The sequence below is a fragment of the Pseudarthrobacter sp. genome (assembly GCF_036675385.1).
In the GTDB taxonomy this organism is placed as follows: Bacteria; Actinomycetota; Actinomycetes; order Actinomycetales; family Micrococcaceae; genus Arthrobacter.
In genome coordinates, this window is record NZ_JAKFFD010000159.1 from 1 (window position 1) to 57,671 (window position 57,671).

Sequence of the window (57,671 nt, forward strand, 5' to 3'; positions counted from 1 at the left end):
CGTCCGCATCCTCAGAGGCGGCAGGCTTCCCGCCGCCGCGCTTCCGCTCCAGGCTGCGCTTGAGCGCCTCCATCAGGTCGATGACCTCGCCGTTGCCGCCCCCACCCGCCTCCGCGCCGAACGTTTCGTCGGTATCGAGCGAATCGCCCTTCTCCAGCTTGGCCTCGATGAGCTTCCGGAGCTGCACCTGGTAGTCATCGGTGAAGTGCTCGGGTTCGAAATCCGCGGCCATGGACTCCACGAGGGCGGCGGACATTTCGCGTTCCTGGGCGGAAATCCGGATGGACGTGTCCAGCGCAGGGAAGCTGGCGTCCCGGACCTCGTCGGGCCACAGCAGGGACTGCAGCACCAGCACCTCGTCCTTGATGCGCAGCGCCCCCAGCCGTGTCTTCTCGCGCAGGGCGAACTGGACGATGGCCACACGGTCCGTATCCTCGAGCGCCCGGCGCAGCAGGACATAGGCCTTGGGCGACTTGGAATCCGGCTCCAGGTAATAGCTCTTCTCGAACATCATCGGTTCCAGCTGCTCCGACGGAACAAACTGGACCACCTCGATCTCGTGGCTGTTCTCCGCCGGGATGGATTTGAGCTCATCCTTGGACAGGACCACCGTCCGGCCCTCGTCCTCAAACGCCTTGTCGATGTCCGAATAGTCGATGATTTTGCTGCACACCTCGCAGCGGCGCTGGTACCGGATCCGGCCGCCGTCGGCATTGTGGACCTGGTGGAGGCTGATGTCGTGGTCCTCGGTGGCGCTGTAGACCTTCACGGGCACGTTGACGAGGCCAAACGCGATGGCACCTTTCCAGATGGCTCTCATCCCTCAAGTGAACATCACGCGGGGCCGGAGGTGAAGACCCATGGCCGGCCCTAAGGAGCGCGTCAGGGTCGCCGGGCGGGAACTCACCCTCACCAACCTGGACAAAATCATCTACCCGGAGACCGGCACCACCAAGGCCGATGTCCTGGCCTATTACGCGGCCGTGGCCCATGTGCTGATTCCCGCCGCGGCCAACCGGCCCGCCACCCGCAAGCGGTGGGTCAACGGGGTGGGCACCGCCGGGCATCCCGGCGAGGTGTTTTTCCAGAAGAACCTGGAGGATTCAGCGCCGGGCTGGCTCCCCCGCGCCGCCATCACGCACAAGGACCGGACCATCTACTACCCGATGGTGAACGATCCCGCCACGCTCACCTGGTTCGGCCAGATCAATTCGCTGGAAATCCATGTCCCCCAATGGCAGGTGGACTCCCACGGCAGGCAGCTGAACCCGGACCGCCTGGTCCTGGACCTCGATCCTGGCGACGGTGCCGGACTTGAGGAATGCGCCGAGGTTGCCAGGCTGGCACGCGCCATCCTGCAGGACGTGGGCCTGGAGCCGGTGCCGGTGACCAGCGGCAGCAAGGGCATCCACCTCTACGCGGGCCTGGACGGAACGCAGACCTCCGACCAGATCTCGGACTTTGCGCACGAACTGGCCCGCGCCCTGGAAGCGGACCACCCGGATCTCGCCGTGAGCGACATGAAAAAGAAGCTGCGCACAGGCAAGGTGCTGGTGGACTGGAGCCAGAACAGCGCCGCCAAAACCACCATCGTGCCGTACTCCCTGCGCGGCCGCCTCACGCCCACGGTGGCCGCCCCGCGGACCTGGCAGGAGATCGGGTCCCCCAAGCTCCAGCACCTCGACTACAACGCCGTGCTGCGCCGGGTGAACGCGGGCAAGGACCCGTTCGCCGCCGTCGGACACGGTGCCGGGCACCCGCGGGACGGCGGGATCCCTCCGGAAGGGAGAACGGACGACGGCGGCACGCACGCCCGACTGGAGCGGTACCGGTCGATGCGGGACCCTGACGCGACGCCCGAGCCGTTCTCCGGCGCCTCCGGAAACGGGGATACCTTCGTGATCCAGGAGCACCACGCCAGCAGGCTGCACTTCGATTTCCGGCTGGAGCACGAGGGCGTGCTGGTGTCGTGGGCCCTGCCGAAGGGCGTCCCTGAATCCGGCGGGAAGAACCACCTGGCCGTCCAGACCGAGGACCACCCCTTGGACTACGCCACGTTTGAGGGCATCATTCCCAAGGGCCAGTACGGCGCCGGCGAAGTGACCATCTGGGACCACGGCACGTATGAACTGGAGAAGTGGATCAACGGCCGGGAGGTCATCGCCACGCTGACCGGCGCGGACGGCGGCGGCCTGGGCGGCACCAAAAAGTTCGCCCTGATCCACACCGGCCGCGGGCAGGGCAGGGACTCCGAAGGACAATGGCTCATCCACCTGATGGACAAGGACCACCACACTTTTCATCCGCGGCGGGCTCCGGTGGAGGATGCGCCGGAGAATTCGGCGGCGGACGCTTCCGGGGCTGAGCCTGCCGCGGCCGCGCCTTCCCCACTGCGTGCCGAGGATTTCGGTCCCATGATGGCAACGTCCGGGACCGCCGCCGACCTTCACGGCAGCGACTGGCAGTTCGAACTGAAGTGGGACGGCGTGCGTGGGCTGCTGGTCGCGGACGAAGAGAAGGTCCGTGTCTTCAGCCGCAACGGAATCGACGTCAGCGCAACCTACCCCGAGCTGACGGACCGGGCCTGCTGGCCGGCAGGCCCGTTCGTCGCCGACGGTGAGATTATCGCCGTCGGGCCTTCCGGCAGACCCGATTTCGGACTGCTCCAGGGACGCATGAAACTGACCCGGCCGGCCGACGTCGCCAAGGCCCGCGCAGCAATCCCTGTCCGGCTGATGCTTTTTGACCTGCTGTCCGACGGCGGCGGGGACCTTCGCCGGCTGCCTTTCGCTAAGCGGCGGGAGCGGCTGGAGGAGTTCCACCACCCGTCGGAGTGTCCCGTGGAGCTGTCCCCCGTCCTGGACGACAAGATCGAGCACATCCTGGACAGCGCGCGGGAACTGGGCCTTGAGGGCGTAATGGCCAAGCGGACCGACAGCCGCTACGTCAGCGGGCAACGGACCCGGACGTGGATCAAGATCAAGCTGGAGCAGACCCAGGAAGTGGTGGTGGGCGGCTGGCGGCCGGGCAAGGGCGGGCGGCAGGGTTCGGTGGGTTCGCTGCTGGTGGGCATCCCCGACGGCAGCAAGCTGCGGTATGTGGGCCGGGTGGGCAGCGGGTTCAGCATGCGCGAACTGGAAGAGCTCCGGCAGAAGGTGGACGGTCTGGCGCGCAAGACGTCACCGTTCGACGACGTTCCCCGCGAGGATGCCTCGGACGCCCACTGGGTGACGCCAAGGCTGGTCGGAGAGGTGACCTTCGGCCAGTGGACCGGGAGCGGCAAGCTCAGGCATCCGGTGTGGCGGGGCTGGCGGCTGGACAAGAACGCCGACGAAGTGGTGCCGGAGGGTTAGCGACGCTGTGTTGGCGACGCGCAAATTCTCCCCGGACACGCAAACGGCCTGGCGACACCCGAATTCGGGTGTCGCCAGGCCTTTTGTGTGTCGTCAGATCAGATGCGCGTCGTCAGCCAAGGTGTTTCTAGGACGAGTGCGGCATCTGCGGGCGTCCGGTACGGTGCACGGCCGTCACTGCAGCTTCCTGGCCCACGCGACCGTGGCCTGTGCCCCGCTCTTTGGGGTGCCGGCGCTTGCCGTTTCCGTCCGGCCAGTGGCGTTCGCCGGCCATCGCCGTAGTCACCGCAATGGTGGCCGGGCCCGGCATGGACGAGGTGTCCATGGCTGCCGCGAGATGGTCCGCGACCTCCGGTTCGATCTTTGTTCCAGCATTTTTTTCAGCCATTTTTTCTTCCTTCCGCAATGAAATGAAGTGGTTACCAATAGTAGGTCTGGCGTGCTGTCCTGGCGCTGGATTTACCAGCGGACCTTCTTCTCTGCCGGGCCCTGCTTGCCGCTGACATGGGTGGGCTTGTGGTTCTTGCCGACGCTCTGCAGCCCGGAGTCGCCGCCCCTGGATTTGCTGGCCAGCATGGCCCGCTGCGCTTCGGTCAGCCCCGCCCGGATGCCCTTGGCTTCGGCATCGTCCTGCGCGGATTCGGGCTGGCTGGGAGTGTTGTTTTCAGTCATTTGGTGGAACCTTTCTGAGGAGAATCAGTGTGTCTGACGAGATCAGCATGGACGGGGCCCGTGGTACCAGGCCGCAGGCGTCCGCCTACTCAAAAATCAGTGTTCCCATGAATCAACAATAGGCAGTTTCAGGCTCGGTTGTGAACCCCCGGTTTCCGGCCTGTACATGGGGCACGGTGGCGGCCGGAACTGGTGCCCGAACGGCCGTGGCGGCCGTCACTTTTCCGCGCGAATCAGGGGAAAAATGGCACAAAAAATGGGTCGTGAACAAAAAGATTCGGTAACGATGGCGGCGAACCGTCCGAATCCCAATGATGACGGGGCGAGAGCAGCCAAAAGAAATACCTGAAGACCGCTGGAAACCCTCTCTAAGGAAGGCACTTTACGGTATAAAACTCTCATTTGCCATGGAATCCGCGTAAAATTGAAAGCCTGCCCAGAGCGGGGCAGCTACAAGTCGCAAGCAAATGACCTCCATAGGAGTCGCCCAAATGCCCACAGACCGAAGCACGACCGACTCTTCAGCAGGCGTGAACAACGCCAGCCGACCCAACGAAGCAGCACCAAATAACGTACTCCCAAGTGCGCGTAAGCCGAAGATCCTTGCTCGCCGCAGGCTCAAAGAGTCCGACGTGAACGTTGTAAACCAGCCCATGCTGAAAAAAGCGCTCGGCGGAACCATCGTGGGTAACACCATGGAGTGGTTCGACGTCGGCGTATTCGGCTACCTGATCACCACTATGGGACCTGTTTTCCTTCCCGAGGCCGACAAGTCCGTCCAGACGCTGTTCCTGCTTGGAACGTTCGCTGCCACCTTCATTGCCCGTCCACTCGGCGGTGTTGTGTTCGGCTGGCTCGGCGACAAGATCGGGCGGCAGAAAGTACTCGCCGCAACACTGATGATTATGGCTGCCAGTACGTTCGCCGTCGGGCTGTTGCCCGGATACGCCCAGATCGGCATCTGGGCCGCTGCGCTGCTGGTAATCCTGAAGCTTGTACAGGGCTTCTCCACCGGCGGTGAATACGCAGGCGCCACCACGTTCGTGAGCGAATACGCCCCGGATAAGCGCCGTGGATTCTTTGCAAGCTTCCTGGACATGGGCAGCTACCTCGGCTTTGCCCTGGGCGCGGCGTTGGTTTCTGTCCTGCAGCTGACCCTTGGCCAGACAGCCATGGAGGAATGGGGCTGGCGCATACCCTTCCTCATTGCCGGCCCGCTGGGCCTCATCGCCATCTACTTCCGGAACAAGATCGAGGAATCCCCTCAGTTCCAGGCCACCCTGGATGCCCAGGAATCCATCGGGCAGGCCGCCGCAGCAGCTGACGTGGACGCCGCCAAGAGTCCGGTCGGAATCGTCAAGGCCTATTGGCGCTCGCTCATCGTGGCCATGATCCTTGTGGCCGCTGCCAACACCGCCGGGTACGCCTTGACGTCCTACATGCCGACGTACCTCACGGAGTCCAAGGGCTACGATCCCGTCCACGGCACACTGCTGACCATCCCCGTGCTGGTCATCATGGCCTTGTGCATCCCGCTGACGGGCAAGCTGTCCGACCGCATCGGCCGCCGGCCGGTCCTCTGGATCGGCGCCATCAGCACCGTAGTGCTGGCTACGCCGGCGTTCCTGCTGATCGGCGTCGGTGACGTCTGGTCCACGCTGGCAGGCCTCTCGCTGATCGCCTTCCCAGTGACGTTCTATGTTGCGAACCTCGCCTCGGCATTGCCCGCACAGTTCCCGACAGCCAACAGGTACAGCGCCATGGGTATCGCCTACAACTTCGCAGTTGCCATCTTCGGCGGCACTACGCCGTTCATCGTGGCAGCGCTGATCACGGCGACCGGCGATGACATGATGCCGGCCTACTACCTCATGGCCACCTCAGCCATCGGGGTTGTGGCCATCTACTTCCTGAAGGAATCAGCCAAGCGTCCGCTGCCCGGCTCCATGCCCAGCGTGGACACCCAGGCAGAGGCCAAGGAACTGGTTGCCACGCAGGATGAGAACCCGCTGCTGGACATGGCCGACATGCCGTTCGAATCCCAGGACGTGACCGATGCCGCGGCCGCCAAGGTTCCGGCCGGAGTCTAGGCACCACAGCCTAAGCACCGCAACAACAAACCGGCCTGACCGGGCCGTCTTGTAGCCCGCGCTCAAAGGCCCGTCCCGCGCGCTTTCCTTGGGGGAAGCACGCAGGGCGGGCCTTAGCCGTGCCCGGCGCCGCCCTTCCGGCCATGCCCAGCCCGGCCCGGCCGTGCCCACGCGACGCCCTGTGACCCAGCTAATGGTCAGCATTCCGGGCTTCTGCTAATTTTCGAACAAGGGCTTGAGGAATAGGTGGTGTTGGCTGTGTCCAGAGTCATGGCCCATGCCCGCACGCTGCACGCCCTGGGCCCGGCGAACAACGACAGGCTCTCGGCCGTTCGGGTTGCCCTCAGCGTGGCAGTGCCCTCCTTAGTACTCCTGGCCATCGGCCGTCCCGAACTCACCATGTACGCGGTATTCGGCGCCCTGACCGGTATGTACGGGCGCTCGGAATCCCATCAGCTGCGCCTCAAGCACCAGGCCCAGGCGGCTCTGGTCCTGGTCAGCGGCATCGCGGTGGGCGTGTTCCTGTCCGTCAACCACATCCACTCCTGGTGGCTGGTGCTCGTGGAGGCCTTGCTGGCCGGCCTCGGATCCCTGTTCTCCGACAAGGTGCGGCTCAAGCCCAACGGACCGTTCTTCGGCATCCTCGCATTAGGCGCCTGCGCCTCGGTCCCGACGAGCGTGCCGTTCCTGACGGCCGTGTTGATCGGCGCGGCCTCGGCCGCATTCTCGATCCTGGTGGGCTTCGCAGGCTGGCTGCGGGTCCGGGCCTGGCAGGCGGGCGCCGTGCGTGATGTCCCGCGTCCCAGCAGCGAACTCCGGCAGGCCGCGCTGGTCCACGCCGCCCGCTATGTCCTGGCCGTCGGTGCCGCCGGAACCTGCGGCGTCCTGAGCGGCAGCGGCCACCCGCACTGGGCCATGGCCGCGGCCGCCGTCCCGCTCGCGGGGGCCGACCTGCCCAGCCGCGTCCACCGCGGGATCCACCGCATCGTGGGGACGTTCGTCGGTTTGGCGTTGGTCGCCGTCGTACTCTTTCCTGGGCCGTTGTCCCCGCTGCAGTATTTCCCCGGCCACACGGCCGCGGTGCTGGCGCTGCTGGTGATCGCGTTCCAGTTCCCCACCGAGCTGTTCATGGCGCGGCACTACGGCTGGGCCATGGTCTTTTTCACCCCGGTGATCCTGCTTATGACGCAGCTTGCCGCCCCCGCGGATCCGGGCTTCCTGGTCACCGAACGCGCGGTGGAGACCTTTGTGGGCGCCGTGATCGGTATCGCCGTGGTGGTGGCCGTCCGTGCGCCGCGGAGGGCTACTGCTTCGGACGCCGCGGCGGCCCGGACGTAAACCGCGCCGGCAGCACACGCGAGATGGCGGCCACCAGTTTGTAGCGTTTGGTGGGGATCGAAACGCCCTTGCCGCGGGCGTTGTCAGCCAGGCCGTCCCGGACCACCCAGTCCGCCCGCAGCCACATCCAGCGCGGGGCGACCGATTTGTCCATGCCCATGCGGTCATGGAATTCGGTGTGCGTGAATCCGGGGCACAGCGCGGTGACGTGCACGCCTCTCGGTCCGTAGGCAAGGTTGGCCCAGCGGCTGAAGATGACCTGCCAGGCTTTCGCAGCCGAGTAGCTGCCGCGGTTGGCGAAAGCCGACACGCTGGCCACGTTGATGATCCTGCCGGAGCGCCGCTCCAGCATCCCCTGCAGCGCAGCATGGCAGAGCTCCATGGGGGTCTGCACGTGCAGGCGAAGGTGTCTTTTCTCGTCCTCCAGGGAATTTTTTTCGAACGAGTGCAGCAGCCCGATCCCCGCATTGTTCACCAGGACCTCAACCGGCCGCGCAGCGTCCGTGAGGCGCCCGACGACGGCGGCCACACCGGCGTCGTCCGTCAGGTCGGCGGGCAGCACCTCGGTGGAAACGCTGTAATCACGCTCGAGTTCGTCAGCGATCTGCTGGAGCCGGGCGGCGTCGCGGGCCACGAGCACCATGTGGTGGCCTTCCTGCGCGAGCTGGCGGGCGAACTCCGCTCCCAGCCCTGCGGTTGCCCCTGTTACGAGCGCGGTGGTGGGTGTCTCCATGCGCCCAGACTAGCCGTGTTACGGCGCCGGCGGCTGGTGCAGGCCGAAGGTTGAGCCCTGATCGTCCTTGCAGAGCTTGAATCTTCCGTACTCCGCCGGGGATGCCTGGGGTGCCGATGATGGACCCGCCCTCGTCGGACGGTCCGGGGCTGAAGTCCCAGCCGAAGAGCGCGCCGTAGAACGCCCTGCCCCGTTCGGGATCTTCGACGCCGATTTCAAAGAACGCTGGTTCGCCGGCCATGGCTTCTCCTTTTCAGGTGGAGTCAGATGGGTCGAGTGGGGTCCGTCTGAGCCCACCGTTAACCCCCACCGCACCCCGGTCCAGAGTCAGCGGGCCCGCTCAACGGTTGGAAAAAATCCTGGGTTTGTGTCGATCCGGCCTCGCGCCATTCGACCTATGGATGAGAAGGTCGAAGGGCGACCTTCCATAACCAAGGAGAAGATTGAGATGGCCAAGTACATGCTGATCATGCGGGAAACCGACGAGTCCCTCGCGAAGTTCACGGACGTCGACTTCGACGAGGCGATGAACGCCATGGGCAAGTTCAATGACGAACTGATCCGCGCCGGCGTCCTGCTGGCGGCCGAGGGCCTGGAGGATCCGAAGGAGGGAGTTGTGGTCGACTTCACCGGCGAAACACCGGTGGTCACCGACGGCCCCTACGGAGAAACCAAGGAACTGTTCGGCGGCTTCTACATCCTCGATGTGGCCTCGAAGCAGGAAGCCATCGAGTGGGCGAAGCGGGCGCCGCTCACGGCCGGCCGCAAGACCGAAATCCGCCGCGTACCCACCATCGACGAGTTCCCGCAGGACAACGAATGGATCCAGAAGGAACGCGCCTGGCGCGAGCAGACCGGGCAGCTGTGACCAGGCAGCTCTGACCGACAGATCTGACCGTTAATGAGCGGTGCTGAGGCGCGGGGCGCCGTCGAGGCGGTGTGGCGGATGGAGTCTGCCCGCATCGTCGGCGCCCTGGCCCGCTATACAGGCGACTTCCCGCTGGCCGAGGATCTCGCCCAGGAGGCACTCGCCGAAGCACTCGTCTCCTGGTCCGTCAACGGGATACCCGCCGAACCCGCCGGCTGGCTCCTCACCACAGGCCGCCGTCGTGCGATTGATACGTTCCGCCGGCGGGCGGCACGGGACGAAAAGTACGCCCTGCTGGCCAGCGACCTCGCGGCGGAGGAGCCAGGAGCGGACACCTTGTTCGACCCCGATGCGATCGACGACGACGTGCTCGCCCTGATGTTCATCTCCTGCCATCCGGTGCTGGCCAAGGAAGCCCGGATCGCGTTGACGCTACGCGTAGTGGGCGGCCTGGGCAGCGACGAGATTGCCAAGGCTTTCCTGGTCCCGGTGGCGACGATCCAGGCACGCATCACCCGTGCCAAGAAGACGCTGGCCGCCGCCCAGGTGCCTTTCGCGGTGCCTGAGCCGCACGAGCGGGCTGAACGTCTTAGCTCGGTGCTCAACGTCATCTACCTGATCTTCACGGAGGGCTCGTTTGCCTCGGGCGGCGCGGAATGGATCCGCACGGACCTGGCCGGCGAAGCCCGCCGCCTGGCCCGTGTACTGGTGCGCATCTCGCCGGAGCCCGAGGTGTTCGGGCTGATTGCGCTGATGGAACTCACCGCCGCGCGCTTCCCGGCCCGGCTCGATGCGTCGGGCCGCCCGGTGCTTCTGGAAGACCAGGACCGACGGCGGTGGGACCAGGCCGCGATCCGCCGCGGACGTGCGGCGCTTGCCCGGGCCGCGGGATCCGGACGCGGGTTGGGTGCGTACGGTCTCCAGGCTTCCATCGCTGAGTGCCACGCCGTGGCTCATTCGGTTGCCGAGACGGACTGGCAGCGGATCGTCATCCTCTACGAAGCCCTCGGCCGGCTGGCCCCGTCCCCCGTCGTCGAACTCAACCGTGCGGTCGCCGTCGCGATGGCCTCCGGCCCGGCGGACGGATTGAAGCTGGTGGAGGCGATCGCCGCACGGGGAGAACTGGCGGGCTCACACCTGCTTCCCGCGGTCCGTGGCGAGATGCTCACCCGGCTCGGCAGGCGTGGCGACGCACGGTCCGCACTCCTGCAAGCCGTGGCGCTGTGCGGAAACGCCGCCGAGCGCGCGGTGCTGCAGCGCAAGGTGGACGAGCTCAGCTGACTCCCCGACTGAGCTCACCCCACAGCGAACCTGGCGAGCGGGTTGGCGAGCCTGCCGGCCATCTGCAACCCGCCGGACGGGTCCGTGAGGTCAAGCATCTGCTGGTTGTTCCGCAGCTGCAGCCGGTTAAGGCACGACAGTTCAAAGTCAGGGGCGAACAGGTCGTGGCGGGCGAACTGGTCCGCCAGCTCCGGGTGTTCAGCCTGGTACTCCTGGATAACGCGGGCGGCCGTGCCCCAGAACTCCTCCTCGCTGAGTTTCCCGTCCTCCACCAGCAGGGCACCGAGGAAGCGGAAGATGCAGTCGAACACATCCGTAAAGATGGCCAGCACCTTTTCGCCGTCGGGAATGTCCACCTGGATCCGTGATACGTCCGCGGGCAGGTCCAACCGGCGCCCCATCACCACGATTTCCTCGGCGATGTCCTTCATCACCGCACGGACGGGCACACCGTTATCCAGCACCAGGATCACGTTCTCGCCATGCGGCATAAAGGCGAGTTCGTACCGGTAGAGGCAGTGGACCAACGGGACGAGGTAGGCCTCGAAGTAACGGCGCAGCCATTCGGCAGGCTCCAGTCCGGAGCGCTCAATCAGGGCAGACACCATCGGTTTGCCGGTCGAATCGACGTGCAGCAGGGACGCCATGGTGGCAAGCTGCTGGCCGTCCTCCAGCAGCGGGAGCGGACTTTCCCTCCACAGCGCGGACAACATCTTCTGGTACGGCGAGCCCTTGGCGGACGCGGCCTCGTAGTAGCCGTTGTGGTAGCCGATGGCCGCGATCTCGCTGATCATGGCCAGGCCGCGTTTCTGCAGGGCTTCGTCTGACCGGATCAGGTCCCGCAGCCAGTCGTTGATGGCGGGGGTTGCCTTCATGTACTGCGGCGAGAGTCCCCGCATAAAGCCCATGTTCAGGACGGACATCGCCGTCTTGACGTAGCTCTTGGCGGGCGCGGCCGTGTTGAAGAACGTGCGGATGGACTGCTGGGCCTGGTAACTGTCGGCACCGGTCCCCAGATGGATGATGTGCTGCTGGGCGATTTCGGCAGCGAACGTGACGGTGAGCTTGTTCTCCCACTGCCACGGATGCACCGGCATCAGGAAGTACTGGGCGGGGTCCACACCCTGCGCCGCGAATTCGCTCTCAAAGGACTGCAGCGCGGCGGCGCCGAGCTCGGCCTCCAGGTGGGCGCGGTAGTCCAGCCCCGCGCTGGCGGTGAAGACAGCCTTGCTGCGGTGCACCCCGATCCACTCCAGGCGGACGGGGGCTCCGGTCTCCGGCGCGAACGCCCGGTAGTCACTGATGCCGAACCCCAGCCTGCCGTTGTTGGCCACGAAACACGGGTGGCCCTCCGTCATGCTGCGTTCGATGGCCTGGAAGTCGGCGGCGGGGTCCGTGCCGCCGGTGACTCCCGCCGCGAGTTCCTCGGCGGACGGCTGTCCCAGCCACTGCTTGTAGGAGTGGCCGGCCAGGGTGCTGCTGATCTCTTCAAGGTAGACCGGGAGCATCTCCTCGCGGATGCCCAGGGTGTCCCTGAACTCGGTGATGAAACGCAGGGCGTCCGGGGCGGCATCCTCGCCTTTGCGTGTGCAGTGGATCGAAGCGGCGTCCACCGACCAGTGCTCCAGCTCAAGCACGCGGGCCGTGAACGAGTACGCCGTGAGGCCGTCGTCGCTGCGGACCACGTACACCGCGGGCTCCTCCGGACCCGTGGCACCCCTGCCGGAGCCCAGGCGCTGCGGCTCCAGGATGCGTTCGTGCAGGAATTCGGCGAGCGCCTTGCGGACCAGGTGGCGGTTGGCTATGGCCCAGCGTTCGGGTGCGAGGTGGGGAACGGTGTTGGCGGTGCTGTCCGGTATTTCGACGACGGTGGGGTCCAGCTCGATGATGGTCACAGTGATGCTCCCTGGTGGATCGGGGCGGAAAGGTCATGGGAAGGGACTCGGGGGTGGCCCAGCGCTGTGCGGGCGGCGAGGTAGTCCTGGCGTGTGCAGAAGCTGAGCAGCGCTTCCTTGTCCGGCAGGGTGACAACCCCCGCCGGCTGGAAGCCCAGCCGCTCGTTGAGCACATGGATCTTGGAGTTCCTGGCGTCTGGTTCAACCACCACGCGTTCCACGCCCGGTTTTTCGAACAACCGCTCCAGCACGGCGTCCATCACCGCGGCCGTGTACCCCGGTTGGGGATCTCCCGACGGCGGCGCCACCAGCAGGTGCATGCCGATGTCGCCCTCCTGCACGGCATAGACCGCGGCCAGTGGCGAGGCGGCCGGCAGGTATTCCTCCATCAGGAAGGCGGGGACGCCGTCGTCGTTTATCCCCAACAAGGCGTGGTGATGCCCCGTTGCCTGGATTTTCGAGTATTCCTCCACAACCCCGTCAACTGTGGAGGACAGCATCCCCCAGAACGACGCGTAAGGCTGTGTGACCCAGCTGTGGAGGAGTGGTGCATCGGCAACGGCGTCAACACAGCGGAACGAGAAGCTCATACGGACACCTCCACCGTCTGGGCGGGAACAGGCTCGGCGCTGCGTCCGGCCGGACCGGAGACTGAACCGGGGACTGAAGCGGAGACCGGGCCGGGCTGGGGCGCGTCAGGCTGGGGCGCGCCGAACTGCTGGAACGCGATGCTGCGCTCCACGGGATAGACCTCGCGGCCGGCGATCTCGCGCAGGATGCACGAGTTGCGGTAGGCGGCCATGCCGAGGTCCGGGGTGACAAAACCGTGCGTGTGCAGCTCGGCATTCTGGACGAAAAGTTCGCCGGGTTCGACGCCGGTGCTGTAGTTGCGTGCCACGGCGAACCGGCCGGCGGAGTCCCTGGCAATCCTGTCCTGGATGCCGGCCAGGAAGTCCGGCTCCCGGTAGGTGTAGCCGGTGGCCAGGACCACGGCTTCGCTGTCCAGCACATAATCCGAGCCCTGTTCCCCGTGCCGGAGCCGCAGGGTGTGGGAACCGGCGGCCTGATCCCACGCGGCGCCCGTGAGCGACGAATGGGTCAGGAGCTGGGTGTCCACCATGCCGGCGAGGCTCTTCGTGTACAGGAGGTCGTAGATGGCGTCGATCAGCTCGGAGTTGATGCCTTTGTACAGGTTTTTCTGGCTCTTGATGAGTCCGTCGCGCCGGTCCTGCGGCAGCCCGTGGAAGTAGTCCACGTACTCCGGCGAGGTCATCTCCAGGGTGAGCTTGGTGTACTCCAGCGGGAAGAACCGCCCGGACCGCGTGACCCAGTTCAGCTGGTAGCCGTAGGTGTCGATGTCCTGCAGCAGCTCGTAGTAGATTTCCGCGGCGCTCTGGCCGCTGCCCACGATGGTGATGCTCCGCTTGGCCTGCAGCTCACTCTTCCTCGACAGGTAATCGGCGTTGTGGAGGACAAGTCCCCCGCCGCCATCAGCGGCCGCGTCGACTATTCCGTCACAGGACGCCGGCACGTACGGCGAGGTGCCTGTGCCCAGCACCAGCCGCCGCGCCAGCAGCACCTCGGGCCCGTCCGGACCTTCCACCGAAAGGCGGTAAACGCCGGCGTCGTACGTTACATCCAGCACAGCCGTGCTAAAACGAACGGACCGCAGCTGGCCGGCCACCCACTGGCAGTACTGGTTGTACTCGGCGCGCAGCGGATAGAAGTTTTCCCGGATATAGAAGCGGTAGAGGCGCCCGGTCTGCTTGAGGAAATTCAGGAACGAATAGGGCGACGTGGGGTCGGCCAGTGTCACCAGGTCCGCCATGAACGGCACCTGGAGGTGGGCCGGCTCCAGCATCATGCCGGGGTGCCAGTCGAAGGATTCCCGTTGCTCCAGGAAGACGCCATCCAGCCCGTCCACCGGCTCGCTGAGGGCGGCGAGGCCAAGATTGAAGGGCCCGACGCCGATGCCGGCGAAGTCGAAAATGCGCGGTTCGGTGGAGGTGCTCATGCGGACACCTCGCTGGTGCTGTTGTTGGTGTTGGCGCCGGCCAGCAGCTGCACGCCGGTGCTGCGCAGCAGCTCGATGATCTCGCTGATGTCCTCCAGGGTTGCTTCCGCGTTGAGGAGCGTGAACTTCAGGTAGTGCCGGCCGGCCACCTTGGTGCCGGCTACGACGGCCTGCCCGGACGCGAAAACCGCCGCGCGGATAGCCGGATTGAGGGTGTCGGCCGCATCCTCGGAAAGCCGGCCGTGAGCGCCGGTGATGCCGACATCGGCTAAACCGGCGCCGGCAAGGGCAGCAGCAGTTCCGGACACACGCGGCCGGTACCGGAAGACCAGCGTGCTGAGCTGCGGAGCGGCGGCGAGCTCAAAGTCGTCGTCGGCCGCCAGCACTGATCCCACCCGGGCGGCGAGATCGATCGCTTCATCAAACAGGGCGCCGATCGCATCCGCGCCCATGATGCGCAGGGTCAGCCACAGCTTGAGTGCGTCAAAGCGCCGGGTGGTCTGGATGCTCTTGTCCACCTGGTTGGGGATCTCGGCCAGGGCGGCGCTTTCCGGGTTCAGGTAGTCCGCGTAGTACGTGACGTGCTGGAGCATGGCGCGGTCGCGGACCAGCAGGGCGCTGGAGCTGACGGGCTGGAAGAACGTTTTGTGGAAGTCCACGGTGACGGAGTCGGCCAGGCGGGTCCCGTCCAGCAGGTGGCGGTAGCGGCCGGAAACCATCAGCCCGCCGCCGTAAGCCGCGTCAATGTGGAACCAGGCACCGTAGGCGCGGGCCAGGGCGGCGAGGTCTGCGAGCGGGTCCACCGCACCGAAATCGGTGGTCCCTGCGGTGGCCACAACCGCCATCGGCACCAGCCCGGCGTCGTGGGTTTCCGCCATGGCCTCGGCGAGCGCGGCCGGGTCCATCTTGTGGTCCGCGGCGCAGGGAACGGAGATGACGGCGTCGAAGCCCATGCCCAGCATGGACGCGGACTTCTGGATGCTGAAGTGGCTGTCTGCTGATGTGAAGATCCGCAGCTTTTCCAGCAGGGCGGGCAGCCGGCGTCCAGCGTTGGCCGGCTCCTGCCGCAGCCCGGCAACGGCGTGGTTGCGCGCGATCAGCAGCGCCTGCAGGTTGGACTGGCTGCCGCCGGAGGTGAACACGCCGTCGGCTGCCGCCCCCAGCTGCAGCCGTTCGGCGGTCCAGTCGATGAGCCGGCGCTCGATCATGGTGGCCCCGGCGCTCTGGTCCCAGGTGTCCATTGAGGAGTTCACCGCGGACAGGATGGCCTCCCCCACCAGCGCCGGGATCACCACCGGGCAGTTCAGGTGCGCCGCGTACTTCGCATCGTGGAAGTAGATGGCGTCCCGGAGGTAGACGGTCTCAAGCTCCTCCAGGGCCGCGGCGGTGTCCGGGAGCGGCTGGTCCAGGTCGACGGCGCCGATGCGCGCCTTCATTTCGGCGGGCCCGACGCCGGTAAAGGGCCGGGTGGTGCGGTCGATTTTGGTGGCCACGGCGTTGACGCCCTGCAGCACCTGCGCCACGTACCGGGTGGAGTTCCTGGTGTTGAACAGATGGTTGGTGGCAGCGAGGGCCAGCTCCACGCGGGAGCCGAAATCCTGCCCGGGCAGGGTTTCGCCCACCCGATTTTCATCCACGTACATCTCATCAACACGGGGCAGCAGCGGCACAGTGGTCATCCTTAGTTCGACGTTGGGGCTGTCTTTAGCAAGGTAAGCCTTACTTAGGTGAACCTTTTCGTCAAACTTTAGTGACTTATTTATCTTAAGCCGCGGGAATACGGGCGTTCTTCAGGACGCGGGCGCGTCATTGACTGGCCCCGATCGCGAATCGGGTGCAAAATACTCCGCGCGAACGGACACTTGAGGCCCTCCGGAGGGAGTTTCCGGGGCCTTAAATGACCGTTCGCGCTGGTTCGAGGGCGCTTAAATGACCGTTCGCGCTAGTTGTCCGGCCAGTCGATGTGCTGTTCGTAGCCCCCCTCGTGGGCGCGGAGGTAGCGGGTAATGAAGGGGCAATGCGGGATGATCCGCTTGCCCGAGGCCACCACGTCGTCGAGCGCGAAGTGGGCCAGCACCTTGCCCAGGCCCTGGCCCTGGAAGGCCTCGGCGGTGTCGGTGTGGAGGAAATCCACGTGTCCGGGCAGGTCCCGGAAGAAGGACTGGACGGCGACCTTTCCGCCCACCCGCAGCTCGTAGCGGTGATGTTCGTCATCCCTGGACAGCGAGACGTCGGGGCTGAACTTGTCCTCTGTGGAAATCATGTTCTCAGTCATGGTTCGACATTGGCACTACTTGGCCCCGCTGGCAATGGCCCGTCAGACTGGCTGCCATCGTGGGCGACGCCTTCGGCACCGACATCGCCGGGGACACGTTCGGGCATCCGGCCCAGCAGCAGGACGGCCAACACAAAGCATGCCGCGCCGCCTCCGAGCAGGCCCAGCGTCAGGCCGTTGAGGGCAGCGTCCGCCACCGGAATGAAGACGACGACGGCGGCCGTCACCACCGCAGCGGCGGGCCGGCCGCGGGTGTGGACAGACGCCGTCGGACGTTCCTCAAGGTGGCCGAACGCGGCCAGCACCGGGAGCAGGAGGGCCACAACCCCCAGGAGGACGAGCGGCCGGGCCCACCACCATTCGGCGGTGCCTGCCGCGGGCTTGGGGAAGTCGGTGAGGAGCAGGAGCCCGGACATGGCCGCGAGCAACGGCAGGTGCCACAGGTACACGGTCATGGAGCGGCGGCCGGCAACCATGACCACCCCGCGGATCCAGCGCACGCCGGAAACCCAGCCGAGCCCCGGCCGGAAAAGCTGGAGCGCGGCAGCCTGGGACACGCCCAGGAGCAGCAGGCAGAGGTTGGGCGGGTTGAGGTTGACCAGCATGTTTCCGGAGTAGAGACCCAGGCCAGTGACCAGCCCGAGCACCAGGTTGGCTGCCAGGATGAGCCCCACCAGGCCGGAGAGCGTGAGCCTGGCCAGGTGACCGTCGGCCACCAGGAAACCAAGCTGCTGCACGGCGCACCACAGGAAAACAAGATTTGCGTAGGCGAGCATGGGCAGGGCTCCGCGGAAGCAGTCGATGGCCACCACGAGGGCCGCCAGGACCGCAACGGTCAGCCAGGGCGCGCGCCCATGGAACCGGGCCAGGAGCGGGATGTTGAGCTGTGCGGCCAGGTAGGCGGCCAGGAACCAGAGCGGCATGCCCGCTCCGGTGGTCATCAGCTGCACCACCTGGGCGTCCACGCCCAACAGAAGCGCGGCCCAGAACCCCAGGAACATCACCGCCAGGAGTGCCGCCGCCGGGCGGACCAGCCGCAGCAGCCGGGCCTGGGCAAACTCGACGCCCGTACCGCCGCGGGCTCTCAGCCGCTGCCAGGACTGGAGGCCCGTGGTGCCGCCGGTCACGAAGAACAGCGGCATCACCATGAAGATCCAGATCACGGGCTCGAACCACGGCTGATCGCCCAGCGTATTTTTGGAGGTCACGGTGCCGTCCCCTTGCAGGACGGGGCTGACCATCATGCAGTGGCCCACCACCACCAGGGCCAGGCAGACGAACCGGACGAGGTCGATCACGAGGTCGCGCTGCACCGCCTGTTCACCCTGCGGGGCCGGCCCCGCCTCCTTCACACCACTCACGTGCAGTCCCAACATGCGCCGATGCTGTTGTTCACTCAATTGTCCGCCCGTGATGCGCTCCCGGCCAGAAAAGGGTGTTCCCGGCCAGAAAGGGGCACAACGTCGCCTCAGCAGTGGTCGCCTCAGGAGCGTCAGTCAGCCGGTAACGGCCAGCAACCCAAGCACGACGGCGAGCAACGGCGTCGTGCCTTGCAGAACCGCGGCGCGGAGGTACTTTTTCCCGCTGAGTGCCAGCACCGCGGCGGCGAGCAGCATGGACCCGCAGCAGCTGAAGATCAGCGTCCAGCCGACCACGTTCTGCGCCGAGGTGTCCGGGCCAAGCGCCACGCAGCCCACCCCGATGAAAGCGCCAATGGCCAGGAACAGGTTGTAGAAACCCTGGTTGTAGGCGAGTGGTTTGGTGGTCTCGGCGTCGGCTTGGGAGGCGAGGCCGAAGCGTTTCCACGTGGCTGGCGTGGTCCAGGTGAGGGATTCCATGGTGAAGATGTACACGTGGAGCGCGGCGGCGAGGAAGGCAAAAAGCAGGGAGGCCAGGATCATGTGCTGATCCTAGCCTCCCCAAAGACTCAACTGATGCGTCAGCGGCTGAGCATGCCCAACGCCGACGTGGCGAATTCCCTGGCCGAGGTGTTCCAGTGGCCCAGCAGGCCCTGGAGGTTCTCGCCGTCGGCCCGGTGCGCCGGCAGCTGGTCCTGGAGCGTGGACAGCACGCCGGTGCGGAGCTCGGTATTGAAGTTCACTTTGCCCACGTTCATCGCGGCGGCCTTGACCAGCTCCCCCGCCGGAATGCCGGACGCGCCGTGGAGCACCAGCGGGATGTGGGTCCGCACGGCTATGTCCTGCAGGACGTCCCAGCGCAGCTGCGGCTCGCCCTTGTACTTGCCGTGGACGTTGCCCACCGCAACAGCCAGCAGTTCCGCGCCGGTCCTGGCCACAAAGTCCTCCACCTGTGCGGAGTCCGTCAGGCCGGCCACTGCCACACCGGCTTCGTCGGCACCGAAGGCACGGTCCTCGTCGCCGGCCAGGCCGCCGAGTTCCGCTTCAAGCACGACGCCGGCACCCAGCACAGCGCGCGCCTCACGGACCAGCGCAATGTTGTCCTCATACGGCAGGGACGAGCCGTCCGCAAGGACCGAATCCGCCCCCGCGGCGACTGCGTCGGCCATCACCTTGAGGTCCATCGCGTGGTCCAGCTGGACGGCCACCGGAACGGATGCGGCGTCTGCCAGCCCGCGGAGCGCGGCGATCAGGCGGAGGCCGTTGGACGTGCCGGCCGTTTTGGGGGCCACCAGCAGGATGACCCCGTGGCCTGCGTCCTCGGCCGCGCCCACAACAGCCAGCGCGGTGGTGAAGTCGTAGCAGGTGAAGGCGGGAACGGCCGAGCCCTGCTGGAGGGCGGCGGTGACCAGGTGGTCGAGTCGGGTGCGCATCAGACGCTCAGGCCTCCCACGAGGATCCAGGCCACGTAGGTCAGGACGAATCCGGCCACGCCCAGGACGGTGGTGAGGACGGTCCAGGTTTTCAGGCCGTCCGAGACGGTGAGGCCGTAGTAGCGCACCACAGTCCAGAAGCCGGCGTCGGTCACGTGGGACAGGCCCAGGGAACCGAAGCCGATGGCGATCACGACGACGGCGATCTGGGCCGGCGAGTAGCCGCCTTCCATCACGGCGGAGGTCAGCAGGCCGGTGGTGGTGACGATGGCGACGGTTGCGGAACCCTGGGCTGCTCGCAGGGCCAGGGAGATCACGAAGCCGAGCACAATCACCGGCAGGCCCAGGTGGTCCAGCGTCTGGGACAGTGCGGCACCGATGCCGGAGGTCCGCAGGACCTCACCGAACACGCCGCCGGCCGCGACAACCATCAGGATGGACGCGATGGGAGGCAGGGCGCCTTCGAAGATCTCGCCGGTTTCCTTCAGGGACCAGTTGCGGCGGACCGCCAGCAGGAAGAAGGACAGGGCAACGGCCACCAGGAGGGCGAAGAACGGGTTGCCGATGAAGGCAGCCAGGCCGTACCAGGAGTTGTCCTTGGGGATGGTGAGTGTGCCCAGGGTGCCGATGAGGATCTGCACGATCGGGGCGGCGATGAGGAAGATGATCAGGGCCGGACGCGGCGGGGCGATACCTACGGCGCCGGGGCCTTGGTGGCCGACCTTGACCAGGGAGTCGGAACCGAATTCGTCCACCTGGGCCTTGACGCCGGGGAGGAGCTCATACTCCTTGCGGTTCATGATGCTGGCAACCCAGTAGGACAGGAATCCGAGCGGGACGCAGATGAGCAGCGAGATCAGCGTGATGAGCCCGATATCGGCGCCGAACACGCCGGCGCCTGCCACGATGCCCGGGTGCGGCGGCACGGCGACGTGGATGGAGAGCATAATGCCGGCCATCGGCAGGCCGAACTTGACCGGGTGCACGTTGGCGATCTTCGCAAAGGCGTAGACAATCGGGACGAGCACAATGATGCCCACCTCGAAGAACACGGGGATGGCCACCAGGAAGCCGACGGCGGTGAGCGCCACCGCGACGCGCTTGGCGCCAAGCTTCTCGGTGAAGTGCGCGGCCAGCGACTGGACGCCGCCGGAAACCTCGATCATCCGGCCCAGGACGGCGCCGAGCGCGATCAGCAGGGCCACCTTGCCCATCGTTCCGCCCACACCGTTGGCGACGACGGTGAAGACGTCCTTCAGCGGGATCTGCGAGGCCACGGCCACGGCGATGCTTACGGTCAGCAGGGCCACAAAGGCCTGGATCTTGAAGCGGATGATCATCACCAGCAGGACGGCGATGCCGATCGCCGCGATGGTGAGGAGCAGCGGAGTACCCAGCTCCACCGCGGGTTTGATGGCGGGGGCGTCGGCCGCCCGCACCATCAGCGAGTTAGTCAGGGGGTTCATTGCGGTGTCTCCTTCGACAAGCCAGTCTTCCAGAAGACGGGCTGGCGGGCGCTGTTTCTTGTGCTTTGTGAACGCTGGAAGATACGACGACGGCGGAGGGGGGACCGCCGTCGTCGTACGTTTTTTGGGGGTGCTTTAGCGGTGGTGAAGTAGAAGTGCCTAGGCGGTGCGCTTGGTGGGCGCGACAACCTTGATGACTGCGGAATCGTCGGCGGCGGCGAGGCCCTGGGCCTGGCCCAGGAGGTACAGCTGCTCGGCGGCGGCGGCGACGGGGGCTGCCAGGCCGGCGGCGCGGGTGGCCTTGCCCACGATGCCCATGTCCTTGACGAAGATGTCCAGGCGGGACAGGACCTCGGCGCCTTCCTCGGTGTAGGCCTCGAGGATGCGCGGGCCGCGGTTGGAGAGCATAAACGAACCTGCCGCGCCGGCTTCGAGGGCTGCGAGGGTCTTGGCCTGGTCCAGGCCGAGCGCGTCGGCGAGGGCCATGGCCTCGGCGGCGGCCGCGATGTGGATGCCGCAGAGGAGCTGGTTGACGGTCTTGAGTGCCTGGCCGTCGCCGGGCTTGTCGCCCACCACGGTGAGCGTGGAGGCCAGCAGTTCGAGGGCCGGGCGGGCCTTTTCTCGGGCCTCGGGGGAAGCGCCGACGACAATCAGCAGGTCGCCTTCACCGGCGCGTTTGGGGCCGCCGGACAGCGGCGCGTCCACGAGCTCAACGCCGTATTCGGCGAGGCGCGCCACGGTAGCGGGGATGGCTTCGGTGCCCACCGTGCTGCCGAGGATGACGACGGCACCCGGCTCCAGCACGGAGGCCACGCCGTTCTCGCCGAAGAGGACGTCGTTGAGCTGCTCGCCGTTGCGGACCGCGAGGAGCAGCGCGTCGGCGCCCTTGGAGGCTTCCCGGGCGGAGGCGAAGGTGCGGATGCCGGCTTCTTCGGCGAGTTTCAGGCGCGGCTCGGCGATGTCGAAGCCGTGGACGGTGAGCTCGCTGGCCAGCCGGGTGGCCATGGGCAGGCCCATGGCGCCGAGGCCCAGGACGGTGACGGTGTAGTTGCTGGTCATGGTGTTCTTCCTTGAATACTGGCGATATCGGTGATTGAGCCTGTCGAAATCCATTGACGGGGTTTCGACAAGCTCAACCACCGGGGGTGGGGATTAGAAGGTGCTGCTGAGCTTGCGGGTGACGTCGGCGAGGGACTGGTCGTCGCCCACGTTGCCGGCGAACACGATGTACGGGATGCCCTTGGCGGGGCCGTCCACGGGCTCCCAGAGCGAGACGATGCCCGGCAGCATGGGACCGCGGACAATGGCGTGGCGGATTTCCAGGCCGTGGGCGGCGACGTCGGAGGACGTGATGCCGCCCTTGGCGATGACGAACCGCGGCGGGAAGGTCTTGAGTGTCCGGTTCACCACGGCGACGACGGCGGCGGACACCGTGCGCGCGATCCGCAGGCTCGCTGCGGGGTCCTCGGTCTTGATCAGCAGGCGGCTGGTGTGGACGATGACGTCGCCCCCGTGGAGCGCCTCCACGACGGAGTCAACGGTCTGGTTCAGGTAGGCATCCGCGGCTGTTTCGGTTTCGGCGGCAAGCAGCTTCTCGACGTCGATCTCCACAATGCGCGCGGCGCTGTGCTGTTCGGTGAGGGCCTTGAGTTGGCGGGTGGTGACGCCCACATGGGAGCCCACCACGATCAGGCCGCCGGCCTCGGACGGGGTGTTGCCTGCGTAGGCTTCAGCGCCGGTGAGCTCGGTGCGGATTTCCTGGCCGATCCGGGCGCGGACAAACGGCGGTCCCACGCGGTAGAGCAGCTTCTTGCCGCGCCGTTCGGCTTCTTCCAGGCCCAGGGACAGGGCGCGGAGATCGTTCTCGGTGACGATGTCAGCGACGATCGGCGTGGAGTTGGTGGCAGGCTCGATGGCATCGGCGATGGCCTTGGCGGTGATCTGCGGATCGGCAGAGGCACGGATGATGTTCAGGTCCAGGACAATCACGGAATCCGCGGCGAAGCGGCCCCGCGACTTCTCTTCCACGTATTTGGTCATGTCCGAGTTGGCGAAGCCGAAGCTGGCGTCCTTGGCGAATTCGGTCTCGGCCACGGGGGTGAGCTTGCCGGCGTGGTCCCCGGTGCCGCGCATGTAGTGCACGCCGCCGATGGTCACGCGGCCGGCGTCGGGGAACGCCGGCACCAGCACAACGCCGTCGGTGGCTTCTCCGCTGACGTCAGCAACAGTGGCCGCGATGACGTCGGGCTCCAGCGGGTAGTGGCCGCGGAGGGTGGAGTCGCTGCGGCTCACGAACCCCAGCCGCACGGCATCTGCGGAACCGGCGGCGGCCAGTGCGTTGCGGACCACTTCCTCGTTCCGCGCTGCGGCTTCCGCGGGGTCCAGGCTGCGGGTGTTGGTCAGCACGTACACGGCGGGCTTCGCCTGGCCAAAGGCCCAGATGAAGTCCTCCACTTCCCAGCGGGTGAGCACGGGCAGATCCGCAACGGACTGCGTTCCGGTGGGGTCGTCGTCGAGCACTACGAGCATCCGGGGGGTCTCCGCGCTGGACGCGGCGACGGCGTCGGCAACCAGGCGGGCGGGAATCCGGACTTCGGCCGGGAAGGCGGCCAGGATGTCTGCTTCAAGCGTCACAGTGCACTCCGTTGTGTGGAAATCTAAGTATTGACGTAACTGTAAGATGTCTGACATCTAACATTTCAAATAGTGTGGCACAGGACATAGAAACGCGCAAGTAGACTTGTCAGACATATCTGGCGACGCCGCAAGGGGACATATGGCACGGAAATCACTGGTGGGCGTTGTAGCCGACGAACTCCTGGACCGGATCATTGCCGGGGACTTTCCACCCGGATCCAGCGTGCCCGGCGAGCTGGAACTCAGCGCCAGGCACGAGGTGAGCCGGATGACGGTGCGCGAGGCCATGAAAACCCTGGAAGCGCAGCGGATCCTCAGCGTGGAACGCGGCCGCGGCACGTTCGTTAACCCGTTGAACCGTTGGGCTTCGCTGGAAGCTGTCCTGCGCGCCGCATCAGAGGGACAGAACGAAGCCGCCGCCTCCGTGCAGCTCATTGAACTGCGCCGAATGCTTGAAACCGGGGCGTGCGAACTCGCGGCGGCACGGATCAGCGACGCCGACATCCAGGCGCTGTTCGGCCATGTGGCGGCGATGCGGGCCGCCCATGAGGTCAACGACATTGCCGCCTTCGTGGAGGCTGATCTGGCATTCCACGACCTGATCCTGCGCGCCTCGGAGAACGTTTTTGTGGCGGTCCTTTTCGCACCGCTGCACCGGGTGCTGGAAAAGCGCCGGGCCGAAACATCGGCCGTGCCAACCATCCAGGAGCACGCCATCGGACACCACCAGAACATCGCCGAGGCACTGGAATCGCGTAACCCGAGCAGGTCGCGCGAAGCCATGGACCTGCACATGCAACAGACCCTGGATGACCTCAAGAACCTGGTCCTCGAAGCGCCCTGACCAGAGTCCACTCCGAAGTATTGGCTCTGGCCAAGGCTCGCAACCTGCCACTAGTGTTCAAGGACGGCCCGCAACCGGGAATCGAAGGCGATCACGAGGAGCGAAGTTGTCCAACCACACGTACAGCATTACTGAAATTGTCGGCACCTCCGGAGAAGGCGTGGACGCGGCAGTCCGCAACGGGATCGCCGAGGCCGCCAAGACCCTGCGCAACCTGGACTGGTTCGAGGTCAAGGAAATCCGCGGTCACCTCGAAGACGGCAAGGTTGCCGACTGGCAGGTACGGATCAAGCTCGGTTTCCGCCACGAAGGCTGACCCTTCCAAGGTCTGAACAGTGATGGCCGCGTCCTTTGGGCGCGGCCATCACTGTTCGGCCATTCGGCACGGCCCTGCCAGGCACTTCCTACAACGAAGGTAGGACTGCCGGTCCTAGGACAAACAGGGACACGGTCAAGGACTGACTATCGGCGCGAAAGTGCATAGGCTCGTACCGGAGCAGTTCCCGAAAGCGGTTTCCTGCCGGACATCCCGAGCCAGGAACCATCCTTCAGCACTACGAGGAGTACCCATGTCAGAAATCTCGCTGAACAACGGCGTCACTATCCCCCAGCTCGGCTTCGGCGTTTTCCAGGTTCCGCCGGAAGACACCCAGCGGATCGTTGAGGATGCCCTGGCAGCCGGCTACCGCCACATCGACACCGCCGCGGGATACCGCAACGAAGCAGGTGTGGGCGCTGCCATCGCAGCCTCGGGCATTCCGCGCGAGGAAATCTTCGTGACCACCAAGCTCCGCAACGGCGACCAGGGCCGGGCCTGGGACGCATTCCAGGACACCCGCGAGGCGCTGGGTCTTGACTTCGTGGACCTCTACCTCATCCACTGGCCGGTCCCGTCACAGGGCCTCTACGTCCAGGCTTGGAAGGAACTGGAGGCCCTGTATGCCGCCAAGGCGATCCGTGCCATCGGCGTCTCGAACTTCCTCTCCGACCACCTGGACACCCTGCTCGAGTCCGCGGACGTGGTACCCGCCGTGAACCAGATTGAACTGCACCCCAGCTACCAGCAGGCCAAGCTAGCCGCCAAAAGCCGTGCCCTCGGGATTGCCGTGGAGGCCTACAGCCCGCTGGGCCAGGGTGGGGACCTCAACGGAAACGCCGTCACCGCCGTCGCGAAGGCACACGACGCCACCACGGCGCAGGTGGTCCTGGCCTGGCACCTGGCCGCCGGCAACATCGTCATCCCCAAGTCGGTTAACCCGTCCCGTATCCGCGAAAACTTCGCGGCCGCGTCCCTAACCCTGACTGACGACGAGCTCGCCTCCATCACCGCCCTCGAGCGGGGCGCGCGCATCGGTTCCGATCCCGCCGTCGCCGCTTTCACACAGCTATAGCCAACGCTGACCGAGCCTGCCGGCACCGATTCCGGCGGGCTCGGTCACCGCGTTCTGCCACGTCCAACCACCGGCGAAGGATCCCTCCGTATGCAGTACACGCACCTGGGCCGTTCGGGCCTGAAAGTTTCCCGGCTTTGCCTGGGCACCATGAACTTCGGCCCGCACACCGACGAGGCTGACGCGCACGGCATCATGGATTCCGCCCTGGACGCCGGCATCAACTTCTTCGACACAGCCAACGTCTATGGCGGCAGCGGGCACCGGGGCTGGACCGAGGAAATCATTGGCCGCTGGTTCGCGAAGGGCGGCGAGCGGCGCGAACGGACCGTCCTGGCCACAAAGCTGTACGGCACCATGACTGACCGCCCCAACGAGTCCAAGCTGTCCGCGCTGAACATCCGGCGCGCCCTGGACGCCAGCCTGAAGCGCCTCCAGACGGACTATATCGACGTGTACCAGTTCCATCACGTTGACAGGGACACGCCCTGGGACGAGATCTGGCAGGCCATCGAGGTGGCCGTCCAGCAGGGCAAGATCCTCTACTCGGGCAGCAGCAACTTCGCGGGCTGGCACATCGCCCAGGCACAGGAAGCCGCCCGCCGCCGGAACTACACCGGGCTGGTCAGCGAGCAGTCCATCTACAACCTGTTCCGCCGCGAAGTGGAGCTGGAGGTCATCCCCGCCGCACAGCAGTACGGCCTGGGCCTGATCCCGTGGTCGCCGCTCCAGGGCGGGCTGCTGGGCGGCGTCCTGAAGAAGGAACGCGCGGGCGTCCGGCGCACCGAAGGGCGCGCCGCGGAAACGCTCAAGCAGCACCGGGACCGGATCCAGCAGTTCGAGGATCTCGCGGACGGGCTGGGGCACGAACCCGGCGACATCGCGCTCGCGTGGCTGCTTCACCAGCCTGCCGTCACCGCACCGATCGTGGGGCCGCGCACGCAGGAACAGCTCGACGCCGGCATCCGGGCGTTGGAGGTCACGCTCGACGCCGACGCGCTCAAGCGGCTCGACGACATCTTCCCGGGCCACCGGCCGGCACCGGAAGACTACGCATGGTGAATCCGTTGGATTCCGCGGCCGACACCGTGGCACCACGGAGCATCCTCTTCCTGGGCGGCACCGGGGTGATCAGCGCCGCAGCGGCGGAACGCGCCGTCGCACTGGGACACCGGGTGACCATCCTCAACCGCGGCCAATCCGGCAAGCCGGTACCGGACGGCGCGGAGGTCCTGCACGCGGATATCCGCGACCCGGACACTGTGCGGGCGGTGCTGCAGGACAGGGAGTTCGACGCCGTTGCGGACTTTATTGCCTTCACTCCAGATCAGGCGCGCTCCAGTATGGAACTGTTCCGGGGCCGGACCGGCCAGTACGTGTTCATCAGCACGGCGTCGGCCTACCAGAAGCCGCCCACCCGGCTGCCGATCCTGGAATCCACCCCGCTGAAAAATCCGTTCTGGCAGTATTCACGGGACAAGATCGCGTGCGAGGACCTCTTGTTCGACGCCTACCGGGCGGATGACTTTCCGGTCACCGTGGTGCGCCCCTCACATACGTACGACCGCACGAGGGTGGGCCTGGTGGGCGGCTGGACAGACATCCACCGGATGCGGACCGGCCAGCCCGTCATGGTGCACGGTGATGGCACCTCGCTCTGGACCGTGACGCACGCCAGGGACTTCGCGAAGGCCTTCGTGGGACTGCTCGGCAGGCCGCAAGCGGTGGGCGAGAGCTACACCATCACGTCGGATGAGTACCTGCCCTGGAACCAGATCTATGGCCTGTTTGCGCGGGCGGCCGGGGTTGCCGAACCCGAGCTGGTCCACATATCTTCGGAAACCATCGCCGCGCACGGCGCCGGGCACAGCCCCCATCTGGGTCCAAGCCTCCTGGGCGACCGCGCCCACTCCGTAGTTTTCGACAACGCCAAGATCAAAGCCCTGGTGCCTGGCTTTGCCGCCACCATCCCGTTCGCGGACGGGACCCGGGAGATCGTTGACTGGCATGACAGCCACCCGGAACTTCAGGTGGTGGACCAGTCGTTTATGGACCTGAGTGATCGGCTGATCAGGTGGGCGCGAAGGGCCGCGGACTGACGGCGCCGCCCGGCCATCTTTTACAACGTTCTAAATACTCGGGATTCCCGCCGGGCGCAAGGGTTGATTTGTGGCACACACCCCCACTAGGTTACTGGGGAAGCGTTTTCCCAATCCAAAATTGAAAGGATTCACTGATGAATCCGAGCAGGATATCCGTGCGCCGTTTTTCGGTGGCCACAGCTGCGGGCCTCGCCCTGACCGTGGGGTGCCTCACCACCCCGGCAGCCGCCGTTGGGCCTTCCGCGAAGCCCGCCACGGCGGGCGTACAGCTGGATTATCTGGACCGCGGGCTGGTTGCTGCCGGCACATCCGAGGGCGTCTTCCTGAGCTGGCGCCTCTTGGGCCACGAGGCAACCGGCTCGTCCGCCACAGGCCTCACCGGCACCGACTTCAATGTGTACCGCGACGGCCAGAAGCTCGCAACAGTCACAGACAGCACGAACTACCTTGACGCCGCCGGAACCGCGTCGTCGGCATATGACGTGCGTGCCGTCGTCGGCGGCGTTGAACTGGACCGGAGCGCCACTGCCACCTCGTGGGGCGGCAACTTCAAGGACATCCCGCTGAAAAAGCCGGCAGACGGCGTGACGCCCGCCGGCCAGGCGTACACCTACTCGGCGAACGATGCTTCGGTGGGAGACGTCGACGGCGATGGCCAGTACGAGTTCGTGGTCAAGTGGGATCCGAACAACTCCAAGGACGTCTCCCAGGTTGGCTACACGGGCAACACCTACGTGGACACCTACAAGGCCGACGGTACGCTGCTCCACCGGATCGACCTGGGCGTCAACATCCGGTCCGGCGCCCACTACACGCAGATGCTGGTGAACGATTTCGACGGCGACGGACGTTCGGAAATGATGTTCAAGACAGCGCCGGGCACCAAGACCCTCTCCTACAATCCGGACGGCTCGGTGGCTGGCGAGTCGTTCGTCCCGCTGCTGCAGAAGGACCTCGACGCCGGCTATTCCAACTCCGACGATTACCGGATGAGCGCCGCCGACTACCACCGGCACATGGTGGACACGTTCCTGGGCTGGAGCGACCACCCCGAGGTCAAGGCCGGCAACTGGCCCGCCACCCTGGAAGAAGCCTTCGGCATCGCGCCCCAGTACCAGTACCCGCTGTCGCGTGAGGACGCCGAAGCGGTGACGGACTACTTCATGGACGTGTATGCCCCGTCCCGCAGCGCGCGGAACAACCTGCGCGCCTTTGAGGGGTTCATCGTTTCCGGCCCGGAATACCTCACCGTCTTTGAGGGCGCCACGGGCAAGGAACTGAAGACGGTTGCGTATGAGCCCGGCAGGCACGACGACGGCCTGATGTGGGGCGACTACGCCATGGCCCGGATCGAACCCGGCAACCGCGTGGACAGGTTCCTGGCCGGCGTCGCCTATTTGGATGGCAAGAAGCCCGCCGCCGTGTTTGCCCGCGGCTATTACACGCGCAGCACACTTGCCGCCTACACCTGGGACGGCGCCAACCTCTCCCCGGTGTGGAACGTGGACTCGGGCTGGGCGCCCATGACCAACCCCTTCAAGGACAGCCCGCACGGCCGGGACGGGACGGACCCCGAGTTCGGCACGCTCACCACGCAGGGCTTCCATTCCCTCAGCGCCTCCGACGTGGACGGTGACGGCAAGCAGGAAATTGTGTACGGCTCGGCCACCATCGACGACGACGGTTCGCTGCTGTACAGCTCGTCCGACACCATGCCGGCCGGCAGCGCCACCCCGGGAGAGGAGGCCCGGCTGGGCCACGGCGATGCCATGCACGTCACGGACATTGATCCGGCCCGCCCCGGCAAGGAGATCTTCACGGTGCATGAAGGCGGCACGTACGCCCCCTACGGCTACGCCATGCGCGACGCCGCCACCGGCGAGGTACTGTTCGGCGCCTATTCGGGGAAGGACACCGGCCGCGGCATGATCGGCGACGTTGATCCTGCAGTGCCCGGCATCGAAAACTGGGCCATTGGCATGCAGTCGGCCGACGGCGGCAAGCTTTCCGCCACCACCCCGGGCACCAACATGAGCATCAAATGGGCTGCGGACATGACAACCCAGATCATCAACGGCTCCGGCGACCAGACCCCCACCATTGACGACTGGAAGCGCGGCAGGCTGCTCACCGCCACGGACACCCGGACCAACAACGGCACCAAAGGCACCCCGAGCCTCGTTGCAGACGTAGTGGGTGACTGGCGCGAGGAAATGCTGGTCCGGACGGCCGACAGCTCAGCGCTCCGGATGTACCTGAGCACCGAAGTGACCAACCACAAGCTCTACACACTCATGCACGATCCGCAGTACCGCGCTGAAGTTGCCCGGCAGAACACCACGTACAACCAGCCGTCCTACACGGACTTCTACTTCGCTTCGGACATACACTTCGGTGATGTGCCGCTGCGGGCGGCCTGGCTTCCGGGCAGTGTGAAAGCCCTCCAGCAGGCTGTGGAGGACCTGGTGGAGTCCGGCGACGTGGCGGGCCCGGTCGCGAAGCAGTTGGCAGCGGGTGCGCAGGAGGCGGCAAAGGCAGTGGACGACGGCGATGCTTCCCAGGCGGCACAGGCCATCCAGCGCTTTGTGGAGTTCCTGGACCAGCAAAAGAAGCCGGATCAGGTATCCGACGTGGCACGAACAGTACTCGACTACCAGGCCGGAAATATTCTCCGGGCATTCGAAGGCTAGGCAGGCGAAAGCACGGCAGACTGTTGAAATGACTCTCTCACCGCTCATCATGCTCAACGACGGCTACAGCATTCCGCAGCTGGGGCTCGGCACCTGGCCGCTGGACGACGAACAGGTGGCTGCCGCCGTCGTACAGGCCCTGGAAGCCGGGTACCGGCACATCGATACGGCAGTGAAATACGGCAATGAGGAAGGCGTAGGGAACGGCATCCGCGCAGGCGGGGTGGACCGAAGCGAAATCTTCGTCACCACCAAGCTGGACGGCCAGTTCCAAGGCGAGGACCGCGCGGTGGCGGGGTTGGAGGGGTCGCTGACGCGCATGGGGCTGGACTACGTGGACCTGCTGCTGATCCACTGGCCGCTCCCTGCGCGCGATGATTTCGTCTCGACGTGGAAGACGTTTGAGCGGCTCCAGGCGGAGGGCAAAGTCCGGTCCATCGGCGTCTCCAACTTCAAACCGGCACACCTGGAACGGCTGCTGGCCGAAACCGACGTTGTGCCTGCGGTGAACCAGATCCAGCTGAGCCCGGCGATCACCCGCGAGGCGGAACGGGAGTTCAACGCCCGGCATGGAATTGTCACGGAATCGTACAGCCCGCTGGGCGGGTCGGGGGCAAGCCTGTTGGGCGCTCCCCTGCTTGCGCAGCTGGGTGAAAAATACGAGAAGACCCCGGCTCAACTGGTGCTGCGCTGGCATATTGAGAAGGGACTTGTAGTCATTCCCAAATCAGGAAATCCCGAGCGGATGCAGGAAAACCTGGACATCTTCGATTTCGCCCTGGATCGGCAGGATCTCGCGGAACTTGCCATCCTGGACGAGGGGCCCGGCGCCGGCAACGATTCGGACGCGACAGGCCACTGAGAGGGCCCGAACAGGCTTTCCGCGGAGATTCAGAGTGGCGAAAATAAAGTAAGCATGATTAGTATTGGGGCAGAGGGACGAAGCGTGCCCGGGATCCGGGCACCTCCCTGATGTAGGAAAGAAGGAACGACAAAATGGGTTTCTTTGCATTTTTGATTCTTGGCCTTATTGCCGGCGCGATCGCTAAGGCGATCCTTCCGGGCAAGCAGGGTGGCGGCTGGATCATCACCCTCATCCTGGGCGTCGTCGGTGCGTTCCTCGGCGGCTGGCTTGGCGGGCTGCTCTTCAACGCGCCGCTGCAGGAGTTCTTCTCGCTGCAGACCTGGCTGCTCGCGATCGCCGGCTCGATCATCGTGCTGCTGGTTTACAGCATGGTCACCAAGCGGAGCGTTCGCAGCTAGCGTCGTCACCGGCATGAACACCGGCCCCGGGACAACATCCCGGGGCCGGTTTTCTTTCCCCGGCCAAGCGGATCGGGGACTGACACCTTCTCAACGAGCTGGAGTTCATTATGAAATCTAAACTTCTTTTGGGTATTGGCATCGCGGCGGGTTACGTCCTGGGATCGCGGTCCGGCCGGGCTGCGTACGACAAGCTCAAGGCCAGGGCGGCGAGCATCTGGGACAGTAAGCCGGTCCAGGACAAGGTCAGTGCCGCCGCTTCGGCCATCAAGGAGAAGGCTCCCGACGTGGCGGACCAGCTCGGTGAGGCTGCGCGCCGGGCGGGCACAGTCATCGGCTCGGCCGTGCACCACGACACCGCGTCCGGCAGTGCCGCGGTGGGCGATCACGTTCCCGCCCACAGCAAGCACCCGGAAACGGTGAACCTGGGGACATCGGACGTTGAGTCAGACCCCGCGTTCAATGACAACCAGGGCCAGGACTGGTCCGGTGAAGGCGGCGCCACTACTGCCGGCGCAGCCACGAACGTTGACCCCCGACGGGAATGATCGGGGATCGTTGCAGGGACGTTACGCGGGATTCGCCGTGTGACACGGAAGCCACGCTGAAATTGTGCTAAAAATGGTCGTTGCTGGCCGCCGCGCTCCTTGGGGGACGCGGCGGCCAGCCACGTCTCAGGTCATGGCCAGATGCCGTCTCAGGTGACCAGCTCGGCAGCACCGAACGACACGCTGAACTGAACGCACCACAGGTCAACTGACGGGTACTTCGACAGGTCAACGTCGGCGGGAATCTGGTAAACCTGATTGCCCTGATTTCCTTTGATCAGGCCGAGGTCGTAGTAATCAGCGGAGCCGGCGGTGAACCACCCGGCCGTTCCTTCCACCACGTGGGCGGCACTTAACCAGACGTGCACATCCGGACCATTGGACGTATCCAGGTTTTCGAGCGTGAGCAGCCTGGCGCCGTCTGGCTGCTGTACGATCCGGACAGTTCCCGTGGTGGCGTGTTCATGGCTGATTAGCGTACCCACAGCCAGCTGCACCGGGCCTGCAGGCATAGGTGCCGGAGTCGGCGCCAAGGGTGTAGGCGGAGTCGGTTGTGCTTGCGCTGGACTGCTGGCCACGATGGGGAGCTGTTCATCCACTCTCACGTCCACAAAGAGAAGCCAGGGCTTGAACAGCACAAGCCCAATCACCAGCCCTACCGCTGCAAGGGCCGCCGCAGCGATCATCCAGGTCCGGCGTCGGTTTGGACTTTGCTTTCCACTCATGGACTTTCCGCTCATGCAATCATCGTCCGCGTATCCGCTGACCGGCGCAACGCACCAGCCGTCGCGATCCTGATCCCACGATGGTCCAAAGCCAACAAGGCCAACCCGGGTGCTCTGAAGTCAGATAAGTTCTTCGAGTTCCGCAGGAAAGATTCCGACTCCTAGGGTCACGAGACGGCGGGGCGCCTGATTCCGGAACCGCGGCGGTTCCGGCAGCCCTCAGGAAACCAGTTCGCGGGTCATCCCGAAAGGAACCTGATCTGACAGCGTTGCGGTGTAGCGGCCCGGGGCGACACGGGTCACCAGGATGCCGTGCGTGCCTGTGAGGAGGGCGACTTCCTGAAGGCGCCGGACGGCAGCATCAAGCTCTTCGTCCAAAAGGTGCCGGCTGGCGACATCTATCTCAATGCGGTCTATGGGCGTAGACATATCGGTTCCTTGTTAATAGTTGGGGTGGGTTTCCTGGTTACTCAGGCTTGACCGCCGAAACGGGGACAGGGCGATCCTTCGCCTGGTCCTTCGTCCCCGCGGGTGCATGGGATTCCGACGTGGCCGGCGGGGAAGTCCTGAACTTGAACCTCTTCCCGATGGTGCTGCCGCCGCCACCGCTGCGGTTCTTGTTGAAAATATCGAAGCCGACAGCCAGCAGGAGGACCAGCCCCTTGATGAGCTGCTGGTAGTCAGTGCCGAGACCCAGGATGGACATGCCGTTGTTCAGCACGCCCATGATCAGGCCGCCGATCATGGCTCCGGCCACGGTGCCGATGCCGCCTTGGACTGCGGCGCCGCCGATGAATGCCGCGGCGATAGAGTCGAGTTCGAAGCCGGTGCCGCCGGCGGGCTGTGCCGAGTTGAGCCTTGCCGTGAACACCAGGCCTGCGAGTGCCGCCAGGACGCCCATGTTGACGAAGAGCCGGAAAGTGACGGCTTTGGTCTTCACCCCGGACAGCTCTGCTGCGTGCAGGTTGCCGCCGATCGCGTAGGTGTGGCGGCCGAAGACGCTGTTGTTCATCAGCGCCGTGTACACGATCACCAGGACGGCCAGCACGATCAGGACGATCGGGGTGCCCCGGTAGCTCGCGAGGAGGAACGTGATGATCAGCATGAGCAGGGCAACGAAGGTGGTCTTGGTCGCGAACCAGGCCATCGGTTCGTTTTCGAGGTCGAACTTCTTGCGGATCCGGCGTTCCTTGAGCGCCTGGATAAGCAGCGCCACCGTGGCGCCGACGCCCAGGATGACGGTCAGCCATTCCAGCACCGACGTGCCCCCGGAGATGTCCGGGAGGAAGCCGCCGCCCAGGGCGCGGAGTTCGGAGGGGAACGGGGTGATCTGCTGGTTCTTCAGGGTGATCAGGGTCAGGCCGCGGAAGATCAGCATGCCGGCCAGGGTGACGATGAAGGCCGGGATGCCGACGTAGGCGATCCAGTATCCCTGCCACGCCCCGACGAGCGCTCCCACCAGGAGGCAGGCCGGGATGGCCAGCCACCAGGCCCAGCCCCAGTGGACCATCATGACGCCGGCGACGGCGCCGATGAAGCCGGCGATCGATCCCACCGAGAGGTCGATGTGGCCGGCAATAATGACCATGACCATGCCGATGGCGAGGATGAGGATGTAGCTGTTCTGGACCACCAGGTTGGTGACGTTCTGCGGCTCCAGGAGGATGCCGTTGGTCAGTACCTGGAACAGCAGGACGATCAGGATCAGGGCAACGAAGATGCCAACCTGCCGGAGGCGGCTTGTCAGGAAGCCGAGGGATTCTCGTAGGGCGGACATGGTCCTATTCCTTCTCTTGGGTCATGTAGTGCATGAGGGTTTCCTGGGATGCTTCGGCGATGGGAACCTCGCCGGTGATATGGCCGGCCGACAGGGTGTAGATCCTGTCGCAGATGCCGAGGAGTTCGGGCAGTTCCGAGGAGATGACAATGACAGCTTTTCCCTCCGCCGCGAGCCTGGCGATGATTGTGTAGATCTCGAATTTGGCGCCGACGTCGATCCCGCGGGTGGGCTCATCGAGGATCAGCACGTCCGGGTCCGAGAACATCCACTTGCTCAGCACCACCTTCTGCTGGTTTCCGCCGGACAGTTTGCCGGTGATGGCAGCAACTGAGGGCGCCTTGATGTTCATGCTCTTGCGGTAGCCGTTGGCCACCACCGTTTCCCGGTTTTTGTCCACCCAGCCGCCCTTGACCAGCTTGCGGAGCGCGGCCATGGAGATGTTCCGCTGGATATCCTCGATGAGGTTCAGGCCGTAGTGCTTCCGATCTTCGGTGGCATAGGCGATCCCGTGCCCGATCGCCTGGGACACCGTGGAGGTGTTGATTTCCTTGCCGTACTTGTACACCTTCCCGGACATCGCCGTGCCGTAAGTGCGTCCGAAAACGCTCATGGCCAGCTCGGTCCGGCCCGCTCCCATCAGGCCCGCGAGGCCTACCACTTCGCCCTTGCGGACGTTCAGGCTGGCGTTGTGCACCACCATGCGTGTGTGGTCCTGGGGGTGCCTGACGGACCAGTCCTCGATCCGCAGGACTTCCTCCCCGATCTTGGGTTCCCGGTCAGGGTAGAGGCTTTCCAGGTCCCGGCCCACCATGCCGCGGATAATCCGTTCCTGCGTGATCTGGCCTTCATCGAGCCGGAGCGTCTCGATGGTTTTGCCGTCCCGGATGATGGTGACGGCGTCTGCGACTTTGCGGATTTCGTTGAGTTTGTGGCTGATGATGATGCTGGTGATGCCCTGGCCCTTCAGATGCAGGATCAGGTCCAGGAGGTGGCCGGAGTCCTCGTCGTTGAGCGCCGCTGTGGGCTCGTCCAGGATGAGGAGCTTGACTTCCTTCGAGAGCGCCTTGGCGATTTCCACCAACTGCTGCTTGCCCACACTGATGTGCTGGACCGGAGTGATGGGGTTTTCGCTCAGGCCCACCCGGGCCAGCAGTTTCGCGGCCTCCAAGTTGGTCTTCCGCCAGTCCACCCAGCCGTTTTTGGCCTGCTCGTTTCCGAGGTAGATGTTTTCGGCGATCGAGAGGTAGGGGCTCAGCGCGAGCTCCTGGTGGATGATGACGATGCCGCGTTTCTCGCTGTCGTTGATGCTGGAGAAGTTGCAGGGCTCGTTTTCGAAGAGGATGTCCCCGTCGAAGGAGTTGTGCGGGTAGACCCCGGACAGGACTTTCATCAGGGTGGATTTGCCCGCCCCGTTCTCTCCGCAAATGGCGTGGACCTCGCCCCGGTTCACGTCAAGGGTGACATCCTGCAGGGCCTTCACGCCCGGAAAGGTTTTAGTGATTCCTCGCATTTGAAGAATGGGTGTGTTCATCGTCAATTCCCACTGACTGGTTGGAAAACTGGACCGGCCTGCGGCTGCAGGGCCTACGGGAAGGGGTTGCGGCCAGGCCGTGCGGCCGGCCGCAACCCCGCAAGAAAAGTTACTTGACGTCGGCGTCTGTGTAGTAGCCGGAGTCGATGAGTTCCTTCTTGTAGTTTTCCGCAGTGATGATCACGGACTTGAGCAGGTAGGCCGGAACCACCTTGACCTTGTTGTTGTAGGTCTTGGTGTCGTTAACCTCCGGCTCCTGGCCCTTCAGCAGGGCGTCCACCATCTTCACTGCCTGGGAACCCAGCTGGCGGGTGTCCTTGAAGATGGTGGAGTACTGCTCACCGGCGATGATGGACTTCACGGAGCCCTTCTCAGCGTCCTGGCCCGTGACGACCGGCAGGTCGCCCTTGGCGTAGCCGCCGGTGCTGGTCAGAGCCGAGATGATGCCGATGGAGAGGCCGTCATAGGGGGAGAGCACGCCGTCGAGCTTGGTCCCGGAGCTGTAGGCCGCGGTGAGGATGTCCTCCATGCGCTTCTGGGCAACGGGGGCCTGCCAGCGCAGGATGGCTGCCTGCTCGAACTTGGTCTGGCCGCTGGGGACCTTGAGGGTTCCGGCGTCCAGGTACGGCTTCAGCGTGTCCATGGCGCCGGTCCAGAAGAAGTTGGCGTTGTTGTCATCCGGGCTGCCGGCGAAAAGCTCAACGTTGAACGGGCCCTTGCCCTCCACCTTCTTGCCGCTGGCATCAACCAGGCCCAGCCCGGTCAGCAGCGATGTTGCCTGCTGCACGCCCACCGTGTAGTTATCGAACGTGGTGTAGAAATCAACGTTCGGGGTGCCGTTGATGAGGCGGTCGTAGGCGATGACCTTGACGTTCTGTTCCTTTGCCTTGGCGAGCACATCGGTCAAGGTGGTGCCGTCGATGGCGGCGACAATGAGCGCCTTGGCACCCTTGGTCAGCATGTTCTCGATCTGCGATACCTGCGTGGGGATGTCGTCGTTGGCGAACTGCAGGTCAGTCTTGTAACCAAGTCCCTTCAAGGACTTTTCCACGTTTCCGCCATCGGCGATCCAACGCTCGGACGTCTGGGTGGGCATCGAGATACCCACCAGGGATTCACTGGGATTCGCAGTGGTTTCCGAGGTGGCTGTTGCGCCCCGGCTTCCGCACCCTGTGGCACCCACAGTGACTGCGAGGACGACGGCGACTGCGCCCAGGAATTTCCTAATTCTCACGATTTCTCCTCCCGCGGAAGCTGGTCCGCGAAGTGCTGCTGGGTCGGCAGGCGTCTGCGCTTGCCGGTAGAGCGGTACTGCCTTGATGTGCAGGGCCCGAGCCCTGGACATCTGAAGAGCTGCCAACAGGCAGGAGCGGAGGTCGGTTGCGTGCCGGAAGCCAAGTTCCGCCTCATACTTGTTAGCGCTAACAACAGGATATTGCAGAGTAGCATGTGAGTCAAATCACTTTTATTGGTGAGCGGAAACGCCGGGCGTCTCCACTCGGAACTCCGAGCCCCAGTGCGGATGCCGTCGAGCCGGCGCGGGCCGGCAGCGCGGCGAGAGCGTTTGGCCTGATGGCGTAGTTCCACAGCAGCGAGCCCACGACCTCGGAAGCGACAACGAGCCAGGACTGCAGGATGACGCCGATCGCGGCGCCCTGGACAATGCCCGCGACCGCCATCGGATTACGAATCCAGCGATGTGGGCCCCCGATGACCAGGCGGTTGGGCATCGCGGATGGCAGCAACTCCACTAAGGCCCAGCCTGTCCGACTACAACGGTGCCGTCCAGTTCTTCCGAGCGGACAGTCCTGACTGCGAAGCCCTCACCCTCCAGGGTGGACGCCGTCCCTGCGGCCTGCCGCTCGCTGGTTTCGATGATGATGTACCCGCCCGGCCGCAGCCATTCGTTGGCCTCGGCAGCGACGCGGCGGTGGAATTCGAGTCCGTCAGCGCCGCCGTCGAGCGACCACAACGGTTCGTGCTCGCGCGCCTCGTGCGGCATGGAATCGATGGCGTCGGTGGGGACATAGGGGGCGTTGACAGCCAGAACACGGATCCGTCCCTTGATGGCGCGCGGCAGCGCATCGAACAGATCGCCCTGGTGGACCTCGCCACCCACACGGCCAATGTTCCGGCGGGCGCAGGCCACCGCGGCCTGGTCAATGTCCGCCGCATGGAGTTCCAGCCCCGGAATCCTGAAGGCGATGGCGGCCCCCACCGCCCCGGACCCACAACACAGGTCCACAACAACGGCGGGCTCAGGACTCTCCCGGTGCTTCCGCTTCGGGTCCGCCGAGAGCAGGGCTGCGGCCTCACTCACCACGAGCCCGGTGCGGCGGCGCGGAACAAAAACCCCGGGATCGAGCTCAATCCGGAGTCCGCAGAACTCTGCCCAGCCCAGGATGTGCTCCAGCGGGTACCCGGCAGCGCGCCGCTCCACCGCCGCAGCGATTTCGGCCGGGCCGGACACCGCGGCGAGGAGAAGCTCGGCTTCCTCCTCCGCAAAGACGCACCCGGCCGAGCGAAGCCGCTCAGCGATCCCAGCAAGGGACTCAACATCCAATTCAGTGGCTGACATGGGTACACCTTCCGCAATCCGATGGGCGCCGAGCGCCGTCGCCCGCCTCTGAATGTACGCGAAGGTAGCCCCTGGCCGCCTGTCTAAAAAGACTGGATTTATTCAGTGCAAGCGCTTACAGTGTGCCGTGGTTCACCTGGCGATCGTTCCTCGACTGCCTTCGCGAACCGCACATCTGTCCGCCAACCGACGCCGCCCCACCCGCAACTCCACAGCAGCCTGTACAGCAACGCCGCTACCAGGAAGGTCTCCTGACGTGAACACACGCACCCGCAGACAACGCCTCAACAACCCGCTGACAGCATGGCTGGGGCTGCTCGCCGCAGCCGTAGTCGCTTCCACTTCCGTCCTCCCGGCGCACGCGGCGCCTGGCCCGAAGGACCCGGGGTCGCCGTCGGCCCTTCACTCCCTCCGCGCCCCGGTGACGGACGAGAATTTCTACTTTGTGATGGCCGACCGCTTCAGCAACGGGGACACGAGCAATGACGACGGCGGCCTGGGCAGCGACCCCATGGTGTCCGGCTTCAACCCGACGAAAAAGGGCTTCTACAACGGCGGCGACCTGGCCGGGCTGCTCGACAAAATCGACTACATCCAGGGCCTCGGCACCACGTCCATCTGGCTCACGCCCAGCTTCAAGAACAAGGCGGTGCAGGCCGAGGACAATTCGGCCGGCTATCACGGCTACTGGATCACCGACTTCACCCAGATCGACCCCCATCTGGGAACCAACGACGAGTTGAAGGCCCTCATCGACGAAGCCCACTCGCGTGGCATGAAGGTGTACTTCGACATCATCACCAACCACACCGCGGACGTGATCGGCTACGAAGAGGGCGCCCGCAAGACCTACGTTTCCAAGGACGCCGAGCCGTATAAGACCGCGGCGGGTGAGGCGTTCGACGACCGCGACTTCGCAGGCTCCGACGACTTCCCGGAGCTTGATGCCAAGACGTCCTTCCCCTACGTTCCCGTTCTGGATAAAGCCGAGGAGAACCTGAAAGTTCCCGCCTGGCTGAACGATCCCACGCTGTACCACAACCGCGGCGACACCACCTTTGTAGGCGAGGACTCCTACTACGGCGACTTCTTCGGCCTCGATGACCTCTTCACCGAGAACCCCAAAGTGGTGGACGGTATGGAGGAGATCTACAAGTCCTGGATCGGCGATTTCGGGGTGGACGGCTTCCGGATAGACACCATGAAGCACGTCAACAACGAGTTCTGGCAGGAATTCGGCCCGGAGATGCTCAGCTACGCCAAGACGCAGGGCAAGGACGAGTTCTTTATGTTTGGCGAAGTCTTCGACACGACCAAGTCCTTCACCTCGCAGTTCACCACCCGCAACCAGATGCAGGCCGTGCTGGACTTCCCGTTCCAGGAGGCCGCCCGGAACTTCGCGTCCAAGAGCCAGGACACCCGCTCGCTGGAGACGTTCTTCGCCGGCGACGACTGGTACACCGACGCCGATTCCAACGTCTACCAACTGCCAACCTTCCTGGGCAACCACGACATGGGCCGCATCGGCAGCTTCATCGCCGCCGACAACCCTGGTTCAGCCGGCACGGAGCAGGTGGCCCGCGACCAGCTGGCCCACGAGCTGATGTATTTCTCCCGCGGCAATCCGGTGATCTACTACGGCGACGAGCAGGGCTTCACCGGTCCCGGCGGCGACCAGGACGCCCGGCAGACGCTCTTCGCCAGCCAGGTGCCGGAGTACCTCGACGACGACCTGCTGGGCACCGATGCCACGCACGCCATCGACAACTTTAACGCCGGCCACCCGCTGTACGCCAAGATCAGCCAGCTCGCGGCCCTGACCAAGGACCACCCGGCCCTGCGCGACGGCGCCCACCAGCACCGCTACGCCTCCGAAGGACCCGGGATCTACGCCTTCTCCCGCACCGATGCGGAGGACCAGCGTGAGTATGTCGTAGCCCTGAACAACAGCGAACAGCCGCAGACGGCCGACGTGCCCACCTACATCGGCAAGCGCAGCTACACACGTATTTATGGGAGCACAGGTGCGGGAGCAGACGAGGTGAAGACCTCAGCGGACGGAAAGCTGACAGTCACCGTCCCGCCGCTGTCGGCCGTGGTCTACCAGTCATCGGGCCGCATTCCGCACTCCAAGGCGGCTCCCGCCGTCGCACTCCAGGAACCTGCCGCGGCACCGGCGGATAACGGCCGGATCAACGTAACGGCCGACGTCGGCGGTGCTTCGTTCTACGAGGTCACCTTTGAGGCCAGGACGGCGGGCGGTGGCTGGGCACCGATCGGCACCGATGACACCGCGCCGTACCAGGTGTTCCACGATGTTGCTGCCCTGGAAGCAGGCACCGCCCTCGAATACCGCGCCACCGTGCTGGACAACGGGGGCCACCGAGCCACCAGCCAGCCCCGGGCAGCCGCCGTTCCGGCCCCGGTCCTGACTATCCAGGAGCCGGTGGAAGGAAGCAGCGTGGAAGGGGCCGTTGAGCTCAGCGCAACGGCCGATCCGGAAAAGTCCAGCCACGTGGTGTCCTTCGAACGCAGCGTGGCCGGCGGCGCGTGGACGGCCGTAGGCTCCGATGACTCCTCGCCGGTGTACTCGGTCACCGATGACCTGGCGGCACTTAAGCTCGCGGACGGCACGAAGGTGCAGTACCGCGCCAGCATGAGCGGCCCCGGCTTCAGCGTGGTCAGCGAGTTGCGGACGGTAACGGTGGGCGAGGCTCCGCAGCCGGATTCGGTGACCGTGGCCGGGTCGCTGGACTCCGAGCTGGGTTGCCCTGCGGATTGGGACCCGGCCTGCCCAGCCGCGTTCATGACCCTGGACCCGGCGGACAACATATGGCGGCTCTCGGCAGACCTGCCAGCCGGGACATACGAGTTCAAGGCCGCGCTCAACGGCAGCTGGGACGTGAACTATGGCGCCGGCGGAGTCCTTGACGGCAGCAACATCGTGTTGGACCACCCCGGCGGGGCCGTCACCTTCCGCTACGACAACAGCACACACGCCCTCGGCGCCGGGTACGCCTCCCAACAGCCGTCCGCTGTCGCCGTCGCGGGCAGCCTGGACAACGAACTCGGCTGTGGCGCCGATTGGGATCCCGCCTGCGACCAGGCCCAGTTGACGCTGGATCCGGCAACGCTGGTGTGGAAGCTGTCCGTGCCGGACCTGCCCGCCGGGACGTATGAGTTCAAGGCGGCGCTGAACCGCAATTGGGACGTGAACTACGGGTCCGACGGGGTGCCCAACGGGGCCAACATCTCCTACACGCACGACGGCGGCGCGGTCACCTTCCGGTACGACCACGTCACCCACCTGCTCACGGCGGGCTAGCCGGCTACTCCTGCAGCAGCCCTGACGGATACTCAGCCTCTGGGCCAGCAGTTCCCCCCATAGCGGCGACCAGCCGTTCACGCGCGCGCCCAAGGTGTTCGTCCAGCAGTTCGGCGGCGGCATCGCCCTGGCCGCCCTCGATCAGCTCAAGGATCTTCTGGTGTTCGGCCAGTATCAGCCCCGTGTCCAGGAGGTGCAGTGACTGGACCCGGACCATACACAGCCGCACCTCACCCACAAGCGAGCGGTACATCCGGCTGATGCGTTCATTGGCCACTGCGTCGATGAGGCTTGTATGGAAACGCATGTCAGGTTCCACAACATCCAGCGGCGCGCCCGACTTCAATGCCGCGATATCGCGGTTGGCCTGGACAGCCCCCTGCGGCACGTCTTTGGTGCGCGCCAGCCGGCGGAGTACTTCGCTTTCCAGATAGGCACGTGCCAGATAGATGTCCCGCACTGATTCCGGCCCCAGGTCAACAACGCGTGCGGTCTTGTGCGTGCCCCGGTCCAGCAGCCCCTCCGCCACGAGCTTCTCAATCGAGGCCTTGGCGGTGGGGCGTGCCACTTCATACGACGTGGCGACGTCTGTCTCAGTGAGCGCCTCGCCGGAACCCAGGTCACCCGCGAAGACGCGGCTCCGCAGATCCGCAGCGATGGCGTCCACGATGGAGACTGCTGCAATACGGCCGACCATGCGCGCGTCCTCTCTGAACCAAAACCCAAACAGAATAAAACCCATTTCCTTCAATCTTGCCAGACAAGTCAACATATACACTTGACCAACATGTGTACTTGTTAGACAATCGAAGGGCGCCACGGTGTTGTGACGCCTAACACAATCTGGAGACACATGTTTCAGCAGATCCTCGACCCCATTGCCGGGTCCCTAGTGCTTTCCGCCCTTTTCGCGGCGCTTCCCCTCGTTCTGCTATTTGTTCTGCTGGGCGTTTTTAAGGTCAAGGCAGCCAAAGCAGCCCTGTCCAGCCTCGCCCTGTCCCTCGTGCTTGCCATCGTTGGCTGGCAGATGCCGGTCAGCCAGGCCCTTAGCGCCACCTTGGCCGGCATCTTCTACGGCCTGTTCCCCATCCTGTGGATCCTGGTGAATGCGCTGTGGATCTACCGCCTCACCGTGGCTACCCCCTGGTTTGAAGTGCTGGGACGCACTATCCGTTCCATCTCGAACGACCTCAGGATTTTGTCCATCCTGATCGCTTTCTGCTTCGGCGCCCTGCTGGAATCTCTGGCCGGCTTTGGCGCGCCCGTGGCCATCTCCGCCGCCATGCTGATGGCTGCAGGAATGAAGCCGCTGAAGTCAGCAATTGTCTCGCTGCTGGCCAATACCGCCCCGGTAGCCTTCGGCGCGATGGCCGCACCGATCATCGCCCTGAACGGCGTCACAGGCCTGCCGCTCAATGAGCTTTCCTCGATGGCCGGACGCCAGACTCCGTTCATCGCCCTGATCGTTCCGCTGCTGCTGGTGTTCATCGTCGATGGCCGGCGCGGAGTGAAGCAGACCTGGCCCGTAGCCCTTGTGGCAGGCGTCGCCTTCGGTGCGGCGCAGTTTGTCACCTCCAACTACTTCGCCGTGGAACTCACTGACGTTGTGGCCGCCGTGGTAACAGTGGCCGCCGTGCTCCTGATGCTGAAGGTGTGGCAGCCGAAAGAAACCGTCGGAATGGGAGGAGACGTTCAGGCCGCACCGGAAGCAGCCGAGGCAGCCCCCGTCAGAGCCCGCGCAAACGTCGGTGCCCGCGCAGAAGCCCCCAGCGCCCGCGCAGGTGCCGGTTCAGGGAGCGGAGCCAGCTCAAAGCACTCTGCCGAACAGCCCGCCGCGGGCAGTGCTGAACGAACTGACAGTGCAGTACCCACCGATAACTCGCGGCCCGAGCCGCGGCAGATCTGGATGGCGATCGCCCCTTACCTGATCATCATCGCGGTGTTCTCGGCGGCTCAGATTCCGTTCGTCAAGGCCTGGCTGAGCCAGGTTGGCAGCGTCACGTTCGCGTGGCCGGGCCTGGACATCACCGACTCGGCCGGCAAACCTGTCGCAGCCGCCAAGTTCAAACTCGACCACCTCAAGGCGACCGGCACGCTGCTGCTGTTCTCCGGCCTGCTCACCATGCTGCTGTACAAAATCACCGCATCACGGGGCCTGCGCGTCTACCGGGACACCCTGGTACAGCTGCGCTGGACCGTCGTGACCGTCACGGCCGTGCTGGGCCTCTCCTTCGTGATGAACCTCTCCGGCCAGACCACTACCCTTGGCTTTGCACTGGCCTCCGCGGGCGGTTTCTTCGCCGTCCTCTCGCCATTGATCGGCTGGATTGGTGTGGCACTCACCGGCTCCGACACATCCTCCAACTCGTTGTTCGGCCAGATGCAGGCCACCGCAGCGGAACAGACCGGCCTGTCTCCAGTGCTGATGGCCGCCTCCAACTCCTCCGCCGGGGTGATGGGGAAGATGCTGTCGCTGCAGAACCTGGCCGTAGCCTCGGCGGCAGTGGGCCTTGACGGTGCCGAGGGGACCCTGTTCCGGAAGCTCCTCGGCTGGAGCCTCGGCCTGCTGGCGCTCATCACCGTGCTGATCTTCCTGCAATCCACCCCCGTCCTGGGCTGGATGGTCCCCTGATGACACCCCTGGACTTGGCTGGCCTGCGCGCGGCGGTAAAGGATCCTGCCCAGGTGAAGACCCGGGCGATCGACCTGCACGCGAACGCCCATGATGCATCGCATTTCCTGCTGATCCCGCAAGCTGTGGTCACGGCTGGGAATGCTGCGGAAGTAGGCGGACTGTTGCGCGCCAGCGCCGCCCAGGGTGTGCCGCTGACGTTCCGGTCCGGCGGGACCAGCCTCAGCGGCCAGGCGGTCACCGACGGCGTGCTGGTGGACGTGCGCCGCAACTTCCGGGACATCGAGGTGCTCGACGACGGCGCGCGGGTCCGCGTCCAGCCCGGCGTCACGGTCAGGGCCCTCAACGCGAGGCTCGCCCGCTACGGCCGGAAATTCGGCCCCGATCCGGCCAGTGAGGCGGCGTGCACGATCGGCGGCGTGGTGGCGAACAACTCCTCCGGCATGAACTGCGGGACGGTAGATAACACCTACCGCACCCTGGAGTCGTTGACGGTGGTGCTGCCCTCCGGCACCGTGATCGACACCGGTGCATCGGACGCCGACCGGAAACTCCGCGCCCTCGAGCCGGAACTCTATGCAGGCCTGGCCCGGTTGGCGGAGCGCGTCCGGAACAACCCCGACTCCGTCGACCGGATCCGGCAGCAGTTTTCCATGAAGAACACCATGGGCTACGGCCTGAACTCCCTGCTGGACTTCACGAGCCCGGTCGACATCATGGCCCACCTGATCGTCGGCAGCGAAGGCACCCTGGGTTTCGTGGCAGAGGCGGTTTTTCGCACCATCCCGCGGCTCCAGCACGCCGCCGCGGGCTTGCTGGTGTTCCCGGACCTTGAGGCCGCCAACGCGGCGCTGCCCGCCCTCGTCGAGACAGGAGCCGCCACCATTGAGCTGATGGATGCCTTGTCGCTCAAGGTGGGCCAGACGCTCAAGGGAACTCCCGCCGTCGTGCAGGACCTGACGGTCCGGGAGCATGCAGCACTCCTTGTGGAGTACTCCGCCGGCAGCGCCGGACATCTGGCAGAGCTCCAGGTCAACGGCAAGGGCATCCTCCAGGGCTTCGGACTGTCCGCTCCGGCCCGGTTCACCGGCGATTCCCGCGAACGCGGCCAGCTCTGGCAGTTGCGCAAGGGCCTCTACGCCTCCGTCGCCGGTGCGCGCCCCCAGGGCACCACCGCGCTGCTGGAAGACATTGTGGTCCCTGTCCCGGTGCTGGGCCGCACGTGCCGGGAACTGATCCGGCTTTTCGACAAGTACAGCTACGGCAACAGCGTGATCTTCGGCCACGCCAAAGACGGCAATGTCCACTTCATGCTCACCGACGGCTTCGCCACCGCCGCAGAACTGGACCGTTACAGCGCCTTCACCGAAGACATGGTGGACCTGGTCCTGGCCGAGGGCGGATCGCTGAAGGCCGAGCACGGGACAGGGCGCGTCATGGCACCCTACGTCCGCAGGCAATACGGCGATGAGCTCTATGACGTCATGCGCAGCATCAAGCGGCTGTTCGACCCTGCCGGGATGCTCAACCCGGGCGTGCTTATGGACGAAGACCCCCTGGCGCACCTGCGGCACATTAAGACCGCGCCGCCGGTCGCCGAGGAGGTGGACCGGTGCGTCTCCTGCGGCTACTGCGAGCCGGTGTGCCCCAGCAAGGACATCACCCTGACGCCGCGGCAGCGGATCGTCACGCTACGCGCCATCGAATCCGCGCGGCTCGCCGGGGACACGGCGCTGGTCAAGGAACTGGAAAAGGACTACGAGTACGAGTCTGTGGATACGTGCGCCGTGGACGGGATGTGCCAGACGGCCTGCCCGGTGGACATCAACACCGGATCGCTCGTCAAAAAGCTGCGGAAGGCCGACGCCGGCCCGCTCGCCAACGGCGTGTGGAATGCCGCCGCCAAGCACTGGGAGGGCGTCACCCGGGGTGCTTCGCTGGCCCTGACAGTGGTCAACAGACTCCCGGCCACCGCCATCGCCCCGCCAAACAAGGCCGCGCGGGCAGTCCTTGGGGCAGACACAGTCCCGCTGTATTCGGCCGAACTGCCGGGCGGCGGTCCGGTGCGGAAGCGTCCGACTCCGGCGGGCGAAGTGGATGCTGTCTACTTTCCTGCGTGCGTGGGGACGATGTTCGGGCCCGCGGGTACGGCCCAGGACAGCCCCGGGAAAGGCGTCCAGTACAGCTTCGAACAGCTTTGTGCCAGGGCAGGGCTCCTGCTCCTTGTCCCGGAAGGGATCGACGGCCTCTGCTGCGGCACCCCCTGGTCTTCCAAAGGCATGGTCGCCGGCCAGGAAACGATGCGGGAGAAGACCCTCGCAGCGCTCCGGGCGGCCACCCGGGACGGCGAGCTGCCCATCGTTTGCGACGCGTCCTCCTGCACCGAGGGCCTGCGACAGGCCGTCGAATCGGACACGCCGGCAGCAAGGCAGCGTCCACTGCGCATGGTGGACGCCGTGGATTTCGTTGCGGACCGGATCCTTCCCGGACTGCCCGACCACCGGAAGCTGGAGTCGTTGGCCCTGCACCCCACCTGCTCCTCCACCCGGATGGGGCTCAACGATGCCCTCGGTGCCGTGGCCGGCGCCGTCGCCGGTCGCGTGGAGGTCCCGGAAAACTGGGGCTGCTGCGCATTCGCCGGGGACCGCGGCATGCTGCACCCGGAGCTGACGGCATCAGCTACCGCAAAGCAGGCCGCGGAAGTGGCGGACATGGGCGCTGCGGCGCACGCCTCCTGCAACCGGACCTGCGAACTGGGCATGACGCGGGCAACCGGCGCGCAGTACCGCCACGTGCTGGAACTCCTGGAGGAGGTTACCCGCTGACCCACGGCAATGCGGGTTACCGGTCGAGGTCAGCTGCGGCATCGGTCAGCCGCGGAGCGCCTCCGAGACGGCACCCAGCAGTGTGTTGAACCGCGTGTTTCCGGGAAGGTCGTCGATAAACACCGGCTTACCGTCCGGACCGCCGAGCGGGACCTGCCAGTTCGGGTACAGCGCCTCGGTGGTGCCGGGCTGGTTCTGCACCCGCCGCTCCCCCACGGCATCCACCAGCGCCACCCCAAGAAGGACCGACGGCGTCTGGGCCAGCAGGCGGTGCAGCGCCTCTATGGTGCGTTCCTCGCTGCCGCCGCCGTCGGGACCGTTGCCGCCAGCACCACCGTGGCTCCCGTCGGCGGAGGCGCCACTGTCAGGCAGCAGGCCGCGTTCCCGCAGCAGCCCCATCATCTTTTCGAGCGTGGCCGTGTGCTCCGCCCGCTCTTCCGCCTCGGGGCGTTCCAGGAGGCCCAGCCTGCTGCGAAGCGCCACGTGGTCGCCCGCCAGGTAGCCGGCGGTGGGCGGCAGGTCGTGGGTGTTGACGTTGGCGAGGGCCTGCGTGCGGTACAGCTCCGGCGGCAGGGGTGAATCGCCGTCGTTCTCGAACCAGAGGATGGAGGTGCCCAGGATGCCGCGGTCAGCGAGGTAGTCACGCACCCACGGCTCGAAGGTTCCCAGGTCCTCGCCGATCACCACCGCGCCGGCACGCTGGGCCTCCAGCGCCAGGATACCGATCAGTGCTTCGTGGTCGTACGTGACATAGGCGCCATCGCGCGGGGAGTTGCCGGCCGGCACCCACCAGAGGCGGAACAGGCCCAGCACGTGGTCCACCCGGATGCCGCCGGCATGCCGGAGCACGGTGGAGAGCATGTTCCGGAACGGTGCGTAGCCTGCCTCCGCCAGGCGGGTGGGATGCCACGGCGGCTGGTTCCAGTCCTGGCCCAGCTGGTTGTACATGTCCGGCGGTGCCCCCACGCTGATCCCGGGCGCCAGGACATCGCGGAGGGTCCAGGCGTCGGCGCTGCTGAGGTCCACGCCCACGGCAAGATCGTGCACCACGCCCAACCGCATCCCCGCCCGGCGCGCCGCCTGCTGCGCGTTCTCAAGCTGTTCGTCACAGATCCACTGCAGCCAGCGGTGGAACCCGATCCTGTCCGCAAGCTTCCCGCGCAGTGATTCCGCCTCAGGGGAACCCAGCGCGCAGTCCGGGTCCGTCCAGACCGGATGGTCCGGTGCCAGGTCTTCCCGGATGGCGGACCACAGCGCGAAATCATCCAGCCCGGTGCCGGAGATCCGGCAGAATTCGTCGAACGCTGCCTGCCGCGCCGGCGAGCGCCGGGCGTGATAGAGAAGTTCCAGGGCCTGGAGCTTGGCGGCGTATGCGGCGTTCCGGTCCAGCCGTTCGCCGTCCTTGTTCAGGGCCTGGACCTGCTCCTGCAAGCTGTCCAGCGCCGCGCGCTTACGCGGCTTCAGGTAGGCGATTTCCGGGATGGCCTCCACCCGGATGTACAGCGGGTTGAAGAAGCGCCGCGTGGACGGCGAGTAGGGCGACGGCTGGACCGGCGGCACGGGTTCCGCGGCGTGCAGCGGGTTGACCAGCACGTAATCCGCACCACGGGCGCCGCTGAGCGTGGCCAGATCCGCGAGGTCGGCGAAGTCGCCGATCCCCCAGGAACGTTTGGACCGCACGGAGTAGAGCTGCGTGGCCAGGCCCCATCCCCGACGCTCCGCCAGGGAATCGGCGGTGGTGAGCCGCGCCGGAACCACCACCAGCGTGCCCTCGGCTGTGACGCCGTCGGACTCTGCCTGCAGCGTGTGCCAACCCAGCGGCAACCCCGCCGGCACGGCGAAGGTGGCCCTGCCGGTGGCCACGCCATCCACGTCCTGGGGCGCCACCCAGACGTCCTGCTGGACAGCGTCCACGGGCCCGCCCGTACCGGCCTCCAGCACAACTGTCAGACGCGCTGTCGAACCGTCCCGGACGTGGACGGGAACCAGTGCGGTTTGGCCCTGCTGGACCACGACGGCGGGCGGCAGCATCCGCCGCCACGGCGCCACTTCCGCCTCGGCCAGGGCAATCTCGATCAGCTGGTTCGTGTGGGCGGGGACGCCCAGCGCGGCGAGGACCTTGGTCAGCGTCTCCGGGGCGACGCTGTGCGGAAGCCCGTCCCAGCCGTGGAACGAGGTGCCTACGCCATGTGCGTCCGCCAAACGCTGGAGAAGGTGCTGGTCCACGGGCTCATGACCGCCCGCATCACCATCGGCCGGTACCGGCGTTCCGAAAGTTTGAGCGTGCTGCTGGTCTGGAGCCTTCATGGATGTCCGCCTCGTCTGGTGTGATGGGCCCGAACTTACATTGCTGCTTTGCACGCCGGGGCTTCGCTGCGCCCCGGACACACGTTGGTTCCGATTATTGCAGGGGCCGCCGCCGGTCCGCTTCACCATCGGCACGTGACCGCTTCGAACCGTTGACTTGTCTTGTGGACATCCCCTACCGTTCCAGTCACTGACAACGTTGTCTATTTCTAGGCACGCGCGATGAAGGGCACCCCTATCCATGCAGATCAACAAATCCCGAACCGTCCTTACGTGTTCGGCACTCACCCTGGCAGGCCTCAGCCTCGCCGCAACGCTCGCCGGTTCCGCCCCGGCCTGGGGCTCAGAAACGCCCCTCGGCGGCGAGCAGCACAGGCCCGCTTACCACTACACACCGCAACAGAACTGGATGAACGATCCCAACGGAATGGTCTTCCACAAGGGCGTTTACCACCTGTATTACCAGCACAACCCGTCGGGAAATACGTGGGGCAACATGTCCTGGGGGCATGCCACGTCCAAGGACCTGACGCACTGGACGGAGCAGCCGGTGGCCATCGCCACCGATGACCAGCAGGACATCTTCTCCGGCAGCGTTGTGGTGGACAAGGACAACACCACAGGGTTCGGAACCGCGGAGAACCCGCCGCTGGTCGCCGTCTACACCAGCGCGTACAAGCCGGGCTCACCCCACCAGGGCCTGCAGGCACAGTCGCTCGCCTACAGCCTGGACGACGGCCAGACCTGGACCAAGTACAACGCGAGCCCGGTACTGAACCGCAACTCGGCAAGCTTCCGCGACCCCAAGGTCTTTTGGTACAGCACCCCCGATGGCGGCGGCTACTGGGTGATGGCCGCCGTCGAAGCCACCGACCACAAGGTTCTGCTCTACAAATCCGGGAACCTCAAGGACTGGACGCTCCTGAGCGAGTTCGGGCCGGCCAACGCCACGGGCGGGCTCTGGGAGTGCCCGGACCTCTTCCCGCTGGCTGTTGATGGCGACCCCGCCAACATCAAGTGGGTCATGGTGGTCAACATCAACCCCGGCGGCGTCGCGGGCGGATCGGCCGGGCAGTACTTTGTTGGCGACTTCGACGGCACAACCTTCACGTCCGAGACAACCAAGGCAAGCGATGCCCTCCCCGCCGGAACCCCGCTGGCAGGCTTCAACAACGGCACCTACGACGGCTGGACCGTGGCCAACGAGCCAGGAAACTGGAAGAACGGCCCGTTCGGAGATACGCCAGCCACCGGTTCGCTGCCGGGACAGAACACTGTGAGCGGCTTTGCCGGTGCTGGGCTGATCAACTCCTTCAACGACGGCGACTGGCCCGTGGGCACCGCGGAATCACCGCAGTTCACCGTTACCAGCGACTACCTGAATTTCCTGGTGGGCGGCGGCCAGCATCCCCGTGTCTCGGACAAGCTGGACAACACCCCGCCGGCCGGTGACCTCCTGTTCAACGGGTTCGAGGTCCCGGACGGAACGTCAATGGCCGACGCCGGCTGGACCGGAACCGCCGACCTCGCACCTTCGTTCCAGCCCGCCACCTCCGGCGGTGACTTCTATATCGGCGCCAAGCGGATCAACACGTTTGATACCGGCGGTGCACCGGGCGACGACAGGCAGGGAACCCTGACGTCGCCGTCGTTCACGCTCTCCCGGGACTTCATGAGCATGCTGGTGGGCGGCGGACACAGGGCCGCGGGCTCAGGCCAGCAGCTGGAGGTGCAGCTGCTGGTGGGCGGCAACGTCGTCCGGACGCTGGCCGGGGACGATGCCGGCGCCCTGAACTGGAAGGGCTGGGACGTTTCCGAGTTCGCGGGGCAGGAAGCCCAGCTGCGGATCGTGGACCAGGCAACGGGCGGCTGGGGCCACCTGACGTTGGACCACGTCATGCTCACCGACCAGGCCGCGGTGCCGCGGTCCGACGAGACCACGGTTAACCTGGTGGTGGACGGCCAGGTGGTCCGGACCGCCACCGGCGCCAACAGCGAGGTTCTGGACTGGGCCTCGTGGAACGTTGCCGAATTCAAGGGCCGGCAGGCCAGCATCAGGGTGGTGGACAACAACCGTTTCGGCTGGGGCCACATCCTGGCCGATGAGTTCGTGGCGTCGGAGCAGGCGGCCACACCGCGGATCCAGACCTACGACTGGCTGGACTACGGCCGGGATTACTATGCCTCCGTTTCGTTCGCCAACATGCCCCAGGACAAACGCGTGATGCTGGGCTGGATGAACAACTGGGACTACGCGCAGGCCATTCCCACCTCGCCCTGGCGCAGCGCCATGTCGCTGCCCCGGGAAGTCGCGCTGACGCAGACTCCGGCCGGACCGCGCCTCACCCAGAAGGCTGTCAAGCAGGTGGATGACCTGGCTGCGAAGCCGAGCTACACCGAGAAGCGCGCCCGGGACATTGCCCCGGGGACCACTGCGCTGCCAGCGGCTGCCTGGGGCCAGGTACAGCGGATCGACGTCACGCTCGCGCCGGGCACGGCTTCACGGGCCGGAATCACCGTACTGGGGATCGGCAACACCGCCACCGAGATCGGCTACGACCGGACCACCGGCGAGGTGTACGTGGACCGGGAGAATTCGGGAGACACCGGCTTCCATCCGCTGTTCACCTCCGTGGACTCCGCGCCCGTCACCCTGGATGCAGACGGCACAGTTACCCTGCGGGTGTATGTCGACAGGTCTTCCGTGGAGGTCTTCACCCAAGGCGGGCAGCGGACCATCACGGACCAAGTGTTCCCCGAAGCGGGAGCTAACCAGGTGGCGCTCTTTGCCGACGGCGGCACGGCGCAGCTGAAGTCAATCACCGTGACTCCGGTGGCGCAGTCGATGTTCAGCACGTTGACCAGCCCGGTCAGGGACCGCCAGAAGTAGGCTGAACCGTCCCGGGCTTGTCCGCGGTTCCCCGCCTTGAAGGTCAGGAACCGCGGACAAGCCCGGGATTTGGCGTCTGCGTAGACTGTCTGAAGAGCGGTGGTCAGTGCACCGGCTGCAGCCAGGTCAGCACCGAACCGTCCTCTTCGATCAGGTCCGCGAGCTCGCCGTTGAAGCGGGCACCGTAGTCCGCGCTGATGTGTTCCTGGAAGGCGGCCTCGTCTGCGTAGACCTCGAATACGAAGTACTCACGGGGATTCGCTTCCCGGGTATACGGCAGGAACAGCTGGTTCCCGGGCTCCTGCCTCACGTCATCGGTCAGCTGGCGCATCATCTCGGCTACCCGGTCTTCGCTGCCGGGCTTGACGGTGAATTCGGCGTAAAGCGTTTTGGTCATGGTTGTCCCCTCTGGATTGCATGGATCTGCTGGTGGTTGAATTATTGCCCTCAGCCTGCCGGCGGCGGGAGTTCGCCGGAGCCGCGCTGGATGAGCTCGGACGGAACAACGTACGTCTGCGGCGCGCTGCCGTCGCCGTCGATCCGGGCGAGCAGCCGCTCGGCGGCAAGCTTCCCGATACGGTCCGGGTGCTGGGCGATGACAGTGATGCCGGGCTCCATCATGTCCGCCAGGGTGAAGTCGTCAAAGCCCACCAGCGCCACGCGGCGGCTGGCACCAAGTTCCTTCAGGGCGCGCATCACGCCGAACGTGATGAGGTTCTGGCTGGAGAAGATGGCCGTGGGCGGATTCTCGGCCGTGAGGATCTCCAGGGCGGCCAGCCGGGCAGACTCCTCGTCGTGAAGCCCCTCCCGGACCGGCACAGCGGACGTCGCCTGCCCCGCCCGGCCCAGTTCCCCAATGAAGCCGCGACGCCGTTCCCGGGCGGTCTGGATGTCCGGCCGGTCGCCCAGGTAGGCAAGCTTCGTGTGGCCGTGAGCCATAAGGTGGGCGGCCGCCCGAGCCGCGCCGACGGCGTTGTCCGTCACCACCGCGTCGGCCTCGATGCCCACAGGCTCGCGGTCAATGAACACCATGGGCAGGTCCCGGGAATGTTCCGGGATCGCATACGCCTGGCTCCGGGCAATGGGGGTCAGGACCAGACCATCCACGCGCCGGCCGAGGAATGCGGAGACGAGCGACTTTTCCCGCTCGGGGTCATCGTCCAGGCTGGCCGCGAACACGGCTATCCCGCGTGCCGCCAGAGAGTCTTCCATTGCCCGGTGGATCTCGCTGCTGAACGGGTTGGCCACGCTGGGCAGGAGTAACCCGATGGACAGTGTCTGGCGGCCTGTGCGGCGGAGGCTGCCTGCCGCCATGTCCAGCTGGTAGTTGAGCTGGTGGGATGCCCCCAGCACCCTTTGACGGGTGGCCTCGGAGACGCCCGGTTCGTCGTTCATCACCCTGGAGACGGTCTTGATGCCCACCCCGGCCAGCGCGGCGACATGGCGCATGGTGGGCCGGTTCGTGGCGGATTCCGCCTTGTAACGATTAGACATCGTTGTCATTAACTCGCCCTTCATCATCGAATTTGTCTTGACTCTACCCTGTGACGTTGATTACATGAGTTCTGACATCGTTGTCAGGCACGGGAAGTGCCACGAACGTAGGAGATTCAATGTTGAGTTCCAAAGCCACCCCCAAGCTTTCGCACCGCCTGCTGGCCATCGGCGCAGTCCTGACCCTCGGCACGCTCAGCCTCACCGCCTGCGGCGGCAGTTCCAGCCCGTCTGCCAGTGGAGGGACCACTGATGAAAAAGTTGGCGTCTCCCTCATCGTGAAAACCACCACCAACCCGTTCTTCGTCTCTATGCAGGACGGGGCGAAGAAAGCAGCCGAGGCCGAGGGCGTGGACCTTAAGCTCGCCGCCGGCAAGGCTGACGGCGACGAGGACACCCAGATCCAGGCCATCGAAAACGCCATCTCCAAGGGCGACAAAGGCATTCTGATCACCCCCAACGGCCCGTCCGTCGTGGATGCACTGAAGAAGGCCAAGGACGCCGGCCTCTTCGTCATCGCCTTGGACACGCCGCCGGACCCGGCCGACGCCGCGGACATCACCTTCGCCACGGACAACTTCGCCGCCGGCGAGCTGATCGGCAAATGGACCGCAGCTCAACTCGGCGGCAAGAAGGCCACCATCGCGCTGCTGGATCTCTTCGATGACAAGGTCGTCTCGGTCGACTACAACCGTGACCAGGGTTTCCTCACCGGCCTGGGCATCGACACCGCGGATAAGAAGAAGAACGGCGACGAGGCCAAGACCGGCAAGTACACCGGCGGCAAGGGCGGCGAGTACGAGATCGTCGGCAGCCAGGCCTCGCAGGGTGCCGAGGACGGCGGCCGCACCGCCATGGAAACCCTTCTGTCCAAGAACCCGAACATCAACGTTGTGTACACCATCAACGAACCCGCCGCGGCAGGCGCGTTCGAGGCACTGAAGTCCGCCGGCAAGGAAAAGGACGTCCTCATTGTCTCCGTTGACGGCGGCTGCACGGGCGTAAACAACGTCAAGTCCGGCGTCATCGGTGCCACCGCCCAGCAGTACCCGGTCAAGATGGCCGAACTGGGCGTCAAGGCCATTGTCGACCTGGCCAAGACCGGCAAGAAGCCTGCCAACTCCGCGGGCCTGGACTTCTACAACACCGGTGTCGAGCTCGTCACTGACAAGCCCGCCGACGGCGTCAAGAGCATCACCACCGCCGCGGCTTCCGACATCTGCTGGGGAAAGTAACCACCCAGTTTCACGGCGGGGCGGGGAGGCCGGATCCCGCTATCGGCCCCCCGCGCTTGCCTACCGAGCTAGCTCCGCTCTAGCAACCATCACTGAAGATCAGGACCAATCGTGACTCAGCAACAGACCGCCGGCCCGCCCAGCGCCGGGCATGCCGACCTGGCGGAGGAATTCCTTGACCGCCAGACACCGCTTAGCCGGATACGCAATATCCTCCACCGTTACCCCGCCGTCAGCCCCGCCCTCGTACTTCTCATCGCGGTGATCGTCTTCGGCCTCCTCAATGACAGATTCCTGCGGGTTGAAAACCTCTCCCTGATTACCCAGCAGGTCTCCGTCGTCGGCACTCTCGCCATCGCCCAGACCCTCATCATCCTCACGGCAGGCATCGACCTTTCCGTCGGAGCGGTCATGATCCTCTCCTCCATGGTGGTGGCCCAAGTCGCCGTCAACAACGGACTGCCCGCACCTCTCGCGCTACTCGCGGGCCTCGTCGTCGGACTCGCCGCCGGAGCCCTCAACGGATTCCTGGTCACCAGGTTCCGGCTCCCACCGTTCATCGTTACCCTGGGCACGCTTAACATCTTCATCGCACTGACGCTCCTCTACTCGAACGGCGCGACAGTGCGCGGCTCGGCCATGCCGGACCTGCTCACCTGGACAGGTACCACCTTCCCGGTGGGCCCGGTCAGGATCTCCACCGGCGTCGTCGTCATGCTCCTGCTCTACATCGCTATCGCGTTCATCCTCGGCAAAACCGCCTGGGGCCGGCACGTCTACGCCGTAGGCGATGACAAGGAAGCCGCCCGCCTGGCCGGCATCGCGGTGAACAAAGTCCTCATGAGCGTCTACCTCGCCGCTGGCGCCGTCCTGGCCATCGGCGCCTGGATCCAAATCGGCCGCACCAACGCCGCCAGCCCCAACGCCGGCGTCGACCTGAACCTGGACTCCATCACCGCCGTGGTCATAGGCGGGACCAGCCTCTTTGGCGGCCGCGGCTCAGTCTGGGGCACCCTGCTGGGCGCCCTGATCGTAGGCGTCTTCCGCAATGGACTCTCCCTCGCAGGCCTCGACGTGCTCTACCAGACCCTCGCAGTGGGCGTCCTCATCATCCTCGCTGTGTCCATCGACCAGTGGATCCGAAAGGTGAAATCATGACCGCCATGCATCTGGAGTCCGCGGGGACGGAAGTCCGGCAACCCATCCTGCAAGCCCGGAACCTGGTTAAGACCTTCGGTCGCGTCGTGGGGCTGGACGGCGTCAGCCTGGACCTGTACCCGGGTGAAGTCCTGGCGATCATCGGCGACAACGGCGCCGGCAAATCCACCCTGATCAAGTGCCTGACCGGGGCCGAAGTCCCGGACTCCGGCGAGCTCTTTGTGTCAGGACAGCCGGTACATTTCAAGCGACCGCAGGACGCCCGAGTCCACGGCATCGAAACCGTGTACCAGAACCTCGCCGTTTCGCCGGCCCTGGACGTTGCCTCCAACTTGTTTTTGGGCCGGGAGGAACGGCGTGCGGGACTCCTCGGAAGCGTGTTCCGGATGCTTGACACCAAAGGCATGCGCGTGAAGGCCAAACAGGAGCTGACACGGCTCGGCATTTCCACGCTCCAGGACGTGACAGTGCCGGTGGAGAACCTCTCCGGTGGCCAGCGCCAGGCTGTCGCCGTGGCCCGCGCCGCAGCGTTCGGTTCAAAGGTTGTCGTGCTGGATGAGCCGACGGCGGCGCTCGGCGTCCGGGAATCCAACCAAGTCCTGCAACTGGTTCGGGACCTCCGGGACCGGGGACTGCCCGTCATCCTGATCAGTCACAACATGCCGCACGTGTTCGACGTGGCGGACCGGATCCACATCCAGCGCCTCGGCAAGTGTGCGGCCACCATCACGCCGCAGTCCCACAACATGACCGATGCGGTTGCGATCATGACCGGCGCAGCCACCGCCTGACCCTGCACCACAGGTTGACTCCCCACCGCCGTCCGCGGGCCTGCACCAGGCCCGCGGACGGCCCCATGAAAGGCTCCCCCGTGCACAGCAATTCCCCCAGCCCCCTGTCCTCGACTCCCCCGGCTGCCCCGGCGGCCGCCGTCGACGTC

General features: G+C 65.6%; 48 protein-coding genes and 1 pseudogene (1 of these 49 running past the window's edge). 22 read left to right on the forward strand and 27 right to left on the reverse strand.

Annotation, left to right across the window (positions count from 1 at the left end; translation table 11 throughout):
• A partial coding sequence (ku, locus tag V6M49_RS12800; protein ID WP_332761320.1) for a non-homologous end joining protein Ku occupies nt 1–820 on the reverse strand: 820 nt, incomplete at its 3' end.
• Nucleotides 821–860: 40 nt separating this feature from the next.
• Between ku and V6M49_RS12805 the strand changes: the two genes are divergently transcribed.
• Nucleotides 861–3,353, forward strand: coding sequence for an ATP-dependent DNA ligase (locus tag V6M49_RS12805; RefSeq protein ID WP_332761321.1), 2,493 nt, complete (start codon nt 861–863; stop codon nt 3,351–3,353).
• Between the two features lie 127 nt (nt 3,354–3,480).
• Here the strand turns inward: V6M49_RS12805 and V6M49_RS12810 are convergent, their stop codons facing one another.
• Together V6M49_RS12810 and V6M49_RS12815 are read right to left on the reverse strand one after the other, a co-directional pair.
• Nucleotides 3,481–3,741 carry a hypothetical protein gene (locus tag V6M49_RS12810; RefSeq protein ID WP_141139215.1) on the reverse strand — a complete coding sequence of 87 codons (261 nt, stop codon included), beginning with the start codon at nt 3,739–3,741 and terminating at the stop codon, nt 3,481–3,483.
• A 71-nt stretch (nt 3,742–3,812) separates the two neighbouring features.
• On the reverse strand, nt 3,813–4,025 hold the full coding sequence (locus tag V6M49_RS12815; RefSeq protein WP_056347939.1) for a hypothetical protein: 213 nt from the start codon (nt 4,023–4,025) through the stop codon (nt 3,813–3,815).
• Between the two features lie 491 nt (nt 4,026–4,516).
• On the opposite strand from V6M49_RS12815, the gene V6M49_RS12820 reads away from it, so the two are divergent.
• A complete protein-coding gene (locus V6M49_RS12820; protein WP_332761322.1) occupies nt 4,517–6,115 on the forward strand; it encodes an MFS transporter in 1,599 nt (532 codons plus the stop codon).
• 270 nt (nt 6,116–6,385) lie between these two features.
• Nucleotides 6,386–7,453: an FUSC family protein gene (locus V6M49_RS12825; protein ID WP_442959727.1), complete on the forward strand. Its 1,068-nt coding sequence runs from the start codon at nt 6,386–6,388 to the stop codon at nt 7,451–7,453.
• Here the strand turns inward: V6M49_RS12825 and V6M49_RS12830 are convergent.
• Nucleotides 7,419–8,186, reverse strand: a complete 768-nt coding sequence (locus tag V6M49_RS12830) for an SDR family NAD(P)-dependent oxidoreductase (protein ID WP_332761324.1) — start codon at nt 8,184–8,186, stop codon at nt 7,419–7,421. The genes V6M49_RS12825 and V6M49_RS12830 overlap by 35 nt on opposite strands.
• Nucleotides 8,187–8,358: 172 nt before the next feature.
• Nucleotides 8,359–8,427 (reverse strand): annotated as a pseudogene (locus V6M49_RS19930) (VOC family protein); the annotation flags it as partial.
• Between the two features lie 207 nt (nt 8,428–8,634).
• Between V6M49_RS19930 and V6M49_RS12835 the strand changes: the two are divergent.
• Complete coding sequence (locus tag V6M49_RS12835) at nt 8,635–9,054, forward strand: YciI family protein (protein ID WP_056347932.1); 420 nt, start codon at nt 8,635–8,637, stop codon at nt 9,052–9,054.
• A gap of 33 nt (nt 9,055–9,087) precedes the next feature.
• Entirely contained in the window at nt 9,088–10,335 is a 1,248-nt protein-coding gene (locus V6M49_RS12840; protein ID WP_332761325.1) for an RNA polymerase sigma factor, read from the forward strand.
• Nucleotides 10,336–10,349: 14 nt separating this feature from the next.
• Here V6M49_RS12840 and V6M49_RS12845 read toward each other — a convergent pair whose 3' ends face one another.
• From V6M49_RS12845 to V6M49_RS12895, 11 genes are all read right to left on the reverse strand, one after another.
• Nucleotides 10,350–12,230, reverse strand: coding sequence for an IucA/IucC family protein (locus V6M49_RS12845; protein ID WP_442959725.1), 1,881 nt, complete (start codon nt 12,228–12,230; stop codon nt 10,350–10,352).
• A complete protein-coding gene (locus V6M49_RS12850) occupies nt 12,227–12,820 on the reverse strand; it encodes a GNAT family N-acetyltransferase (protein ID WP_332761326.1) in 594 nt (197 codons plus the stop codon). The genes V6M49_RS12845 and V6M49_RS12850 overlap by 4 nt, the downstream gene beginning before the upstream one ends.
• Nucleotides 12,817–14,244: a lysine N(6)-hydroxylase/L-ornithine N(5)-oxygenase family protein gene (locus V6M49_RS12855; protein WP_332761327.1), complete on the reverse strand. Its 1,428-nt coding sequence runs from the start codon at nt 14,242–14,244 to the stop codon at nt 12,817–12,819. Before V6M49_RS12855 ends, V6M49_RS12850 begins: the two co-directional genes overlap by 4 nt.
• Nucleotides 14,241–15,887, reverse strand: a complete 1,647-nt coding sequence (locus V6M49_RS12860; RefSeq protein WP_332761352.1) for a pyridoxal phosphate-dependent decarboxylase family protein — start codon at nt 15,885–15,887, stop codon at nt 14,241–14,243. The genes V6M49_RS12855 and V6M49_RS12860 overlap by 4 nt, the downstream gene beginning before the upstream one ends.
• 299 nt (nt 15,888–16,186) lie before the next feature.
• Nucleotides 16,187–16,519, reverse strand: coding sequence for a GNAT family N-acetyltransferase (locus V6M49_RS12865; protein ID WP_104062996.1), 333 nt, complete (start codon nt 16,517–16,519; stop codon nt 16,187–16,189).
• Nucleotides 16,516–17,895, reverse strand: coding sequence for an acyltransferase family protein (locus V6M49_RS12870; RefSeq protein ID WP_332761328.1), 1,380 nt, complete (start codon nt 17,893–17,895; stop codon nt 16,516–16,518). The genes V6M49_RS12865 and V6M49_RS12870 overlap by 4 nt, the downstream gene beginning before the upstream one ends.
• Before the next feature lie 120 nt (nt 17,896–18,015).
• Nucleotides 18,016–18,420, reverse strand: a complete 405-nt coding sequence (locus V6M49_RS12875; RefSeq protein ID WP_332761329.1) for a DUF1304 domain-containing protein — start codon at nt 18,418–18,420, stop codon at nt 18,016–18,018.
• A gap of 38 nt (nt 18,421–18,458) precedes the next feature.
• Nucleotides 18,459–19,310, reverse strand: a complete 852-nt coding sequence (locus V6M49_RS12880; RefSeq protein WP_332761330.1) for a class II fructose-bisphosphate aldolase — start codon at nt 19,308–19,310, stop codon at nt 18,459–18,461.
• The gene (locus V6M49_RS12885; protein WP_332761331.1) at nt 19,310–20,776 is read right to left on the reverse strand and encodes a GntP family transporter; all 1,467 of its coding nucleotides are present in this window, start codon (nt 20,774–20,776) and stop codon (nt 19,310–19,312) included. The genes V6M49_RS12880 and V6M49_RS12885 overlap by 1 nt, the downstream gene beginning before the upstream one ends.
• A 159-nt stretch (nt 20,777–20,935) precedes the next feature.
• Nucleotides 20,936–21,835, reverse strand: a complete 900-nt coding sequence (locus V6M49_RS12890) for an NAD(P)-dependent oxidoreductase (protein ID WP_332761332.1) — start codon at nt 21,833–21,835, stop codon at nt 20,936–20,938.
• Nucleotides 21,836–21,928: 93 nt separating this feature from the next.
• A complete protein-coding gene (locus tag V6M49_RS12895; protein ID WP_332761333.1) occupies nt 21,929–23,410 on the reverse strand; it encodes a four-carbon acid sugar kinase family protein in 1,482 nt (493 codons plus the stop codon).
• Nucleotides 23,411–23,552: 142 nt separating this feature from the next.
• On the opposite strand from V6M49_RS12895, the gene V6M49_RS12900 reads away from it, so the two are divergent.
• The 9 genes from V6M49_RS12900 to V6M49_RS12940 all read left to right on the forward strand — a co-directional run bounded on the left by V6M49_RS12900 (nt 23,553) and on the right by V6M49_RS12940 (nt 32,251).
• Entirely contained in the window at nt 23,553–24,257 is a 705-nt protein-coding gene (locus V6M49_RS12900) for a FadR/GntR family transcriptional regulator (RefSeq protein ID WP_248763112.1), read from the forward strand.
• Between the two features lie 106 nt (nt 24,258–24,363).
• Nucleotides 24,364–24,573 carry a dodecin gene (locus tag V6M49_RS12905; RefSeq protein ID WP_104063004.1) on the forward strand — a complete coding sequence of 70 codons (210 nt, stop codon included), beginning with the start codon at nt 24,364–24,366 and terminating at the stop codon, nt 24,571–24,573.
• A 253-nt stretch (nt 24,574–24,826) separates the two neighbouring features.
• Nucleotides 24,827–25,648: an aldo/keto reductase gene (locus tag V6M49_RS12910; RefSeq protein ID WP_141139201.1), complete on the forward strand. Its 822-nt coding sequence runs from the start codon at nt 24,827–24,829 to the stop codon at nt 25,646–25,648.
• 90 nt (nt 25,649–25,738) lie between these two features.
• Complete coding sequence (locus tag V6M49_RS12915) at nt 25,739–26,710, forward strand: aldo/keto reductase (RefSeq protein ID WP_332761334.1); 972 nt, start codon at nt 25,739–25,741, stop codon at nt 26,708–26,710.
• Nucleotides 26,704–27,747 carry an NAD-dependent epimerase/dehydratase family protein gene (locus tag V6M49_RS12920; RefSeq protein ID WP_332761335.1) on the forward strand — a complete coding sequence of 348 codons (1,044 nt, stop codon included), beginning with the start codon at nt 26,704–26,706 and terminating at the stop codon, nt 27,745–27,747. The genes V6M49_RS12915 and V6M49_RS12920 overlap by 7 nt, the downstream gene beginning before the upstream one ends.
• Before the next feature lie 137 nt (nt 27,748–27,884).
• Nucleotides 27,885–30,440: a rhamnogalacturonan lyase gene (locus tag V6M49_RS12925; RefSeq protein ID WP_332761336.1), complete on the forward strand. Its 2,556-nt coding sequence runs from the start codon at nt 27,885–27,887 to the stop codon at nt 30,438–30,440.
• Between the two features lie 28 nt (nt 30,441–30,468).
• Nucleotides 30,469–31,302 carry an aldo/keto reductase gene (locus V6M49_RS12930; protein ID WP_332761337.1) on the forward strand — a complete coding sequence of 278 codons (834 nt, stop codon included), beginning with the start codon at nt 30,469–30,471 and terminating at the stop codon, nt 31,300–31,302.
• A gap of 134 nt (nt 31,303–31,436) precedes the next feature.
• Complete coding sequence (locus V6M49_RS12935) at nt 31,437–31,703, forward strand: GlsB/YeaQ/YmgE family stress response membrane protein (RefSeq protein WP_058930334.1); 267 nt, start codon at nt 31,437–31,439, stop codon at nt 31,701–31,703.
• Between the two features lie 110 nt (nt 31,704–31,813).
• A complete protein-coding gene (locus tag V6M49_RS12940; RefSeq protein ID WP_141139196.1) occupies nt 31,814–32,251 on the forward strand; it encodes a hypothetical protein in 438 nt (145 codons plus the stop codon).
• Nucleotides 32,252–32,400: 149 nt separating this feature from the next.
• Here the strand turns inward: V6M49_RS12940 and V6M49_RS12945 are convergent, their stop codons facing one another.
• The 7 genes from V6M49_RS12945 to V6M49_RS12975 form a co-directional block, all read right to left on the reverse strand.
• Nucleotides 32,401–32,763 carry a DM13 domain-containing protein gene (locus tag V6M49_RS12945; protein WP_332761338.1) on the reverse strand — a complete coding sequence of 121 codons (363 nt, stop codon included), beginning with the start codon at nt 32,761–32,763 and terminating at the stop codon, nt 32,401–32,403.
• 432 nt (nt 32,764–33,195) lie between these two features.
• Nucleotides 33,196–33,405, reverse strand: a complete 210-nt coding sequence (locus V6M49_RS12950) for a hypothetical protein (RefSeq protein WP_104063012.1) — start codon at nt 33,403–33,405, stop codon at nt 33,196–33,198.
• A 37-nt stretch (nt 33,406–33,442) separates the two neighbouring features.
• Nucleotides 33,443–34,753: a multiple monosaccharide ABC transporter permease gene (gene mmsB / locus V6M49_RS12955; protein ID WP_141139195.1), complete on the reverse strand. Its 1,311-nt coding sequence runs from the start codon at nt 34,751–34,753 to the stop codon at nt 33,443–33,445.
• 4 nt (nt 34,754–34,757) lie between these two features.
• A complete protein-coding gene (gene mmsA / locus V6M49_RS12960) occupies nt 34,758–36,287 on the reverse strand; it encodes a multiple monosaccharide ABC transporter ATP-binding protein (protein ID WP_332761339.1) in 1,530 nt (509 codons plus the stop codon).
• Between the two features lie 109 nt (nt 36,288–36,396).
• Complete coding sequence (gene chvE / locus V6M49_RS12965) at nt 36,397–37,521, reverse strand: multiple monosaccharide ABC transporter substrate-binding protein (RefSeq protein WP_141139193.1); 1,125 nt, start codon at nt 37,519–37,521, stop codon at nt 36,397–36,399.
• 220 nt (nt 37,522–37,741) lie between these two features.
• Complete coding sequence (locus V6M49_RS12970; RefSeq protein ID WP_056347887.1) at nt 37,742–37,966, reverse strand: hypothetical protein; 225 nt, start codon at nt 37,964–37,966, stop codon at nt 37,742–37,744.
• A 71-nt stretch (nt 37,967–38,037) separates the two neighbouring features.
• Nucleotides 38,038–38,865, reverse strand: a complete 828-nt coding sequence (locus V6M49_RS12975) for a putative protein N(5)-glutamine methyltransferase (protein ID WP_332761340.1) — start codon at nt 38,863–38,865, stop codon at nt 38,038–38,040.
• A 256-nt stretch (nt 38,866–39,121) separates the two neighbouring features.
• Between V6M49_RS12975 and V6M49_RS12980 the strand changes: the two genes are divergently transcribed.
• Nucleotides 39,122–42,190, forward strand: coding sequence for an alpha-amylase family glycosyl hydrolase (locus V6M49_RS12980; protein ID WP_332761341.1), 3,069 nt, complete (start codon nt 39,122–39,124; stop codon nt 42,188–42,190).
• A gap of 4 nt (nt 42,191–42,194) precedes the next feature.
• On the opposite strand, the gene V6M49_RS12985 is transcribed toward V6M49_RS12980, so the two are convergent.
• Nucleotides 42,195–42,887, reverse strand: coding sequence for a GntR family transcriptional regulator (locus tag V6M49_RS12985; protein ID WP_332761342.1), 693 nt, complete (start codon nt 42,885–42,887; stop codon nt 42,195–42,197).
• Between the two features lie 156 nt (nt 42,888–43,043).
• Between V6M49_RS12985 and V6M49_RS12990 the strand changes: the two genes are divergently transcribed.
• Nucleotides 43,044–44,822 (forward strand): L-lactate permease, encoded by a 1,779-nt coding sequence (locus tag V6M49_RS12990; RefSeq protein ID WP_332761343.1) that lies wholly within the window; start codon nt 43,044–43,046, stop codon nt 44,820–44,822.
• Nucleotides 44,822–47,647, forward strand: coding sequence for an FAD-binding and (Fe-S)-binding domain-containing protein (locus tag V6M49_RS12995; protein ID WP_332761344.1), 2,826 nt, complete (start codon nt 44,822–44,824; stop codon nt 47,645–47,647). The genes V6M49_RS12990 and V6M49_RS12995 overlap by 1 nt, the downstream gene beginning before the upstream one ends.
• Before the next feature lie 45 nt (nt 47,648–47,692).
• Here the strand turns inward: V6M49_RS12995 and malQ are convergent, their stop codons facing one another.
• Nucleotides 47,693–49,954 carry a 4-alpha-glucanotransferase gene (malQ, locus tag V6M49_RS13000; RefSeq protein ID WP_332761345.1) on the reverse strand — a complete coding sequence of 754 codons (2,262 nt, stop codon included), beginning with the start codon at nt 49,952–49,954 and terminating at the stop codon, nt 47,693–47,695.
• 241 nt (nt 49,955–50,195) lie between these two features.
• Between malQ and V6M49_RS13005 the strand changes: the two genes are divergently transcribed.
• A complete protein-coding gene (locus V6M49_RS13005; protein ID WP_332761346.1) occupies nt 50,196–52,844 on the forward strand; it encodes a GH32 C-terminal domain-containing protein in 2,649 nt (882 codons plus the stop codon).
• Nucleotides 52,845–52,947: 103 nt separating this feature from the next.
• Here V6M49_RS13005 and V6M49_RS13010 read toward each other — a convergent pair whose 3' ends face one another.
• Together V6M49_RS13010 and V6M49_RS13015 are read right to left on the reverse strand one after the other, a co-directional pair.
• Nucleotides 52,948–53,241 (reverse strand): putative quinol monooxygenase, encoded by a 294-nt coding sequence (locus V6M49_RS13010; protein ID WP_332761347.1) that lies wholly within the window; start codon nt 53,239–53,241, stop codon nt 52,948–52,950.
• Between the two features lie 50 nt (nt 53,242–53,291).
• Nucleotides 53,292–54,293, reverse strand: a complete 1,002-nt coding sequence (locus tag V6M49_RS13015; RefSeq protein WP_141141924.1) for a LacI family DNA-binding transcriptional regulator — start codon at nt 54,291–54,293, stop codon at nt 53,292–53,294.
• Nucleotides 54,294–54,457: 164 nt separating this feature from the next.
• Here V6M49_RS13015 and V6M49_RS13020 point away from each other — a divergent pair, with 164 nt between their 5' ends.
• From V6M49_RS13020 to V6M49_RS13035, 4 genes are all read left to right on the forward strand, one after another.
• Nucleotides 54,458–55,573, forward strand: a complete 1,116-nt coding sequence (locus V6M49_RS13020; RefSeq protein ID WP_332761348.1) for a substrate-binding domain-containing protein — start codon at nt 54,458–54,460, stop codon at nt 55,571–55,573.
• Between the two features lie 111 nt (nt 55,574–55,684).
• Nucleotides 55,685–56,731 carry an ABC transporter permease gene (locus tag V6M49_RS13025; protein ID WP_141139183.1) on the forward strand — a complete coding sequence of 349 codons (1,047 nt, stop codon included), beginning with the start codon at nt 55,685–55,687 and terminating at the stop codon, nt 56,729–56,731.
• A complete protein-coding gene (locus V6M49_RS13030) occupies nt 56,728–57,522 on the forward strand; it encodes an ATP-binding cassette domain-containing protein (RefSeq protein ID WP_141139182.1) in 795 nt (264 codons plus the stop codon). The genes V6M49_RS13025 and V6M49_RS13030 overlap by 4 nt, the downstream gene beginning before the upstream one ends.
• Nucleotides 57,523–57,602: 80 nt before the next feature.
• On the forward strand, nt 57,603–57,671 hold the 5' portion of the coding sequence (locus tag V6M49_RS13035; RefSeq protein ID WP_442959726.1) for a carbohydrate kinase family protein. It continues 927 nt past the right edge of the window; 69 of the gene's 996 nt are visible here — the first part of the coding sequence; the start codon lies at nt 57,603–57,605; the stop codon falls past the right edge of the window.

Bases quoted from the DNA above. Each gene is read 5' to 3' on its own strand.
- V6M49_RS12805 (WP_332761321.1), top strand. From the start codon at position 861: ATGGCCGGCCCTAAGGAGCGCGTCAGGGTCGCCGGGCGGGAACTCACC.
- V6M49_RS12810 (WP_141139215.1), bottom strand. From the start codon at position 3,741: ATGGCTGAAAAAAATGCTGGAACAAAGATCGAACCGGAGGTCGCGGAC.
- V6M49_RS12815 (WP_056347939.1), bottom strand. From the start codon at position 4,025: ATGACTGAAAACAACACTCCCAGCCAGCCCGAATCCGCGCAGGACGAT.
- V6M49_RS12820 (WP_332761322.1), top strand. From the start codon at position 4,517: ATGCCCACAGACCGAAGCACGACCGACTCTTCAGCAGGCGTGAACAAC.
- V6M49_RS12825 (WP_442959727.1), top strand. From the start codon at position 6,386: ATGGCCCATGCCCGCACGCTGCACGCCCTGGGCCCGGCGAACAACGAC.
- V6M49_RS12830 (WP_332761324.1), bottom strand. From the start codon at position 8,186: ATGGAGACACCCACCACCGCGCTCGTAACAGGGGCAACCGCAGGGCTG.
- V6M49_RS12835 (WP_056347932.1), top strand. From the start codon at position 8,635: ATGGCCAAGTACATGCTGATCATGCGGGAAACCGACGAGTCCCTCGCG.
- V6M49_RS12840 (WP_332761325.1), top strand. From the start codon at position 9,088: ATGAGCGGTGCTGAGGCGCGGGGCGCCGTCGAGGCGGTGTGGCGGATG.
- V6M49_RS12850 (WP_332761326.1), bottom strand. From the start codon at position 12,820: ATGAGCTTCTCGTTCCGCTGTGTTGACGCCGTTGCCGATGCACCACTC.
- V6M49_RS12855 (WP_332761327.1), bottom strand. From the start codon at position 14,244: ATGAGCACCTCCACCGAACCGCGCATTTTCGACTTCGCCGGCATCGGC.
- V6M49_RS12860 (WP_332761352.1), bottom strand. From the start codon at position 15,887: ATGTACGTGGATGAAAATCGGGTGGGCGAAACCCTGCCCGGGCAGGAT.
- V6M49_RS12865 (WP_104062996.1), bottom strand. From the start codon at position 16,519: ATGACTGAGAACATGATTTCCACAGAGGACAAGTTCAGCCCCGACGTC.
- V6M49_RS12870 (WP_332761328.1), bottom strand. From the start codon at position 17,895: ATGTTGGGACTGCACGTGAGTGGTGTGAAGGAGGCGGGGCCGGCCCCG.
- V6M49_RS12875 (WP_332761329.1), bottom strand. From the start codon at position 18,420: ATGATCCTGGCCTCCCTGCTTTTTGCCTTCCTCGCCGCCGCGCTCCAC.
- V6M49_RS12880 (WP_332761330.1), bottom strand. From the start codon at position 19,310: ATGCGCACCCGACTCGACCACCTGGTCACCGCCGCCCTCCAGCAGGGC.
- V6M49_RS12885 (WP_332761331.1), bottom strand. From the start codon at position 20,776: ATGAACCCCCTGACTAACTCGCTGATGGTGCGGGCGGCCGACGCCCCC.
- V6M49_RS12890 (WP_332761332.1), bottom strand. From the start codon at position 21,835: ATGACCAGCAACTACACCGTCACCGTCCTGGGCCTCGGCGCCATGGGC.
- V6M49_RS12900 (WP_248763112.1), top strand. From the start codon at position 23,553: ATGGCACGGAAATCACTGGTGGGCGTTGTAGCCGACGAACTCCTGGAC.
- V6M49_RS12910 (WP_141139201.1), top strand. From the start codon at position 24,827: ATGTCAGAAATCTCGCTGAACAACGGCGTCACTATCCCCCAGCTCGGC.
- V6M49_RS12915 (WP_332761334.1), top strand. From the start codon at position 25,739: ATGCAGTACACGCACCTGGGCCGTTCGGGCCTGAAAGTTTCCCGGCTT.
- V6M49_RS12920 (WP_332761335.1), top strand. From the start codon at position 26,704: ATGGTGAATCCGTTGGATTCCGCGGCCGACACCGTGGCACCACGGAGC.
- V6M49_RS12925 (WP_332761336.1), top strand. From the start codon at position 27,885: ATGAATCCGAGCAGGATATCCGTGCGCCGTTTTTCGGTGGCCACAGCT.
- V6M49_RS12930 (WP_332761337.1), top strand. From the start codon at position 30,469: ATGACTCTCTCACCGCTCATCATGCTCAACGACGGCTACAGCATTCCG.
- V6M49_RS12935 (WP_058930334.1), top strand. From the start codon at position 31,437: ATGGGTTTCTTTGCATTTTTGATTCTTGGCCTTATTGCCGGCGCGATC.
- V6M49_RS12940 (WP_141139196.1), top strand. From the start codon at position 31,814: ATGAAATCTAAACTTCTTTTGGGTATTGGCATCGCGGCGGGTTACGTC.
- V6M49_RS12945 (WP_332761338.1), bottom strand. From the start codon at position 32,763: ATGCCTGCAGGCCCGGTGCAGCTGGCTGTGGGTACGCTAATCAGCCAT.
- V6M49_RS12950 (WP_104063012.1), bottom strand. From the start codon at position 33,405: ATGTCTACGCCCATAGACCGCATTGAGATAGATGTCGCCAGCCGGCAC.
- mmsB (WP_141139195.1), bottom strand. From the start codon at position 34,753: ATGTCCGCCCTACGAGAATCCCTCGGCTTCCTGACAAGCCGCCTCCGG.
- mmsA (WP_332761339.1), bottom strand. From the start codon at position 36,287: ATGAACACACCCATTCTTCAAATGCGAGGAATCACTAAAACCTTTCCG.
- V6M49_RS12970 (WP_056347887.1), bottom strand. From the start codon at position 37,966: ATGGCGGTCGCGGGCATTGTCCAGGGCGCCGCGATCGGCGTCATCCTG.
- V6M49_RS12975 (WP_332761340.1), bottom strand. From the start codon at position 38,865: ATGTCAGCCACTGAATTGGATGTTGAGTCCCTTGCTGGGATCGCTGAG.
- V6M49_RS12985 (WP_332761342.1), bottom strand. From the start codon at position 42,887: ATGGTCGGCCGTATTGCAGCAGTCTCCATCGTGGACGCCATCGCTGCG.
- V6M49_RS12990 (WP_332761343.1), top strand. From the start codon at position 43,044: ATGTTTCAGCAGATCCTCGACCCCATTGCCGGGTCCCTAGTGCTTTCC.
- V6M49_RS12995 (WP_332761344.1), top strand. From the start codon at position 44,822: ATGACACCCCTGGACTTGGCTGGCCTGCGCGCGGCGGTAAAGGATCCT.
- malQ (WP_332761345.1), bottom strand. From the start codon at position 49,954: ATGAAGGCTCCAGACCAGCAGCACGCTCAAACTTTCGGAACGCCGGTA.
- V6M49_RS13005 (WP_332761346.1), top strand. From the start codon at position 50,196: ATGCAGATCAACAAATCCCGAACCGTCCTTACGTGTTCGGCACTCACC.
- V6M49_RS13010 (WP_332761347.1), bottom strand. From the start codon at position 53,241: ATGACCAAAACGCTTTACGCCGAATTCACCGTCAAGCCCGGCAGCGAA.
- V6M49_RS13015 (WP_141141924.1), bottom strand. From the start codon at position 54,293: ATGCGCCATGTCGCCGCGCTGGCCGGGGTGGGCATCAAGACCGTCTCC.
- V6M49_RS13020 (WP_332761348.1), top strand. From the start codon at position 54,458: ATGTTGAGTTCCAAAGCCACCCCCAAGCTTTCGCACCGCCTGCTGGCC.
- V6M49_RS13030 (WP_141139182.1), top strand. From the start codon at position 56,728: ATGACCGCCATGCATCTGGAGTCCGCGGGGACGGAAGTCCGGCAACCC.